At 71.6% G+C, this 55172-nt stretch carries 53 protein-coding genes (1 of these 53 cut by a window edge); 33 read left to right on the top strand and 20 right to left on the bottom strand.

Translation table 11 applies throughout. The features are described from left to right. Together parC and AC1MIR_RS04830 are read left to right on the top strand one after the other, a co-directional pair. On the top strand, positions 1–1674 hold the 3' portion of the coding sequence (parC, locus tag AC1MIR_RS04835) for a DNA topoisomerase IV subunit A (protein ID WP_480027031.1). 564 nt of this gene lie to the left of the window's left edge; 1674 of the gene's 2238 nt are visible here — the last part of the coding sequence; its start codon lies off the left edge, out of view; it ends in the stop codon at positions 1672–1674. Positions 1675–1881: 207 nt separating this feature from the next. After that, complete coding sequence (locus AC1MIR_RS04830; protein ID WP_480027030.1) at positions 1882–2139, top strand: hypothetical protein; 258 nt, start codon at positions 1882–1884, stop codon at positions 2137–2139. A 13-nt stretch (positions 2140–2152) separates the two neighbouring features. Here the strand turns inward: AC1MIR_RS04830 and AC1MIR_RS04825 are convergent, their stop codons facing one another. The 3 genes from AC1MIR_RS04825 to AC1MIR_RS04815 all read right to left on the bottom strand — a co-directional run bounded on the left by AC1MIR_RS04825 (position 2153) and on the right by AC1MIR_RS04815 (position 7031). Next, positions 2153–2938, bottom strand: a complete 786-nt coding sequence (locus tag AC1MIR_RS04825; RefSeq protein ID WP_480027029.1) for an arginyltransferase — start codon at positions 2936–2938, stop codon at positions 2153–2155. 60 nt (positions 2939–2998) lie between these two features. Next, positions 2999–5344 carry a penicillin acylase family protein gene (locus AC1MIR_RS04820; RefSeq protein WP_480027028.1) on the bottom strand — a complete coding sequence of 782 codons (2346 nt, stop codon included), beginning with the start codon at positions 5342–5344 and terminating at the stop codon, positions 2999–3001. Positions 5345–5519: 175 nt separating this feature from the next. Beyond that, complete coding sequence (locus AC1MIR_RS04815) at positions 5520–7031, bottom strand: aldehyde dehydrogenase family protein (RefSeq protein WP_480027027.1); 1512 nt, start codon at positions 7029–7031, stop codon at positions 5520–5522. Positions 7032–7139: 108 nt separating this feature from the next. On the opposite strand from AC1MIR_RS04815, the gene AC1MIR_RS04810 reads away from it, so the two are divergent. Together AC1MIR_RS04810 and AC1MIR_RS04805 are read left to right on the top strand one after the other, a co-directional pair. Continuing rightward, positions 7140–8348: a CaiB/BaiF CoA transferase family protein gene (locus AC1MIR_RS04810; protein ID WP_480027026.1), complete on the top strand. Its 1209-nt coding sequence runs from the start codon at positions 7140–7142 to the stop codon at positions 8346–8348. A 21-nt stretch (positions 8349–8369) separates the two neighbouring features. Continuing rightward, positions 8370–9215 carry an alpha/beta fold hydrolase gene (locus tag AC1MIR_RS04805; protein ID WP_480027025.1) on the top strand — a complete coding sequence of 282 codons (846 nt, stop codon included), beginning with the start codon at positions 8370–8372 and terminating at the stop codon, positions 9213–9215. 18 nt (positions 9216–9233) lie between these two features. On the opposite strand, the gene AC1MIR_RS04800 is transcribed toward AC1MIR_RS04805, so the two are convergent. The 3 genes from AC1MIR_RS04800 to AC1MIR_RS04790 are packed head-to-tail and all read right to left on the bottom strand — an operon-like array spanning position 9234 to position 11912. Then, positions 9234–9581 (bottom strand): hypothetical protein, encoded by a 348-nt coding sequence (locus tag AC1MIR_RS04800; RefSeq protein WP_480027024.1) that lies wholly within the window; start codon positions 9579–9581, stop codon positions 9234–9236. Further along, a complete protein-coding gene (hemB, locus tag AC1MIR_RS04795; protein ID WP_480027023.1) occupies positions 9574–10626 on the bottom strand; it encodes a porphobilinogen synthase in 1053 nt (350 codons plus the stop codon). The genes AC1MIR_RS04800 and hemB overlap by 8 nt, the downstream gene beginning before the upstream one ends. Beyond that, positions 10623–11912: an O-acetylhomoserine aminocarboxypropyltransferase/cysteine synthase family protein gene (locus AC1MIR_RS04790; RefSeq protein WP_480027022.1), complete on the bottom strand. Its 1290-nt coding sequence runs from the start codon at positions 11910–11912 to the stop codon at positions 10623–10625. The genes hemB and AC1MIR_RS04790 overlap by 4 nt, the downstream gene beginning before the upstream one ends. Positions 11913–12093: 181 nt before the next feature. Between AC1MIR_RS04790 and rpiB the strand changes: the two genes are divergently transcribed. From rpiB to nrdR, 3 genes are all read left to right on the top strand, one after another. Continuing rightward, complete coding sequence (gene rpiB / locus AC1MIR_RS04785) at positions 12094–12552, top strand: ribose 5-phosphate isomerase B (RefSeq protein WP_480027021.1); 459 nt, start codon at positions 12094–12096, stop codon at positions 12550–12552. After that, complete coding sequence (gene glyA / locus AC1MIR_RS04780; RefSeq protein ID WP_480027020.1) at positions 12549–13850, top strand: serine hydroxymethyltransferase; 1302 nt, start codon at positions 12549–12551, stop codon at positions 13848–13850. The genes rpiB and glyA overlap by 4 nt, the downstream gene beginning before the upstream one ends. 174 nt (positions 13851–14024) lie before the next feature. Continuing rightward, positions 14025–14477: a transcriptional regulator NrdR gene (nrdR, locus tag AC1MIR_RS04775; RefSeq protein ID WP_137177035.1), complete on the top strand. Its 453-nt coding sequence runs from the start codon at positions 14025–14027 to the stop codon at positions 14475–14477. Here the strand turns inward: nrdR and AC1MIR_RS04770 are convergent. The 4 genes from AC1MIR_RS04770 to tnpA form a co-directional block, all read right to left on the bottom strand. Beyond that, on the bottom strand, positions 14417–14866 hold the full coding sequence (locus AC1MIR_RS04770) for a hypothetical protein (protein ID WP_480027019.1): 450 nt from the start codon (positions 14864–14866) through the stop codon (positions 14417–14419). The genes nrdR and AC1MIR_RS04770 overlap by 61 nt on opposite strands. An 81-nt stretch (positions 14867–14947) precedes the next feature. Further along, positions 14948–16486 (bottom strand): IS66 family transposase, encoded by a 1539-nt coding sequence (gene tnpC, locus AC1MIR_RS04765; RefSeq protein WP_480027065.1) that lies wholly within the window; start codon positions 16484–16486, stop codon positions 14948–14950. A gap of 94 nt (positions 16487–16580) precedes the next feature. Beyond that, on the bottom strand, positions 16581–16910 hold the full coding sequence (tnpB, locus tag AC1MIR_RS04760) for an IS66 family insertion sequence element accessory protein TnpB (RefSeq protein WP_480027018.1): 330 nt from the start codon (positions 16908–16910) through the stop codon (positions 16581–16583). A 20-nt stretch (positions 16911–16930) separates the two neighbouring features. Continuing rightward, the gene (tnpA, locus tag AC1MIR_RS04755) at positions 16931–17350 is read right to left on the bottom strand and encodes an IS66-like element accessory protein TnpA (RefSeq protein WP_480027017.1); all 420 of its coding nucleotides are present in this window, start codon (positions 17348–17350) and stop codon (positions 16931–16933) included. Positions 17351–17970: 620 nt separating this feature from the next. Between tnpA and AC1MIR_RS04750 the strand changes: the two genes are divergently transcribed. From AC1MIR_RS04750 to AC1MIR_RS04720, 7 genes are read left to right on the top strand one after another with little or no spacing between them, the layout of a single operon-like run. Beyond that, positions 17971–18987 (top strand): branched-chain amino acid ABC transporter permease, encoded by a 1017-nt coding sequence (locus AC1MIR_RS04750; protein WP_480027016.1) that lies wholly within the window; start codon positions 17971–17973, stop codon positions 18985–18987. Beyond that, complete coding sequence (locus AC1MIR_RS04745) at positions 18987–19835, top strand: branched-chain amino acid ABC transporter permease (RefSeq protein WP_480027015.1); 849 nt, start codon at positions 18987–18989, stop codon at positions 19833–19835. Before AC1MIR_RS04750 ends, AC1MIR_RS04745 begins: the two co-directional genes overlap by 1 nt. Beyond that, positions 19825–20598 carry an ABC transporter ATP-binding protein gene (locus AC1MIR_RS04740; protein WP_480027014.1) on the top strand — a complete coding sequence of 258 codons (774 nt, stop codon included), beginning with the start codon at positions 19825–19827 and terminating at the stop codon, positions 20596–20598. The genes AC1MIR_RS04745 and AC1MIR_RS04740 overlap by 11 nt, the downstream gene beginning before the upstream one ends. Then, the gene (locus AC1MIR_RS04735; RefSeq protein WP_480027013.1) at positions 20588–21295 is read left to right on the top strand and encodes an ABC transporter ATP-binding protein; all 708 of its coding nucleotides are present in this window, start codon (positions 20588–20590) and stop codon (positions 21293–21295) included. Before AC1MIR_RS04740 ends, AC1MIR_RS04735 begins: the two co-directional genes overlap by 11 nt. A 24-nt stretch (positions 21296–21319) precedes the next feature. Beyond that, positions 21320–22504: an ABC transporter substrate-binding protein gene (locus tag AC1MIR_RS04730; RefSeq protein WP_480027012.1), complete on the top strand. Its 1185-nt coding sequence runs from the start codon at positions 21320–21322 to the stop codon at positions 22502–22504. Beyond that, a complete protein-coding gene (locus AC1MIR_RS04725) occupies positions 22501–23232 on the top strand; it encodes an SDR family NAD(P)-dependent oxidoreductase (RefSeq protein ID WP_480027011.1) in 732 nt (243 codons plus the stop codon). Before AC1MIR_RS04730 ends, AC1MIR_RS04725 begins: the two co-directional genes overlap by 4 nt. Continuing rightward, positions 23229–24089 (top strand): MBL fold metallo-hydrolase, encoded by an 861-nt coding sequence (locus AC1MIR_RS04720; protein ID WP_480027010.1) that lies wholly within the window; start codon positions 23229–23231, stop codon positions 24087–24089. The genes AC1MIR_RS04725 and AC1MIR_RS04720 overlap by 4 nt, the downstream gene beginning before the upstream one ends. A gap of 1 nt (position 24090) precedes the next feature. Here AC1MIR_RS04720 and AC1MIR_RS04715 read toward each other — a convergent pair whose 3' ends face one another. After that, positions 24091–24996 carry a polysaccharide deacetylase family protein gene (locus AC1MIR_RS04715; RefSeq protein WP_480027009.1) on the bottom strand — a complete coding sequence of 302 codons (906 nt, stop codon included), beginning with the start codon at positions 24994–24996 and terminating at the stop codon, positions 24091–24093. A 309-nt stretch (positions 24997–25305) separates the two neighbouring features. Between AC1MIR_RS04715 and pehA the strand changes: the two genes are divergently transcribed. The 10 genes from pehA (at position 25306) to AC1MIR_RS04665 (ending at position 38365) form a co-directional block, all read left to right on the top strand. Further along, positions 25306–26871 (top strand): phosphoric/sulfuric ester hydrolase PehA, encoded by a 1566-nt coding sequence (pehA, locus tag AC1MIR_RS04710; protein WP_480027008.1) that lies wholly within the window; start codon positions 25306–25308, stop codon positions 26869–26871. Between the two features lie 20 nt (positions 26872–26891). Beyond that, a complete protein-coding gene (locus tag AC1MIR_RS04705) occupies positions 26892–28520 on the top strand; it encodes an ABC transporter substrate-binding protein (RefSeq protein WP_480027007.1) in 1629 nt (542 codons plus the stop codon). 4 nt (positions 28521–28524) lie between these two features. After that, positions 28525–30141 (top strand): ABC transporter substrate-binding protein, encoded by a 1617-nt coding sequence (locus tag AC1MIR_RS04700; protein ID WP_480027006.1) that lies wholly within the window; start codon positions 28525–28527, stop codon positions 30139–30141. A gap of 3 nt (positions 30142–30144) precedes the next feature. Beyond that, complete coding sequence (locus AC1MIR_RS04695) at positions 30145–31758, top strand: ABC transporter substrate-binding protein (RefSeq protein ID WP_480027005.1); 1614 nt, start codon at positions 30145–30147, stop codon at positions 31756–31758. Between the two features lie 3 nt (positions 31759–31761). After that, positions 31762–32748 carry an ABC transporter ATP-binding protein gene (locus AC1MIR_RS04690; protein ID WP_480027004.1) on the top strand — a complete coding sequence of 329 codons (987 nt, stop codon included), beginning with the start codon at positions 31762–31764 and terminating at the stop codon, positions 32746–32748. Next, positions 32745–33752 (top strand): ABC transporter ATP-binding protein, encoded by a 1008-nt coding sequence (locus AC1MIR_RS04685; protein ID WP_480027003.1) that lies wholly within the window; start codon positions 32745–32747, stop codon positions 33750–33752. Before AC1MIR_RS04690 ends, AC1MIR_RS04685 begins: the two co-directional genes overlap by 4 nt. Position 33753: 1 nt before the next feature. Continuing rightward, positions 33754–34689, top strand: a complete 936-nt coding sequence (locus AC1MIR_RS04680; protein ID WP_480027002.1) for an ABC transporter permease — start codon at positions 33754–33756, stop codon at positions 34687–34689. A 1-nt stretch (position 34690) separates the two neighbouring features. Beyond that, the gene (locus tag AC1MIR_RS04675) at positions 34691–35563 is read left to right on the top strand and encodes an ABC transporter permease (RefSeq protein ID WP_480027001.1); all 873 of its coding nucleotides are present in this window, start codon (positions 34691–34693) and stop codon (positions 35561–35563) included. Between the two features lie 10 nt (positions 35564–35573). Next, the gene (locus AC1MIR_RS04670; protein ID WP_480027000.1) at positions 35574–36995 is read left to right on the top strand and encodes an alkaline phosphatase family protein; all 1422 of its coding nucleotides are present in this window, start codon (positions 35574–35576) and stop codon (positions 36993–36995) included. A gap of 98 nt (positions 36996–37093) precedes the next feature. After that, positions 37094–38365: an NAD(P)/FAD-dependent oxidoreductase gene (locus AC1MIR_RS04665; protein ID WP_480026999.1), complete on the top strand. Its 1272-nt coding sequence runs from the start codon at positions 37094–37096 to the stop codon at positions 38363–38365. Between the two features lie 45 nt (positions 38366–38410). Here AC1MIR_RS04665 and AC1MIR_RS04660 read toward each other — a convergent pair whose 3' ends face one another. From AC1MIR_RS04660 to AC1MIR_RS04640, 5 genes are all read right to left on the bottom strand, one after another. Continuing rightward, positions 38411–38692, bottom strand: a complete 282-nt coding sequence (locus AC1MIR_RS04660) for an acyl carrier protein (RefSeq protein WP_480026998.1) — start codon at positions 38690–38692, stop codon at positions 38411–38413. Between the two features lie 168 nt (positions 38693–38860). Beyond that, complete coding sequence (locus AC1MIR_RS04655) at positions 38861–39904, bottom strand: L-idonate 5-dehydrogenase (RefSeq protein WP_480026997.1); 1044 nt, start codon at positions 39902–39904, stop codon at positions 38861–38863. 42 nt (positions 39905–39946) lie between these two features. Beyond that, positions 39947–41182, bottom strand: coding sequence for an HlyD family secretion protein (locus AC1MIR_RS04650; RefSeq protein ID WP_480026996.1), 1236 nt, complete (start codon positions 41180–41182; stop codon positions 39947–39949). A 3-nt stretch (positions 41183–41185) separates the two neighbouring features. Beyond that, entirely contained in the window at positions 41186–41629 is a 444-nt protein-coding gene (locus AC1MIR_RS04645) for a hypothetical protein (protein WP_480026995.1), read from the bottom strand. Positions 41630–41643: 14 nt separating this feature from the next. Beyond that, positions 41644–42585, bottom strand: a complete 942-nt coding sequence (locus tag AC1MIR_RS04640) for a dihydrodipicolinate synthase family protein (protein ID WP_480026994.1) — start codon at positions 42583–42585, stop codon at positions 41644–41646. Positions 42586–42747: 162 nt separating this feature from the next. Here AC1MIR_RS04640 and AC1MIR_RS04635 point away from each other — a divergent pair, with 162 nt between their 5' ends. The 4 genes from AC1MIR_RS04635 to AC1MIR_RS04620 are packed head-to-tail and all read left to right on the top strand — an operon-like array spanning position 42748 to position 46647. Then, positions 42748–43632, top strand: coding sequence for an HTD2 family dehydratase (locus AC1MIR_RS04635; protein WP_480026993.1), 885 nt, complete (start codon positions 42748–42750; stop codon positions 43630–43632). Continuing rightward, entirely contained in the window at positions 43629–44822 is a 1194-nt protein-coding gene (locus tag AC1MIR_RS04630; protein WP_480026992.1) for a CaiB/BaiF CoA transferase family protein, read from the top strand. The genes AC1MIR_RS04635 and AC1MIR_RS04630 overlap by 4 nt, the downstream gene beginning before the upstream one ends. Further along, complete coding sequence (locus AC1MIR_RS04625; RefSeq protein ID WP_480026991.1) at positions 44819–45787, top strand: Bug family tripartite tricarboxylate transporter substrate binding protein; 969 nt, start codon at positions 44819–44821, stop codon at positions 45785–45787. Before AC1MIR_RS04630 ends, AC1MIR_RS04625 begins: the two co-directional genes overlap by 4 nt. A gap of 11 nt (positions 45788–45798) precedes the next feature. Then, positions 45799–46647: an HpcH/HpaI aldolase/citrate lyase family protein gene (locus tag AC1MIR_RS04620; protein WP_480026990.1), complete on the top strand. Its 849-nt coding sequence runs from the start codon at positions 45799–45801 to the stop codon at positions 46645–46647. A gap of 3 nt (positions 46648–46650) precedes the next feature. Here AC1MIR_RS04620 and AC1MIR_RS04615 read toward each other — a convergent pair whose 3' ends face one another. The 3 genes from AC1MIR_RS04615 to AC1MIR_RS04605 are packed head-to-tail and all read right to left on the bottom strand — an operon-like array spanning position 46651 to position 49600. After that, positions 46651–47526, bottom strand: coding sequence for an MBL fold metallo-hydrolase (locus tag AC1MIR_RS04615; RefSeq protein WP_480026989.1), 876 nt, complete (start codon positions 47524–47526; stop codon positions 46651–46653). Positions 47527–47528: 2 nt separating this feature from the next. Continuing rightward, positions 47529–48575 carry a dihydrodipicolinate synthase family protein gene (locus tag AC1MIR_RS04610; protein ID WP_480026988.1) on the bottom strand — a complete coding sequence of 349 codons (1047 nt, stop codon included), beginning with the start codon at positions 48573–48575 and terminating at the stop codon, positions 47529–47531. 2 nt (positions 48576–48577) lie between these two features. After that, positions 48578–49600, bottom strand: coding sequence for an NAD-dependent epimerase/dehydratase family protein (locus tag AC1MIR_RS04605; RefSeq protein ID WP_480026987.1), 1023 nt, complete (start codon positions 49598–49600; stop codon positions 48578–48580). Positions 49601–49766: 166 nt separating this feature from the next. Here AC1MIR_RS04605 and AC1MIR_RS04600 point away from each other — a divergent pair, with 166 nt between their 5' ends. Genes AC1MIR_RS04600 through AC1MIR_RS04585 form a run of 4 tightly spaced genes read left to right on the top strand, consistent with a single transcriptional unit; the run spans position 49767 to position 52762 of the window. After that, positions 49767–50264 carry a VOC family protein gene (locus AC1MIR_RS04600; RefSeq protein ID WP_480026986.1) on the top strand — a complete coding sequence of 166 codons (498 nt, stop codon included), beginning with the start codon at positions 49767–49769 and terminating at the stop codon, positions 50262–50264. Between the two features lie 10 nt (positions 50265–50274). Further along, positions 50275–51240, top strand: coding sequence for an ABC transporter substrate-binding protein (locus tag AC1MIR_RS04595; RefSeq protein ID WP_480026985.1), 966 nt, complete (start codon positions 50275–50277; stop codon positions 51238–51240). After that, the gene (locus AC1MIR_RS04590) at positions 51237–52016 is read left to right on the top strand and encodes an ABC transporter ATP-binding protein (RefSeq protein WP_480026984.1); all 780 of its coding nucleotides are present in this window, start codon (positions 51237–51239) and stop codon (positions 52014–52016) included. The genes AC1MIR_RS04595 and AC1MIR_RS04590 overlap by 4 nt, the downstream gene beginning before the upstream one ends. An 8-nt stretch (positions 52017–52024) precedes the next feature. After that, on the top strand, positions 52025–52762 hold the full coding sequence (locus AC1MIR_RS04585) for an ABC transporter permease (protein WP_480026983.1): 738 nt from the start codon (positions 52025–52027) through the stop codon (positions 52760–52762). Between the two features lie 4 nt (positions 52763–52766). Here the strand turns inward: AC1MIR_RS04585 and AC1MIR_RS04580 are convergent, their stop codons facing one another. Then, positions 52767–53918 (bottom strand): FAD-dependent oxidoreductase, encoded by a 1152-nt coding sequence (locus AC1MIR_RS04580; RefSeq protein ID WP_480026982.1) that lies wholly within the window; start codon positions 53916–53918, stop codon positions 52767–52769. A 21-nt stretch (positions 53919–53939) separates the two neighbouring features. On the opposite strand from AC1MIR_RS04580, the gene AC1MIR_RS04575 reads away from it, so the two are divergent. Then, entirely contained in the window at positions 53940–54977 is a 1038-nt protein-coding gene (locus tag AC1MIR_RS04575) for a ring-opening amidohydrolase (RefSeq protein ID WP_480026981.1), read from the top strand. Positions 54978–55172 lie beyond the last annotated feature (195 nt).

The following is a 55172-nucleotide window of genomic DNA, read 5'->3' as shown; positions in this document are numbered from 1 at the left end:
CCGCCGCACAATGCCGGCGAGCTTTGCGGCGCGGCGCTCGAACTGGTGCGCAACCCGGACGCGACGGTGGACGACCTGATGCGGCATGTCCCCGGCCCCGACTTCCCGACCGGCGGCATACTGGTGGAAGCGCCGGACGCGATCCGCGAGGCCTATGCCACAGGTCGCGGCGGCTTCCGCTTGCGCGCCCGCTGGGAGGTGGAGAAGCTCAAGGGCGGCACCTGGCAGGTCGTGGTCACGGAAATCCCGTACCAGGTCCAGAAGTCGCGACTGATCGAGCAGATCGCGCAGCTGATGGAGGAGAAGAAGCTGCCGCTGCTCGGCGATGTGCGCGACGAGAGCACCGATGTCGTGCGCATGGTGCTGGAGCCGAAGTCGCGCACCGTCGAACCCGCGGTGCTGATGGAGACGCTGTTCCGCGCGACCGCGCTGGAAAGCCGCTTCCCGCTCAACATGAACGTGCTGGACGCCGACCGCACGCCGCGCGTGATGGGGCTGAAGCAGGTGCTGCGCGCCTGGCTCGACCACCGCCACGTGGTGCTGGTGCGCCGGACGGAGCACCGCCTCGCCGCCATCGCGCGACGCCTGGAAATCCTCGACGGCTACCTCATCGTCTATCTCAACCTCGACGAGGTCATCCGCATCGTCCGCGAGGAGGACAAGCCGAAGGAGGCGCTGATGGCCGCCTTCTCGCTGACGGAGGTGCAGGCCAACGCCATCCTCGACATGCGCCTGCGGGCGCTCCGCAAGCTGGAAGAGCTGGAGATCCGCAAGGAGCACCGAAAGCTCAGCGCGGAGCAGAAGAAGCTGCAGGGCCTGATGAAGAGCGAGAAGGCGCGCTGGGAGGCGATCGGCGCCGAGCTTGAGGCAACGCGCGAAAAATTCGGCAGCGGCGCGCTCGGGACGCGGCGGACCACCTGCGGCGCCGCGCTGCCGGACGTCGCGGTGGACGAGGCAGCCTTCGTCGAGAAGGAGCCGATCACCGTCATCCTCTCGGAGAAGGGCTGGATCCGCGCGCAGAAGGGCCATGTGCCGGAGGACGCGGAGCTGCGCTTCAAGGAAGGCGATTCGCTGCACACCTGGGTGCATGCGCAGACCACCGACCGCATCGTGCTCTTCGCGACGAATGGCCGTGCCTTCACGCTGAAGGCCGATGCCATCCCGCGCGGCCGCGGCGACGGCCAGCCGCTGCGCCTGATGGTGGATCTGACGAACGAGGATGCGATCCTCGCCCTGTTCGTCCACCAGGAGGGCGGGAAATGGCTGCTCGCCGCCTCGGACGGCAAGGGCTTCGTGGTGAAGGGCGAGGAATTGCTGGCCGAGAAGCGCACCGGCAAGCAGGTGCTGCTGGTGGACCCGCCGAAGGAGGCCTGCGTCTGCGTCCCCGTTCCGGCGGAGGGCGACAGCGTCGCCGTCACCAGCGATGCGCGGCTGCTGGTCTTCCCGCTGGACCAGGTGCCGGAGATGGCGCGCGGCCGTGGCGTGCAGCTCATCGCCCTGAAGGATGGCGAGCTGAAGGACGCGCAGGTGTTCCGCGGCCGGGAAGGGCTCGCCTGGAAATACGGCAGCGGCGTGCGCCAGGAGACCGACCTGCGCACCTGGCGCGGCCAGCGCGCCGGCGCCGGCAAGGCGCCGCCGCAGGGCTTCCCGCGGAATCGCCGCTTCGGGGTCTGACACCGGGCGGCACGCGGCTGGCACGCGCCGGCCAACTCCCGCCCCGGGTCTCCGTTCTTTCACTTGTATGCAACGGCCGGGCATGCGCCAATGTCGTGCGAGCCCTGGGCCGGGGAGCCGGGGCAAGCCAATTCCTGGAAGGCTGCTGTCAGCCAGCCATGCCGCGCGAGCGGCGGGAAGGAGGCTTGCTTGGCGACCGGACCCCTGATGCGCGACCTGCTCGATTCGCTCGCCCGTGCCATGCCCCAAGGCGGCGCCGCACGGGATCGGACGCGCGACGACACCCTGAAGCTGCTGGTGGCGATCTTCGGCCCGCCCGAGGGCGCGCCCGACGCCGCGCTCCAGCACCGCATCAGCCTCGCGGCCGATGCGGTCCTGGCCGAGCGAAGCGCGAACGGGGCGGCAGGCCGGAGAGTGCGGCACAACGCTGCCCGGCGATCGGCGGATATCGCGGGCCCCGGCTGAGGAGCCCCCCGGCTCAGCCGCTCAGGCTGACCTTCGCGTGCCCTTCGGCCGGCTCCGGCGCCGGGGGCGGCTCGGCATGCTCGGCCAGCACCCGCCAGATGCCGCCCGCGAGCGCCTCGCTCGGCCGGAAGCGCGCCTTGTAGCTCATCTTCCGGCTCTCCGGGACCCAGTAGCCGAGATAGACATAGGGCAGGGAGGATGAGCGCGCCCGCGAGACCAGCCACAGGATCGCATGGGTGCCGAGGCTCCGGCGGGCCTCGGCCGGATCGAAGAAGGAATAGACCGCCGACAGCCCGTCCGAGAGCCAGTCGGTCAGACAGGCGCCGATCAGGCGCCCTGCCCGGTCGCGGAACTCCACCACGCCGCTGGTGATCGGCGTGTCCTCCACCATGGCGCGGTAGTCGTAGAAGCCCATCGCAGCCATGTCGCCGTCGCCATGCCGCGCCGCCTGGTAGCGCTGGAACAGGCCGAACTGCTCGGCCGAGGCGCGGGCCGGCATCTCGAACGCCGTCACGTCGGCATTCGCGCGCATCACCCGCCGCTGGGTCCGGTCCGGCTGGAACTGCCCGGCCACGATGCGGATCGGGATGCAGGCGCGGCAGCCGGGGCAGACCGGGCTGTAGGCGATGTTGTGACTGCGGCGGAAGCCGGCGCGGGACAGCCGGTCATGTGTCGCCTCGGCATCCGCGCCGGCAAGCTCCGTCACGATCTTCCGCTCCGTCCGGCCCGGCAGGTACGGGCAAGGAAGGGGCGCTGTCGTGTAGAAGAATTGCGGACGGCGGGCGGTGCGATGGAGCATCGGTCTCGGTGCAGTCTCGGCGGAGCGGGGCGGGGAATCAACACTCCCGCGGCATGTTCCTCATGGCGTCAGCGTGATGCGCCCCGCTTCGCGCTCCGGCGCGCGGCCGAGGCGCAGGATCTCGCCCGCGCTCCAGCGCTGCAGGAGGTCGCCCCAGTGGTCGGACAGCGGGTGGCCGGACTGGCCGGTGGCGATCATCACCAGCGCGCCGTCCGGGTCGGCGAGGTCGAACACGGCGCGCAGCCCGGCGCCATGGACATGCTGGAACGGGTTGTCGCCGGTGCCGCGGAAGCCGCCGCGCGACAGCGTCTCGCCGTCCCCGCCGGTCGCCGTCTCCAGCGAGACGGCCTCGCCGAGCAGCGGGACGAAGCGCAGCACGGGATGCTCGAAGCGCGCCACATGCACTTCCCCCCAGCGCCAGGCCGACGGATCGCTGCCGTGCCGCGCCTCCAGCGACTGCACCGCGTCGTCGAGCGAGCGCGTCAGCAGGGAGACGCAGGCGTCCGCCCCGCACCAGGCCCGGCCGCGGCCATCGGGCGCCAGCAGGAAGGCCAGGAATTCCGGCCCGGCGAGCCCGTCGGCGGAGGAGGCGCCGGCGCGCTCCAGCGCCAGCCGGCGCAGCGTGCGCAGCCAGGTGTGGAACAGCAGCGGCTGCGGCGCGTCGGGGGACATCGTGCCATCCCAGTCGCGCAGCAGCGCATGGGCGCGCGCGGAGGCCGCGTTGGGCCGGATGGCGAGCAGGGCGGGCAGCGCCTCCCGCGCGAACAGGGAGAGGGTGTCGTTCTGCATCGCGGCGAAGTCGGCCGCCGCGTGCTTCGGCCGGGCGGCGAGCAGCTCGCCGATGCGGCGCAGCCGCCAGTCGCCGAACCAGTGGGCGCCGAGGAAGACCGGATGGTCGGGCGGCGCCGGCCGGCTGTTCGCCGCGGCCAGCATGCCCGTCCCGGGATTCTCGAGATGCGGCATGTCGTCGAAGGGCACGAAGCCGATCCAGTCGCCTTCGCCGTCCCAGCCAGGCACCGGCACCGTCCCGTCGCCGCCGCGCCGGATCGGCGTCCGTCCGACAAGATACTGCGCGATGCCGCCCGAGGCCTCGGCGACCATGAGGTTCTGCGGCGGGCTGGTCAGCCGCGAGGCCGCGGCCCGCGCCTCTTCCAGCGTGGTGGCGCGGTTGAGCGCGAGCAGGCCATCGGCGCTGGTGTCGCCGGGCGCGAGATTCGCCATCGCCACCGACAGCACCAAGTCATGCGGCAGGCCCGATTGCGGCTCCACATCGCTGATCACCGGGCCGTTGCGCGTCTCGCGCACCACCAGCCGCTCCCGGTCGTGGCGGCCGCGGACCTCGATGAATTCCTCGCGCCGCACGAAGGGCCGCGGGCCCTCCGGCGTCTCGTAGCTGTCGTCGTCCACCAGGCGCTCGATGAAGACGTCCTGGGTGTCGGAATGGGTGGTGGTGAAGCCCCAGGCGAGGCGCTCGTTGCGGCCGATCACGATGGCCGGGACGCCCGGCGCGGGGGCGCCGGCGCGGAAGCGCCCGCCGGGCAGCTCGATGCGGGCGAGGTACCAGAGGATCGGCGCCTGGAAGCCGAGATGCGGATCGGAGGCCAGCAGCGGCGCGCCGGAGGCCGAGCGCGCCGCGCCCACCGCCCAGGCGTTGGAGGCGCTGTCGGGCAGCGGCGCGTCCTCGCCGAAGACCGGCACCCTGGCCAGCATGCGCCGCAACGCCTCCGGCGGCAGGTCGGCCGAGAGGTCGAGGCGGCCGCGGCTGCCGTCCTCGGGCCAGAGCAGCGGCAACTCGTCCTCGTCGATCATGCGCGCCACGCGCGCCCGCTCGATGTCGCGGCGCCACGCGCCGGAGAGCCACAGCCCCATCACCCGGCCCCAGAGCAGCGAATGCTCCGGCTTCCAGGGTTCCGGCTCCCCGAGAACCAGGAATTCCGGCGCGCTCATCATGCCGCGCGCGGCGATGCGCGCATTCACCCCGTCCGCATAGGCCTGCAGCAGGTCACGCGCTTCCGGCGAGAGGCTTTCCAGGTCGCCGCGCGCGCGTTCCGCCAGGCCGAGGGTGCGCGTGAAGCGGTCGAGCCTGAGCGCGCTGGCGCCGGCGATCTCGGCCAGCCGGCCTTCGCCGCCGCGCCGCATCGCATCCATCTGGAACATGCGGTCGCGGGCGTGCAGCCAGCCGAGCGCGATCGCCGCGTCGCGCTCGTTCTCCGCGGCGATCCGCGGGATGCCGTGGTCGTCGAGGGTGATGCGGACCGGCGCCGACAGGCCGGGGATGGCGGCTTCCTCGGACGCGTCGGGCAGGGAGAGATAGACCAGCGCCAGGGCCAGGAAGCCGCCCAGCATCGCCAGCACCGCGATGAAGGCGACCAGCCGGCCGCCGAAGCGCAGCACCGGGGCGAGCACGGAGGAGGGCTGCTTGCGCCGGTGGCGCCCGTTGTGCCGGGAATCGCCCGTCCACCTCCGCCGGCGCCGGCGACGGGGCTCGCCCGCGGCTGGCGCCTCCCCGGCCGGCTGGGCCGCGGACCCGCCCTCCGTCATGTCTGCCCCTGCCGTCGCATCCGCCCCGCGCCCCGGAGGCTCAGCCCATGTTCACCATGATTGTCTTCTTGTGGGTGAAGTGCTCGAGCATCGCCTCCAGGGAGGCTTCCTTGCCGAGGCCCGACTGCTTCACGCCGCCGTAGCTGAGATTGGCCTGCACAACGAGGTTCTGGTTGATCTGCACGAGCCCCGCTTCCAGCCGATGCGCCAGGTCGAGGCCGACCTTCAGGTTGTTGGTCCAGAGCGAGGCGGCGAGGCCGTAGTCGCTGTCATTCGCCTCGGCCAGCACCGCCTCCGGGTCGTCGAAGGGCTGGATCACCGTGACCGGGCCGAAGATCTCCTCGCGCACCAGCCGGCTCGTGCCGTCGAGCCCGGTGAAGATCACCGGCTGGATGAACAGCCCCTTCCTCAGCGCCGCGTCCTTCGGCATGGCGGAGCAGACATGGGCGGTGGCGCCCGGCGTCTTCGCGCCTTCCTCGATGTAGGACTTCACCTTCTCGAACTGGCCGGTCGAGATGATGGTGCCGATGTCGGTCTTCTCGTCCAGCGGATCGCCCATGACCATGTTGTCCACGGCGGTCTTCATCGCGGCGACGAAGCGGTCGAAGATCGGCCGCTCGACATAGATGCGGCTCGCCGCCGTGCAGGACTGGCCCTGGCGCGTGAAGCGCATGGAGGTGAGCGCGCCGGAGACGGTCTTGTCGAAGTCGCAATCGGCGAAGACGATCATCGGCGACTTGCCGCCGAGTTCCAGCGTCACCGGGATCAGCTTCTCGGCGGCCGCCTTGTAGACGATCTTCCCGGTCTCGACCGAGCCGGTGAAGGTCACCTTCTTCACCTTGGGGTGCGAGACCAGCGGCGCGCCGCATTCGGGGCCAAAGCCGCTCACCATGTTGAAGACCCCGGGCGGCAGCACGCGATTGAGAATCTCGCAGATGCGCAGCACGGCGAGGGGGGCTTCCTCGGCGGACTTCACCACCACCGTGTTGCCGGCGACGAGCGCGGGCGCGACCTTCAGCGCCATCAGCAGCATCGGCACGTTCCACGGGATGATCGCGCCGACCACGCCGAGCGGCTCGCGCACCGTCACGGAGAGCACGTTCGGCGCGAAGGGCACACTCTCGCCCTTCAGCTCGGAGCCGAGGCCGCCGAAGAACTCGAACACGTCGGCGACGACATTCGCCTCCACGCGCGATTCGGTCCGCAGCGCCTTGCCGGTCTCGAGCGCGATCAGCCGGCCGAGTTCCTCGACATGCGCCTTGAGCGCGGCCGAGCAGGCATGCACCATCGCGCCGCGCTTGCGGGCCGGCACCTTGGCCCAGTCCTTCTGCGCGGCGGCGGCGGCGGCAACCGCCGCGTCCACATCGGCCGCATCGCCTTCCGCGGCCCGGGCGATCTCCACCCCGGTGGCCGGATTCACCACGGCGAAGGTGCGGCCCGAGCGGGCCGGCACATAGCGGCCCGCGATGAAGTGATTCCCGGACAATGCCTTCGCGAGCGCAAAGCAGTCGTTCGTCGGGGCTTCGGGGGTCGGGTGGGGGCGGTCGAGCATGGGTTTCCTCCCGCTGGATCGGGACCTAATAGAGGCCGGCGACAATGCGACGCCAGACCCCCCTTCGGAAATGGTGGCTGGGCGCGACCGGAGAGGACCGAAACGCAGATGGAGAAGGCGCCGACCGGCCCGTTGAAGGGTCTCAGGGTCCTGGACCTCACCCGGGTGCTGGCGGGGCCCACCTGCACGCAGATGCTGGGCGACCTCGGCGCCGAGGTCATCAAGATCGAGCGGCCCGGCGCCGGCGACGACACCCGCGGCTTCGCCCCGCCGCTCTGGCCCAATACCAAGGAAAGTGCCTATTTCCTCGGGGTCAACCGGAACAAGAAGTCGCTCACCCTCGACATCGCCGCGCCGGAAGGCCAGGAGATCATCCAGAAGCTGCTCGAGACCTGCGACATCCTGGTCGAGAACTTCAAGGTCGGCGCGCTTGCCAAATACGGGCTGGGCTATGAGCAGCTGAAGGCCAAGCATCCCAGCCTGATCTACTGCTCGATCACCGGCTTCGGGCAGACCGGCCCCTATGCGCCGCGCCCGGGCTACGATTCGCTGATCCAGGGCATGGGCGGGGTGATGAGCCTGACCGGCGAGCCGGACGGGCTGCCGCAGAAGGTGGGCGTGCCGGTCGCCGACCTCTTCGCCGGTCTCTATGGCTGCATCGGCATCCTGGCCGCTCTGCGCCACCGGGAGAGGACGGGGCAGGGGCAGCAGATCGACATCGGCATGCTGGACACCTCGGTCGCCTGGCTCGCCAACCAGGGCATGAACTACCTGGCCACCGGGGAGAACCCGCCGCGGCTCGGCAACCAGCATCCGAACATCGTCCCCTACCAGGTCTTCCCGACCAAGGACGGGCACATCGTGCTCTCGGTCGGCAACGACCCGACCTTCGAACGGTTCTGCAAGGCCTTCGGGCAGGAGCAGCTGCTGGCCGATGCGCGCTTCGCGACCAACGCCGCCCGCGTCGCCAACCGCCAGCTCGTCACCGACACGCTGACGCCGCTGATGGCGACCAGGACCACCGCCGAGTGGGTGGACGCGCTGGAGGCGCTGAAGATCGGCTGCGGCCCGATCAACAAGCTCTCCGAGGTCTTCGCCGACCCGCATGTGCAGGCGCGCGGCTGCGTCGTGCCGCTGGCGCATGGCTCGGGCGAGACGGTGAAGGTGATCGCCAACCCGGTCCGCCTCTCCGCCACCCCGCCCGACTACCGCGTGCCGCCGCCGCAGATCGGCGAGCATTCCGAGGAAGTGCTGTCCGGCCTGCTCGGCATGGCGGCGGACGAGGTGCAGGCGCTGCGGGACAAGGGGATCGTCTGAGCCGCGGCCGAGGGCGCGCCCATGACCCCCCGCCAGCATCGCCTGCGCTACCTGCTCGCCGGCGCCTTCCAGCATCTCGCCTGGACGGAGTGGGGGCCGGCGGAGGGCGCGCCGGTGGTCTGCGTCCACGGCCTGACCCGCAACGGGCGCGACTTCGACACGCTGGCTGCGGCGCTGGCCGCGCAGGGGCGGCGGGTGCTGTGCCCGGACCTGCCGGGGCGCGGTGCCTCGGACTGGCTGGCCGACCCGAAGCTCTACACGCCGCCCTCCTACGTGGTCGCGCTGGCGCATCTGCTGGCCCGGCTCGACGGCCCGGTGGACTGGGTGGGCACCTCGCTCGGCGGCATCTGCGGGATGATGGTGGCGGCCGGGCGGAACACGCCGCTGCGGCGGCTGGTGCTGAACGACATCGGCAGCCGCGTGCCGGCGGCCGCGGCGGAGCGGATCGCCGCCTATGTCGGCCGCCGGCTGGTCTTTCCGGACATCGCCGCGCTGGAGGCGCATCTGCGCGAGGTGCATGCCCCCTTCGGCCCGCTGGCGGATGCCGAATGGCGGCACCTGGCCGAGCACAGCGCCCGGCCGCTGCCGGATGGCCGGATCGCCAAGCACTACGACCCGGACATCGCCGTGCCCTTCCGCGACGCCCCGACCGGCCCGGTGGACCTGGCCGCGATCTGGTCGCTGGTGCGGGTGCCGGTGCTGCTGATCCGCGGCGCCGAGAGCGACATCCTGGATGCGGAGACGGCGGCCGACATGGCGACGCGCGAAGGGGTGAGGCTCGTCACCCTGCCCGGCATCGGGCACGCGCCGGCGCTGATGGACCCGGCGCAGATCGAGACGGTGGCGGGTTTCCTGGCCGCGGACTGAGGACGCCGCGGGCGCTGGTCAGGCGCCGAGCTTGCGGGCGATGGCGCGGGGGGGCGACTCCTCTTCCGCGCGGAGCCGCCCGGTCCGCAGCTTCACGCCCTGCCACCAGGACAGCGCATGGACGGGTGGCGGCGGCAGCGGCGGCAGGCGGCTTCGCTCGGCCTCCGGCAGGACCGCGCGGCGCGCGCCGCGCAGCCGCTGCAGCCGCCACCAGGCGAGGTTCTCGTCCTCGCCCGGCTCGGCATGGCGAAACGCCAGCAGCGCATCCACCTCCGCCCGCTGCAGCCGCAGCGCGGCGACGGCGGGCTCCGCGTGCCTGTCGGAGGCGCCGTGCCAGGGCCGGCGCAGCGCCGCCCGGTCAGGCATGGCGAAGCAGGCGCGCCGCCTCCACCGCGAAATAGGTCAGCACGCCGTCGCAGCCGGCCCGCTTGAAGCCGAGCAGGCTTTCCAGCATCGCCTTCTCGTGGTTGAGCCAGCCATTCTGCACGGCGGCCATGATCATCGCGTATTCGCCGCTCACCTGATAGGCGAAGGTCGGCACACGAAAGGAATCCTTCACCCGGCGGCAGATGTCGAGATAGGGCATGCCGGGCTTCACCATCACCATGTCCGCGCCTTCGGCCAGGTCGAGCGCGACTTCGCGCAGCGCCTCGTCGGAATTGGCGGGGTCCATCTGGTAGGTCTTCTTGTCGCCCTTCAGCGCGCCGCCCGACCCCACCGCGTCGCGGAATGGACCGTAGAAGGCCGAGGCGTATTTCGCCGCATAGGACATGATCCGCGTATGGATCAGGCCGCGCGCATCGAGCGCGGCGCGGATCGCCGCGACACGGCCATCCATCATGTCCGACGGCGCGATCACGTCGATCCCGGCCTCCGCCTGGATCACCGACTGGATCGCCAGGATCTCCAGCGTCTCGTCATTGGCCACGTAGTGCCCGCCCGGACCATCCCGCAGCACGCCGTCATGCCCGTGGTCGGTGTAGGGATCGAGCGCCACGTCGCCGACCAGGCCGAGCTCGGGGAATTCCCGCTTGAGCAGCCGCGCCGCGCTGCACATCAGGTTCTCGGGGTTCTTCGCCTCCGTCCCTTCCGCGTCCTTCTTCCCGGCGGGCGTCGCGGGGAACAGCGCGAGCGCCGGGATGCCGAGCTTCGCCGCCGGCTCGACATGCGCCGCCAGCCGATCGAGCGTGACGCGCTTCACGCCGGGCATGGAGCCGACGGGCGTTTCCGTCGCCGTGCCCTCGATGACGAAGATCGGCCAGATCAGGTCGTCCACCGACAGGCGGTTCTCCGCCACCAGCCGCCGCGTGAAGGCGTCCACCCGGTTGCGCCGCATCCGCCCCGCCGGAAAGGCGCCCGGCTGGCGCGGCTGCTCCAGGCTCTGCGCGTGGCCCTTCTCGAAGGCGTTCACGACGCGGCCGCCAGCGCCTGGTCGAGGTCGGCGATGATGTCGTCGATATGCTCGATGCCGATGGACAGGCGCACATAGCCGGGCGTCACGCCCGTCGCGGCCTGCTCGTCCACGCTCAACTGGCTGTGCGTCGTGGTTGCCGGGTGGATCGCGAGGCTGCGGGCATCGCCGATATTGGCGACGTGATAGAACATCTTGAGCGCCTCGATGAACGTCCGGCCGGCCTCGGCGCCGCCCTTCAGCTCGAAGCCCATCAGCGACCCGTAGCCGCCCTTCAGCGCGGCGTCCGCGCGACGCTTCGCCTCGCCCTCCATCAGGCTGGGATGGATCACGCGCGTTACCGCGGGGTGCTTCGCCAGATGCGCCGCCACCTTCAGCGCATTCGCGCAGTGCCGCTCCATGCGCAGCGGCAGCGTCTCCAGCCCCTGCAGGAACAGGAAGGCGTTCATCGGCGCCATCGGCGCGCCGAGGTCGCGCAGCAGGCAGGTGCGCATGCGGATGATGTAGGCGATCGGCCCGAGCGGCTTCACCGCCTGCGTCCAGACCGCGCCGTGATAGCTCGGGTCGGGCGTGTTCAGCGTGGGGAAGCGCTCGGCATGCGCTTCCCAGTCGAAATTGCCGCCATCCACCACGATCCCGCCGATCGAGGTGCCGTGGCCGCCGATGAACTTCGTCGTCGAATGCATCACCACCGCGGCGCCGAGCGCCAGCGGCTTGCACAGAACCGGGGCGGCGGTGTTGTCCATGATCAGCGGCACGCCGAGCCTGCGCCCGATGGCCGCGACCTCGGCGATCGGGAAGACCTGCAGCTTCGGGTTCGGCAGCGTCTCGGCGTAGTAGCAACGGGTCTTCGCGTCGGTCGCGCGCGCGAAGCCCTCGGGGTCGGCCGGGTCCACGAAGCGGACCTCCACGCCGAACTGCTTCAGCGTGTTGGCGAAGAGGTTCCAGGTGCCGCCGTAGAGATCGGTGGAGGAGACGATGTTGTCGCCCGCCTGGCAGAGATTCATCACGCTGAAGGTCGTCGCCGCCTGGCCCGAGCCCAGCGCCAGCGCCGCCACGCCGCCTTCCAGCGCCGCGACGCGCTGTTCCAGCACGTCCACGGTCGGGTTCATGATCCGCGTGTAGATCATGCCGAGTTCCTGCAGCGCGAAGAGGCGCTGGGCGTGGCCGGTGTCCTGGAACTGGAAGGAGGTGGTCTGGTGGATCGGCACGGCGACCGAGCCCGTGGTCGGGTCCGCCCGCCAGCCCGCATGCAGGGCGATCGTTTCCGGGTTGGTGTAGGTCACGGGCTTCCTCCGATCCTCTTGCCTGGCACAGTCGTGGCACAGGCGCGGCCGGCTGTGGAAGGGCCGGAGAGGCTTTCTCCGTCGGCGCCGATCGGTGGCAAGACCCTCTCCGCGCCGGTCGGCGCGCAACAGCTTGTGGCGCCAGTTCCGGCCGCCCACCGGGCGTGGTAGTGCTGCGCCCATGATCCCCCAGGATGTCCCGGTCGCGCTGGGTTCCGACCATGCCGGCGTCGCGCTGAAGGCGACGCTGATCGAGGCGCTGCGGGCCGCCCGCCACCCGGTGCTCGACCTCGGCACCGACGGCCCCGAGAGCGTGGACTACCCGGATTTCGCCGATGCGGTGGCCGCCGCGGTGACGGCGGGGCGGGCGCGCTTCGGCGTGCTGGTCTGCGGCACCGGCATCGGCATCTCGATCGCCGCCAACCGCCACGCGGGAATCCGCTGCGCCCTGGCGCATGACGCGACCACCGCGCGCCTGTCGCGCGAGCACAACGACGCCAACATCCTGGCTCTCGGCGCCCGCGTCACAGGGCCCGAGGTGGCGCTCGACGCGCTGCGCGCCTTCCTCGCCACCCCCTTCGCCGGCGGCCGCCATGAGCGCCGCGTGCGCAAGCTCACGCCCGACTGGAGCCCGCGATGAACCAGCAGACCCCGCCGATGACGCCCGCGCGCTTCTTCTCCGCGGGCGTGGCCGAGAGCGATCCGGACCTGGCCCGGGCGCTGGAGCTGGAGCTCGGCCGCCAGCAGGACGGGATCGAGCTGATCGCGAGCGAAAACATCGTCTCCCGCGCCGTGCTGGAGGCGCAGGGCTCGGTCCTGACCAACAAATATGCCGAGGGCTATTCCGGCCGGCGCTACTATGGCGGCTGCGAATTCGTGGACATCGCGGAGGATCTCGCGATCCAGCGCGTCACGAAACTGTTCGGCTGCGGCTTCGCGAACGTCCAGCCCCATTCCGGCGCGCAGGCCAACCAGGCGGTGTTCCTGGCGCTGCTGCAGCCGGGTGATTCCTTCATGGGGCTGGATCTCGCCGCCGGCGGGCACCTGACGCATGGCTCGCCCGCCAACCTTTCCGGGAAGTGGTTCAAGCCCGTCCCCTACACGGTGCGGCGCGAGGACCAGTTGATCGACATGGCGGAGGTCCGGCGCATCGCGCTGGAAGCCAAGCCGAAGCTGATCATCGCCGGCGGCTCCGCCTATGCACGCACCTGGGATTTCGCCGCGTTCCGCGCCATCGCCGACGAGGTCGGCGCGTATTTCATGGTGGACATGGCGCATTTCGCGGGGCTGGTCGCCGGCGGTGCGCATCCTTCGCCCTTCCCGCATGCGCATGTGGTGACGACGACCACCCACAAGACCCTGCGCGGCCCCCGCGGCGGCCTGATCCTGACGAATGACGAGGCACTCGCGAAAAAATTCAACAGCGCGGTGTTCCCGGGCCTGCAGGGCGGCCCGCTGATGCATGTCATCGCCGCGAAGGCCGTCGCCTTCGGCGAGGCGTTGCGGCCCGAATTCCGCGCCTATGCGAAGCAGGTCGTCGCGAACGCCAAGGCGCTGGGCGAGGGGCTTCGCAGCCAGGGCCTCGACCTCGTCACCGGCGGCACCGACAACCACCTGGTGCTGGTGGACCTGCGGCCGAAGAAGCTCACCGGCAAGGTCGCCGAGGGTGGGCTGAACCGCGCGCATCTCACCTGCAACAAGAACGCCATCCCCTTCGACCCCGAGAAGCCGATGGTGACCAGCGGCATCCGGCTCGGCTCCCCTGCCGCCACCACCCGCGGCTTCGGCGAGGCCGAGTTCCGCGAGGTTGCTACCCTGATCGGCGAGGTCCTGGACGGCCTGGCCGGCGCCAACGCACCAGAAGCGAATGCGGCTGTCGAAGAGCGCGTGAAGGGTCGCGTGCTGGAGCTGTGCCGGAAGTTCCCGATCTATTCGTGACCAGCCCGGCCACACCGCCGATGGGACAAAGCTGGCAGGTCACGCGCCGCGCACCGAGTATCCGGCCGCACGGCGGCCGGCGCCGCCCGGGCGACCGTGCCGCCGGGCTTCACAGTGGCGCGGCGAAAGCCAAGGCCGCGGATGCGGCCGCCCGGCGCCTGAGGGCATAAGACAATGCGCTGTCCGTTCTGCGGGAATGACGACACGCAGGTGAAGGATTCGCGCCCCGCCGAGGACGGCGCCAGCATCCGCCGCCGCCGATCCTGCCCCGCCTGCGGCAACCGCTTCACCACCTTCGAGCGCGTGCAGCTGCGGGAGCTGGTGGTCATCAAGTCCGACGGCCGCCGCGTGCCCTTCGACCGCGACAAGCTCGCCCGCTCCGTCCGCATCGCGCTGCGGAAACGCCCCTTCGACGAGGAGCGCATCGAGCGCATCGTCAACGGCATCCAGCGCCGTCTGGAGGTCGAGGCGGATTCCGAGGTGACCAGCCGCCGCATCGGCGACGTGGTGCTGGACACGCTGCGCGACGTGGACCAGGTGGCCTTCGTGCGATTTGCCTCCGTGTATCAGAATTTCCGGGAGGCGAAGGATTTCCGGGCGCTGCTGGGGAAGCTGGACGAGGGGTGAGGGGCGCGCGCGTTCCGTCTTTCGGTTCGCGCCGACAGCCCGCCCTCGCGGTTGTAGAGATAGGTGAAGGCCAGCGACGCGCCGCCCGAGAAGCCGTGCGTCAGGGCCTGCACCAGCCCGTCCGGCCGCCAGCCCCAGTTCGTCCGCGTCCCGTTGCCGCGGTCGAGCGCGAGCCGGCGGGAGGCGGTGTCGTAGGCATAGCCGCCAAGCCGCAGCCCGGCGGTGCCGGCGCCCTCGTGGATCGCCGTCACGCGGCCGAGCGCGTCATGCACATAGGTCGCCTGGTAGGTGTTGCTGCCCGCGGCCGGCCAGGTGAGCCGCGTCACGTTGCCGTCGGCATCCCGGACGTAGCCGATCTGCCGCCCATCGGGCCGCGTCTCGCCGATCATCCGTCCCGCGGTGTCGTAGGCGTAGCTTACGAAGTTCGTAAGCGTGCACTGACGACTGCGGTGTCGGTGGCTTGACGGCGCTCAGGCTGTGTCGGGCCGCATGTTCCATGGCGCGAGATCGCCGATGCGGTTGATGGGGTGGTCGGCGATGCGGTCGAGCAGCAGACGGAGATACGCCTGCGGATCCCAGCCGTTGAGCTCCGCCGTGCCGACGAGGGTGTAGATGATCGCGGCGCGCCTGCCGCCCTCGAGTGAACCGGCGAACAGGTAGTTCTTCCGCCCCAGCGCGACCGGGCGCATGCGCCGCTCGGCGGCGTTGTTGTGCAGGCAGGCGCGGCCGTCGCGGAGCACCGTCGTCAGCGCACCCCACTGCGCCAGCGCATAGCGGATGGCCTTGGCCAGGTCCGACTTGCCGGAGACCCGCCGTAGCGTTGCGTCCAGCCAGGCGTGCAGGTCGGCCATTACCGGCGCCGAGCGGGCCTGGCGGACGGCGAGGCGCGCTTCCGGTGGCTGGCCGTGGATCTCCGCCTCGATGGCGAACAGCGGCTGCATGCGCTCGATCGCCTCGCGCGCCAGCGGGCTGCCATTGGCCAGCAACTCGTCGTGGAAGTAGCGCCGCGCATGCGTCCAGCACGCCGCCTCGACCACGCGGCCGCCCTCGTAGAGGGCGTTGAACCCCGAGTAGGCGTCGGCCTGCAGGATGCCCTGGAAGTCGCGCAGGCGCCGCTGCGGGTGCTCGCCCTTCCGGTCCGGCGTGAACTCGTAGAGCACCGCGGGCGGATCGGTCCCGCCGAATGGTCGGTCGTCGCGCAGATAGGCCCAGAACCGCGCCGCCTGCGTCCTGCCGCGGCCGGGCGAGAGCATAGGCATGGGCGTGTCGTCTGCATGCACCCGCGGCCCTGCCAGGGCGTGGCGGCCGATGTAGGCGGCCATCGGCTCGGTCAGCGCAGCCGACCTGCCGACCCAACCCGCGAGCAGCCCGCGCGGCAGGTCCAGCCCATCGCGGGCGTAGATCTCCGACTGGCGATAGAGCGGGATGTGGTCGCAGTACTTCGAGACCAGCACATGGGCCAGCAGCCCCGGACCCGGCCTGCCGCGCTCGATCGGCAGCGAGGGCATCGGCGTCTGCGTCATCGCCTCGCAACTCCGGCAGGAGAATGCGGGCCGGACGTGACGCACCACCTCGAACCGCCCGGGGCGGTACTCCAGGATCTCGGTGATGTCCTCGCCCACCTTGCGCAGCGCGCCGCCGCAGGCGCGGCAGGCGCAGCCCTCGGCAGGCAGGTGCTCGACATCCCGCCGCGGCAGGCTGTCCGGCAGCGGCTTGCGGCCACGGCGCCGCGCCTTCTCCTCCGGCGCCTTGGCGCTGGCGGTCTCGTCCTCCGTGTCGTCGGCACCGCCCGCAGCAGCGATGTCGGCCAGCACCTCGTCGAGCCGCAGTTCCAGCTGCTCGACCTCGCCCGCCAGGCGCTCCGACGATCGCCCGAACCGCTCGTGCCGTAGCCGCGCGATCTGCACACGCAGTCGCTCCGCCTCCAGCGTTTTGGCCTGCAGGCCGAGTTCCGCGATGCGGCGGGCCGTGCGCTCCTCGGCCAGCTCCCCGCGCAGCGCGGCGATCATCGCCGCCAGGGCGGCGGGATCGTCGGGCAGTGCGCTGTCGGCGTGCGGCGTCACGCCGAAATCGTCCCAGACGCCGCCGCGTCGGCGCAAGGGCCTACACCGCGATCTCGGGCTTCCAGCTTGGCGTTGGCGTGCGCCAGTCCAGGCCTTCCAGCAGCATCGCCAGTTGCGCCGTCGTCAGCGTCACCACGCCCTCGCGCGCGATCGTCGGCCAAATAAAGCGGCCCTTCTCGAGGCGCTTGGCCAGCAGCACCAGGCCTTGGCCGTCCCACCACAACGCCTTCAGCAGGTCGCCGCGCTTGCCGCGGAACAGAAACAGGTGGCCGGAGAACGGATCGGCCTTCAGCGCCGTCTGCACCTGCGCCGCCAGCCCGTCGAAACCCTTGCGCATGTCCGTCGCGCCCAGCGCGAGGTGCACGCGCATCCCGGCATGCAGCGCCGGCATCAGCCGTCGAGCGCCGCCGCGAGCCGACCCAGCACCTCCGGCGCGATCACCTCGGAGACACGCAGCACACGGCCGTTCCGCAGTACCAGTTCGATCGTCGCGCCGGGCCGCGCAGGCCGTTCAGCGCGTGGCGATGCGGGAGCCTGCGGCCGCGGCGGTGGATCCTCGACGACGCGAACCGGCACCAGAGTGGGCGGGACCTCCGGCTCCATCCGCACGAGGCCCGGCATCGTCCCCTCGCGAGCCTGCCGCCGCCACTCGAACAGCAGGCTCCGGCTCATGCCATGGCGGTCGGCGACGCCCGCCACTGACGAGCCCGGGCCCATCGCCTCCTCGACCAGTGCAAGCTTCTGCTCCGTCGTCCAGCGGCGCCGCCGCTGCACCACGCTGATCACCTCGCCCCGCTGACCGTCCGGCAACGCCCATACCCCTACGCGTAAGGGCGACAACGGACTTCCGCTCCGCCCAGCAGCCGCGCAGGTCAGCCGATCAGCGCAGCCCGCCGCAAGGCAGTCGAGGGAAGACGCTTACCCTTGCGGGGCGTTACCGTCGGTAGCTTGGCAACGCGCCGGGTGGCATGGCCACCCAAACGGCGTCGTGCGCCACGCGCTCCGCTCCGGCCACTGGCCTCTTGAGGCGAGATGCCGCAATCGCCACCGTGGCAAACTGCCGGCGGCCAATGCGCGACAACCATATGCCAACGAACTTACCTCTTGTTCCGGACCCCAAGCACTGTTCGGCATAAGCTGATGCGGCTCCGCCGTGCTGCCGATCCTGACCGCGATCGGCCCGACCGCCCGCGCCGGAACTTCCCGCAAGCGTCTTACCGCCGTCGTCTTCGCCGCCATCGCTTCATCGTCCGAGCGCCTGGAGGCTCCGGCAAACCCAGCCCCCCTCCTGTGGAGCGCCTCATCATGCGCACGCTCGGTTGTGATTCCGTGCTGGCCTGTTAAGTTTCAGGCGCTTCTGGGCTGCGGGAGAAGCTGGTGCCGCGTGTTTCCCATCCGTTGCGCAGGCACCTGCCGCGCAAAGGCCGCCGATGACCTCGGCGGTGACATGGCGCCATCCGGTGCTGGTCGGACTCGCGGCCGCGCTCGCCGGCATCGCGGCGATTACGCTGCTGGCGGTGCTGCCCGGCGGCAGCACCCTGGCGCAGCAGGTGGTGTCCGGGCTGATGCTCGGGGGCATCTACGTGGCGGTTGCCGTGGCCTTCACGCTGACCATCGGCGTGCTGAACTTCCTCAACTTCACCATCCCGACCCTGTTCATGCTGACGGGCATGGTGGCCTGGGGGCTTTCGCGCTGGGGCCTGCCCTTCGGCCTGTCGGGCGGGCTGCACTGGGCGCCGGCGCTGCTCGGCGGGGTGGCGGTGGCCATCATCGCCTCGCTGATCGTCGAGCGCTTCACCTTCCGCTACCTGAAGACCCGGCACGGCGATGCGACGGAACACGCGATCCCGCTGGTCTCCTCCCTCGGCTTCCTGCTGATCTTCGAGCACCTGGTGCTGATCTTCCTCGGCTCGGAATCCCAGAGCTTCCCGGTGCGCTTCCGTCTCGACCTGCATCTCGGGCCGCTGGTGATCGGGCTGCCGCAGATCGCCTCCCTTCTGCTGTCGCTCGGCGTCGTCTTCTGGCTGTCCTGGCTGCTGCAATCCACGCGGACCGGCCGCGCGCTGCGCTCCATCGCGGAAAGCCCGGACACCGCGACGCTGCTGGGCGTGGAGGTGGCGCGGATCGTGCCGATCGTGTTCCTGCTGAGCGGGCTGCTCTGCGGCGTGGCGGGCGCGCTGTTCGTGGTGAACTACAGCGACGTCTCGCCCTTCATGGGCGAGCATGTCGGCACGAAGGCGATCGCCGGGATGGTGCTGGGCGGGCTCGGCTCGATCTGGGGCGCCATCGCCGGCGGGCTGCTGGTGGGCCTGCTGGAGACGCTCGGCATCCACTTCTTTGGTGGCGATGCGGCGCAGGTGGCGGTCTGGGGCGTGCTGCTGGCGGTGCTGATCCTGCGGCCGCAAGGGCTGTTCGGCGCCTCGCGCATCGGCAAGGGGAAGCTGTGATGTCGGGGTACTGGGCCGGCATCCTCGCGATCCTCGCGATCAACATCATCTTCGCCTATGGCATCTTCATCACCGCCGCGGCCGGCCAGCTGAACCTGGGCGGCGCTGGCTTCATGGCGATCGGCGCGCATGCGGCGGCCGTGCTCGGCGAGCAGCTGGGCTGGACGCCGGCGCAGACCGTGCCGGCCGCGGTCGCGATCACCGCCTGCGTCGGCATCGCCATCGCCTTCCCGGTGCTGCGCACGCGCGGCGTGTACATGGTGCTGGCGACCTTCGCCTTCGCCCAGGTCGTCACCGGGATCATCCTGACACAGCCCGCGCTCGGCGGTGCGATGGGACTGGTGGTGACCGAGTATGTGGACCTTTCGGTGCTGCTGCTGGGCGCGGCCGGCGCGACGCTGCTGGTGTTCTGGCTGATGGCGACGCGATTCGGCCTGGCGCTGCGGGCGCTGCACGACGACGAGCTGGTCTCGACCCTGATGGGCGTGCCGGCGCGCGCGATGCAGGTGGGCGCCTTCGCCATCGGCGCGGGGCTGATGGGCCTCGCCGGCGGGCTCTACGCGCACCATTTCTCCTTCGTGGAAGCGCAGTATTTCAACCCGCTGCTGTCCATCTACGTGCTGCTCTTCGTGCTGATCGGCGGCACGCAGACCGCGTGGGGTCCGCTGGTGGGTGCGACCTTCTTCACCCTGGTGCCCGAGTTGCTGCGCGTCGGCGGCTCCTGGCGCTACGTGGTGTTCGGCGCGATCATCGTGGCGATGATGATGTTCCGCCCCGAAGGCATCGTGACGCGCAGCCTGGTTGACCGCCTGTTCTCCCGGCGGAGGCCGGCGCCCGATGCCGGCTGAGCCGCTGCTCGCCCTGTCGGGTGTCACCAAGGCCTTCGGCGGGCTGACGGTGGTGCAGGATGTGGGCTTCGATCTGCCGCGCGGCGGACGGCTCGGCCTGATCGGGCCGAACGGCGCGGGCAAGACGACGGTCTTCAACCTGATCTCCGGCGTCTATCCGATCGACGCTGGCGAGATCCGGCTGGATGGCCGCCCGGTCTCGCAGCTTTCGCCGCGGGCGCGGGTGCGCGCCGGCATCGCGCGGTCCTTCCAGAACATCCGCCTGATGCCGCATCTTTCCGCGGTCGAGAATGTGATGCTCGGCCAGCATGCGCGCGCCGCCGGGCTCGGCGCGTTGCTGACGCCGATCGCCTGGATGCCGCGCGGCCGCTGGCGGCGCGAGGCGGAGGACTTGCTGGCCGCGGCAGGGCTCGACATCGATCCCGGCGAGGTCGTGGCGAACCTGCCCTATGGCATCCGCAAGAAGATCGAAGTCGTGCGCGCGCTCGCCGCGCGGCCGAAGCTGCTGATGCTGGACGAGCCCGCGGCGGGGCTGAACCCGGCCGAGACCGCCGAGCTCGCCCGCTTCCTGCGCGAGATCGCCGCTGCCGGCACCACGCTGCTGGTGGTCGAGCACGACATGGGCTTCGTCAACGAGGTCTGCGACCGCGTCGTGGTGCTGAACTTCGGCCGGAAGATCTTCGAGGGCAGCATGGCCGGCGCGCGCGCCGACACCACGGTGCGCGAGGCCTATCTGGGCGCGGAGGCGGCGGATGCTGCTTGACGTCGCCGATCTCGAGGTCCGCTACGGCCGCACCCATGCCGTGCGCGGGGTCGCGCTCTCCGTCGCGCAAGGAGAGGTCGTGACCGTGCTCGGCGCCAATGGTGCGGGCAAGTCCTCGCTGCTGAAGGCGCTGGCGGGCGCGGTGCGGCCGGCGGCGGGTTGCATCTGGCTCGCCGGGCAGGACATCACGGCGCTCGCCGCGCCGGATCGCGTGCGGCAGGGCCTGGTGCTGGTGCCGGAAGGGCGGCAGATCCTGGTGAGCCTCAGCGTGCGCGAGAACCTGCTGATGGGGGCCTATTGCCGGCGCGACGCCGATGTGGCGCGCGATATCGACGCCATCTACGACCGCTTCCCGAACCTCGCCGCGCGGCGCGACATGCCGGCCAGCGTGCTCTCGGGCGGAGAGCAGCAGATGCTCGCGATCTCCCGCGCGCTGCTCGCCAGGCCGAAGCTGATGATGCTGGACGAGCCCTCGCTCGGCCTGTCGCCGCTGCTGGTCTCGCGCCTGTTCGGGCTGATCGGGGAATTGAACCGCGAAGGCCTCTCGATCCTGCTGGTCGAGCAGAACACGCGGATGGCATTGCGCGCCGCCTCGCGCGGCTATGTGATGGAGCTGGGCCGGGTCGTGCTGGACGGTCCGGCGGAGAGCCTGGCGAACAACGACGCGCTGGCCGCGGCCTATCTCGGCGGCCACTGAGCAGGGAACGAGGGAGAGACGAGGATGAAGCGCAGGACCCTTCTTGCCGCCGCGGCCGGCATCGTCGCCGCACCCGCGCTGCATGCGCAGGCGCGGGACTTCGTGCTCGGGCTGAGCATGGTGAAGTCCGGCCCGCTGAAGTCGCCGGGCGAGGCGACGGAGACCGCGGTGGACATCGCGGTGGCGGAGATCAACGGGGCTGGCGGCATCGGCGGCCGGCCGATCCGGCTGGTGAAGTTCGACACCGGCTCCGACCCGCGCCAGGCGGCGACGGCGGTGCAGAAATTCGCCCGCGACGACAACGCGCTCGCGGTGATCGGGCCTTTCTCCTCGGGCGAGGCAGCGGTCGCCTTCCCGGTGGGCGAGCGCCTCGGAATCGTGCAGGTCTCGACCTCCTCCTCCGCGCCCGGGCTGACCGGCAACAACACCTATGCCTGGCGCATGACCGAGGATGAGGGCAAGCAGTTCGGCCGCCTGCTCACCTCGCTGCAGCGCAAGAACATCCCGGCCAGCAAGGCCGAAATCATCTACATCTCGGACGAGCGCGTCTCGGCCATCACCGCGACGCAGTTCTACCCGGCACTCCTGCGCGCGCGGAACATCGCCTTCGGCGAGCCCGTCTCCTTCCAGTACCGCACCTTCGACGTGGCGCCGCAGGTGACGCAGGTGCTGCAGCGCGGGCCGGAGGTGGTGGCGCTGGCCGCCACGCCGGATGGCGCCGGCAAGGTGCTGCGCGAGCTGCGCCGTCAGGGTTTTCGGGGGCGCGTGATCGGCAGCCAGATCTTCGCCGATCCGAACTCGGTCGAGCTGTTCGGGCCGGAAGGCGAGGGGATGCTGATCGTCGCCGGCTTCTGGTGGGACCGCAACGACGCCACCCGCGCCTTCACCACCAAGTACCGCGAGGAGAATGCGCGCCGCGGCCTCGCGCAGAAGAAGATCCCGCACCATAGCGACGCGCAGGCCTATGACGCGACCTATCTGCTCAAGCAGGCGATCGAGCGCGCGCAGGTCAGCGGCGACCCGTCGAAGCTCGCCGCCGAGCGCACCGCCATCCGCGATGCGCTGCAGGGCATCCGCTTCACCGGCGTGACGGGCGAGGGCACCTGCTTCGACGCCGCGCGCGACGCGGAGCTGCCGGGCTTCATCATCGAGATCAGGAACCAGGCCTGGTCCCTGTTCGACCAGTTCCCGGCCGACACCTGCTCGTGAGGCGCCTCGCGGTCCTCGGCGGCGCCGGCGGCATCGGGCGCGCGCTCGTCGCCCGCGCGGCGCAGGAGGGCTGGCAGGTGAGCGTGCTCGACCTGCCCGCGTCCCTCGCGCGCCATCCGGTGCCGGCGGGCGTGCGCGCGATACAAGTCGAGGGCAGCGACGAGCGCTCGGTCGCCGCGGCCTTCGCGCAACTGGGCGAGGCACTGGACGGCTTCGTGAACCTCGCCGGCTTCGCCTCGCCCATGCAGCGGCTGGACGCGGTGGAGCCGGCGGTGTGGGACGAGGTGATCACCGGCAACCTCCGCACCGCCTTCCTCTCCGCCCGGGCGGCGCTGCCGCTGCTGGCGAAGGGCGAGGCGTCGGCGATGGTGCTGATGGTCTCGGGCCTCGCCGCCTTCACCAGGCCGGGCTACGGGCCCTATGCCGCGTGCAAGGCGGCGATGGTCTCCATGACGAAGACGCTGGCGCTGGAGGCCGCGCCCGCCATCCGCGTGAACGCCGTCGGCCCCGGCGCCGTGGACACCGCCTTCCTGCGCGGCGGCACCGGCCGCTCTGAGGAGGACCAGCCGCTGCGCCTCGATGTCGGTGCCTATGCCGCGATGATTCCGCTGAAGCGCATCGCCGTGGCGGAGGACGTGGCGGGTCCGACCCTGTTCCTGCTCGGCCCCGACAGCGCCTACATGACGGGCCAGGTGCTCTGGGTGAATGGCGGGGCCTACATGCCGTGAGCGACTGGGCGCTCGACCTCGGGGGCATGACGCTGCGCGGCGTGGCGGATGAGGACCCCTTCGAACTGCCGCGTGACCTGCTGTTCCCGGGCGCCGATCCCGCGCTGCTGGAACGGGCCGCGGCGCTGGATCCGCTCGGCGTGGATCCGGCGCGCGACAGCATCCTGCTGCGCGTGCAGGTCTTCGTGATCGAGCACGGCGGCCGCGTGATCCTGGTGGATGGCGGCATCGGCGACGGGAAGGAGCGGCCGGCCCGCGCCTCCTGGCATCGCAGAAGCACCGATTTCCTGCAGCGCCTCGGCATCGCGCCCGACAGGGTGGACATGCTGCTGTTCACGCATCTGCATGCGGACCATGTCGGCTGGGCGACACGCAAGGTGGACGCGCGCTGGGTGCCGACGTTTCCGAAGGCGCGGCATGTCGTTGCCGAGCTCGAATACGCCCATTGGGAGGCGCGCAACGCGGCCGCGCCGGTGAACCACGGCAGCTTCGAGGACAGCGTGCTGCCGCTGGCCGAGGCCGGGCTGCTCGATCGCGTGCCGCTCGATCATGTGCCTGTTCCGGGCCTGCGCTTCCGCCACCTGCCGGGCCACACGCCGGGGCAGGTCGGGATCCTGCTGGAGGGCGCGCAACGCCCCGCGCTGATCGCCGCCGACGCCGTGCATCACCCGATGCAATTGCTGGCGCCGCGGCTGGTTTCGCGCTTCTGCTCCGATCCGGCGGACGCGGTCGCGACTCGCCTGGCGCTGCTGGGCGAGGCCGCTGCCGACGGCCTCGCGCTGGTGCCGCATCACGCGCGCGGCCGCCGCCTGTGGCAGGTGGCGCGCGACGGGGACGCCTACACGGTGAAGGCGTAGGTCAGCCGATGTGCTCGGCGTGGTGCTCCAGGTACCACGCCGCGATCTCCTCCCGCGTCGTCCACCACACGTCATGAAACGTCTTGGCGTAGTCCACGAAGTCGCGCAGCGCGCGGATGCGGAAGGGCTGGCCGATCACATGCGGGTGCAGGCCGATGTTCATCAGACGCCCGCTCTCGGCGCCTTCGCGATACAGCTCGTCGAACTGCTCCTTGAACACCGCAAAGGCGCCGTTCACGTCCTTGCCCTGGCGCAGGAACACCGTGAAGTCGTTGACTTCCGACGTGTAGGGGATGGAGACCATCTTCCGCCCGCCCTCGCAATGCATCAGGTAGGGCTGGTCGTCGTTCAGCAGGTCGGTGAAGAAGATCAGGCCTTCCTCGGCCAGGATGTCCGGCGTGTTCGGCGTGGAGCGCAGCGAGCAGGAGAGCCAGCCCTTCGCCGGCCGGCCGACGACCTCCCGATAGACCTTCAGCGTCTCCCGGATGACCTGGCGCTCGCCTTCGATGTCGAACTGGTAGTTGCTGAGCAGGTCTGTCTGCACATAGTTGTGCGCCACGATCTCCCAGCCGCGATCCACCGCGTGCTGCACGACGGCGCGGCGTTCCAGGCCCATCTTGGCGTTGATCGTGCAGCTGGTCGGCACGCCCGCGCGCTCGAAGGTCTCGAACATCCGCCAGACGCCGACGCGGTGGCCGTATTCGCGCCAGGTCCAGTTCGGATTGTCATAGACGTTGCCGGGCAGCATGTCCGTGATGATGGAGGGACCACCCGGATAGAAGGGCTTGTCGGTGTCCTTCACCGTGTCCCAGTACTCCAGGTTGGTGGTGATCAGCATCGCGATGCGTGCGCCGTTCGGCCAGCGCAGGGGCTTGCGGTGGGGCATCGGGACGAAATCGTAGCGCATCGGAGTGCCTCTCTGGCCGCCGGGGAGATGTTCGCGCGGTGAAGCGGCTCGCGACGGCGCGCGATTCCGCCCCCATCCGGATGGGACGATGCCCGCCCCGAATCGCCTTCGCAAGGCGCGGCGGGCGGGCTGCGCGATGGGCCGCCTGCCGCTCGCAGCCCTGACCGGCACAGCGGCGATCCGGACAAGACGGGCAGTCATCCATCCGCTGCTGGCACGCCGCGCCGCTTGTCATCGAAGCGCGTCGCCACCGTCACGTGACTGTCGCCGTCCGGGGCTAAGCCGGTTCCAGCTGTCGAGGAGCGTGGCATGCCGCAGCGCCGCAACGTGTTGCTCATCGTGGTGGACCAGTGGCGCGCGGATTTCGTTCCGCATCTCGGCGCGGGGTTCCTGCGCACGCCGAACCTCGACCGCCTCTGCCGCGAGGGCGTGACCTTCCGCAACCACGTGACGACGGCCGTTCCCTGCGGGCCGGCCCGCGCAAGCCTGCTGACCGGCCTCTATCTGATGAACCACCGCGCGGTGCAGAACACCGTGCCGCTCGATGCGCGACACACCAATCTCGGCAAGCAGCTGCGGCTGATCGGGTATGACCCGGCGCTGATCGGCTACACCACCACCACGCCCGATCCGCGCACCAGCGGCCCGCGCGATCCGCGCTTCACCACGCTCGGCGACCTGATGGACGGGTTCCGCAGCGTCGGCGCCTTCGAGCCGCAGATGGACGGCTATTTCGGCTGGCTCGCGCATCAGGGCTACACGCTGCCGCCGCGCCGCGAGGACATCTGGCTGCCGGAGGGCGAGGATGCGGTGCCCGGCGTGACCGACCGCCCCTGCCGCATCCCTGCCGAACTCAGTGACAGCACCTTCTTCACCGAGCGCGCGCTGACCTATCTGAAGGGCCGCAACGGCAAGCCCTGGTTCCTGCATCTCGGCTACTACCGCCCGCACCCGCCCTTCATCGCGCCCGCGCCCTATCACGCGATGTATTCCCCGGCCGAGATGCCCGCCCCGATCCGCCGTGCCCGGTGGGAGGAGGAGGCGGCGCAGCATCCGCTGCTGCGCTTCTACCTGCGCGGGATCAGCCAGGGCAGCTTCTTCCACGGTGCGGGCGGCGCCGCGACGGCGCTGCAGGAAGACGCGATCCGCCAGATGCGCGCGACCTATGCCGGGCTGATCACCGAGATCGACGACTGCCTCGGCCGCGTCTTCGCCTGGCTCGACGAGAATGGCCAGTGGGACGACACGATGATCGTCTTCACCTCGGACCATGGCGAGCAGCTCGGCGACCACTGGCTGCTCGGCAAGGTCGGCTATCACGACGAGAGTTTCCGGATCCCGCTGGTGGTGAAGGATGCCGGCCGCAACGACCGGGCCGGCGCGGTCGAAAGCGCCTTCACCGAGAGCGTGGACGTGATGCCCACCATCCTGGAGGCGCTGGGCGGCAGCATCCAGCGCGCCTGCGACGGCCGATCCATCCTGCCTTTGCTGGACGGGCCCGCGCCGCAGGATTGGCGCGGCCACCTGTTCTACGAATACGACTTCCGCGACGTCCATTATTCCCGGCCGGAAGGCGAGCTCGGCCTCGGCATGGACGACAGCGCGCTCTGCGTGGTGCAGGACGCGCGCTACAAATACGTGCATTTCGCCGCGCTGCCGCCGCTGTTCTTCGACCTCCAGCGCGATCCGCACGGCTTCGAGAACATGGCCGAGGATCCGGCCCATGCCGGGCTCGTCAGGGACTACGCGCAAAAGGCGCTGTCGCACCGCATGCGGCACGCCGAGCGCACGCTGACGCATTTCCGCGCGACGCCGCAGGGGCTTGAGGAACGCGGCGTTGCCGCGCCGCCCGCGATACCGCGCGCCGCCGAATGATCTCTCCCCCCAGCACGAGGATGTCGCCGATGATCCGTCGCCGCCTGCTGCTCGCCACGCCCGCCATCGCAGCGCTGCCGCGCTTCGCGATCGCGCAGGCGGACCAGCGCCCCGCCATCACCGTCGCCGTGCAGAAGGTGGTGAACTCCAACACGCTCGAGGTGCTGCGGGAGCAGTCCAATGTCGGGGAGCGCGTCTTCTACACCGCCATCTGGGAAGGGCTCATCGGCCGCAACTGGCTCGGCAAGCTGGAAAGCGTGCCGGGCCTCGCCACGGAATGGCGTCGCCTGGACGACCGCACCGTCGAGCTCACGCTCCGCCAGGGCGTGCGCTTCCACAATGGCGACGAGATGACGGCCGAGGACGTCGTGTTCTCCTTCGGGCGCGAGCGCATGTTCGGCACCGGCGAGGGCGCGCCGGCCTCCGGCACGCTCTTCGCGCGCATCCCCGGCCAGGGCATGCAGGGCAAGGAGTTGCCGCCCGAGGTCATCGCCGTCGCCCGCCGCAACTGGCCGGCGCTGGAGCGCGTGGTGGCGGTGGACAAGTACACCGTCCGCTTCGTCAACCGCACGCCCGACGTCACGATGGAAGGGCGCCTTGCCCGCTACGGCAGCGACATCCATTCGCGCCGCGGCTTCGAGGAGGCGGCGACCTGGCTCGACTGGGCGCGCAAGCCGATCACCACCGGCCCGTACATGGTCGCGGAGTTCCGCCCCGATGTCTCGCTGACGCTTGTGGCGCATGACCAGTATTGGGGCGGCCGCCCGCCGCTGCGCCAGATCCGCTTCGTGGAGGTGCCGGAAGTCGCCTCCCGCATCAATGGCCTGCTCTCCGGCGAATACACCTTCGCCTGCGACATCCCGCCCGACCAGATCACCGGAATCGAGCGCAACCGCGCCTTCGAAGTGCAGGGCGGCACCATCCTGAACCACCGCCTGTCCGTCTTCGACAAGAACCACCCGACGCTGCGCGACGCGCGGGTCCGCCGTGCGCTGACGCATGCGATCGACCGCCAGGCGATCGTGGACAGCCTCTGGGCCGGGCGCACCGTGGTGCCGAAGGGGCTGCAGTGGGACTACTACGGAGAGATGTTCATCACCGACTGGTCGGTGCCGCGCTACGACGTGGCGGAGGCCCGGCGGCTGCTGCGGGAGGCCGGCTATCGCGGCGACCCGATCCCCTATCGCCTGCTCAACAACTACTACACGAACCAGGTCGCCACCGCGCAGATCCTGGTCGAGATGTGGCGCGCCGCGGGTCTGAACGTGCAGATCGAGATGCGGGAGAACTGGGCGCAGATCTTCGACCGTTCCACCCCGCGCGCGATCCGCGACTGGTCGAACAGCGCGCCCTTCAACGACCCGGTCTCCTCCATCGTCAACCAGCACGGCCCGAACGGCCAGCAGCAGCAGGTCGGCGAATGGACCAATGAGGAGATGAACCGCCTCTCGGTCGAGCTCGAGACGAGCACGGACCGCGCCCGTCGCCGTGCGGTGTTCCGGCGCATGCTGGAGATCGCCGAGCGCGAGGACCCAGCCTTCACCGTGCTGCACCAGAACGCGACCTTCACCGCGAAGCGGCGCGACACGCCGTGGAAGGCCAGCCCCGCCTTCGCGATGGATTTCCGCGCCGGCAACTGGGGGGCCTGACGCGATGGTCTCCTTCTCTCGCCGCGCCGCCTTCGGCACCGCGGCCGCGCTCGTTCTGCCGCGCGTCGCGATCGCCCAGGCGGACCAGCGCCCGACGATCACCATCGCGGTGCAGAAGCTGGCCAACACCAACACGCTGGAGACTCTGCGCGAGCAGTCCAATGTCGGCAGCCGCACCTGGAACAGCTATGGCGAGACGCTGATCGAGCAGAGCTGGTCCGGTGATCTCGGCCTCAAGCCCGCGCTCGCCGAGAGCTGGCGTCGCATCGACGACCGGACGGTGGAGCTGACGCTGCGCGACGGCGTGCGCTTCCATGACGGGCGGATGATGACCGCCGAGGACGTTGCCTTCTCCTTCGGCGCGGAGCGGATGGGCTGGAACCTGACGGTCGAGCAGGCGCGCAACCTGTTCGGCACGGTGCCGGGCCGCACCCAGGGCCGCACGCCGCCGCCGGAGGTGCTCGCCGTGGCGCGCCGTACCTTCCCGGCCTTCGAGACGATCCAGATCGTGGATGCGCGCACGGTCCGCTTCGTCAACCGCGTGCCCGACGTGACGCTGGAAGGCCGGATCAGCCGCAACGTCGGCATGATCGTCAGCCGCGCCGCCTTCGAGGCGGCGCCGACCTGGCTCGACTGGGCGCGCCGGCCGGTCGGCACCGGTCCCTATCGCGTCGCGGAGTTCCGGCCCGACCAGCTGCTTCTGCTCGAAGCCTTCGACGACTACTGGGGCGGGCGTCCGCCGGTGGCGCGGCTGCGCTTCGTGGAGGTGCCGGAAGTCGCCTCCCGCATCAACATGCTGCTGACCGGCGAGGCGGATTTCGCCTGCGACATGCCGCCGGACCAGATCGGCACGGTGGAGCGCAACCCGCGCCACCAGGTGGTCGGCGGCACGATCATGAACCACCGCCTGACGGTGTTCGACAAGAACCATCCGCAGCTCGCCAACCCGCTGGTGCGCCGCGCCTTCACCCATGCGATCGACCGCCAGGCGATCGTGGAGGCGCTGTGGGGCGGCCGCACGGTCGTGCCGCGGGGTTTGCAATTCGAGTTCTACGGCGCGATGTACCAGCGCGACTGGGCGCCGCCGCGCCATGATCCGGCGGAGGCGCGGCGCCTGCTGCGCGAGGCCGGCTATCGCGGCGATCCGATCCCCTATCGCCTGCTCAACAACTACTACACGAACCAGGTCGCCACCGCGCAGATCCTGGTGGAGGGCTGGCGCCAGGCGGGCCTCAACGTGCAGATCGAGATGCGCGAGAACTTCCCGCAGGTCCTCTCGCGCGAAGGGCAGCGCGGCGTGCGCGACTGGTCGAACAGCGCGAGCTTCAACGACCCATCCGCCTCCATCACCAGCCAGCACGGGCCGCAGGGCCAGCAATGGCAGATCGGGGAGTGGCGCAACGAGGAATTCGGGCGCCTCTCGGAAGAGCTCGACACCTCGACCGACCGGGCGCGGCGGGCCGTGGTGTTCCGGCGCCTGCTGGAGATCGCGGAGCGCGAGGACCCTGCCTACACCGTGCTGCACCAGTCGGTGAACCTCACCGCGAAGCGTCGCGACCTGGGCTGGCAGCCGGTTCAGTCCTTCGTGATGGATTTCCGCAGCCGCAACTGGGGGGCCTGAGGCATGGCCGCGATCACCCGCCGCGGCGCGCTGCTCGCCGCGGCCGCCGCAACGCTCGCCCGGCCCGCGGCCGCGCAATCCGACGACCGGCCGACGCTGACCATAGCGGTGCAGCGCCTGTCCAACTCCAACACGCTGGAGCCGCCGCGGGAGCAGTCCAATGTCGGCTTCCGGCTGCACCACATCTACGCCGAGCCGCTGATCGAGACCGATTGGCTGGGCGATCTCTCGCTGCGTCCGGGCCTTGCGACCGGCTGGCGGCGGATCGACGCGCGCACGGTGGAGTTCACGCTGCGCGCGGGCGTGCGCTTCCATGACGGGCGGGAGATGACGGCGGAGGATGTCGCCTTCTCCTTCGGCCCACGCCTGTTCGGCACGCAGGGCGCGACCGGCGCGGGGCAGAGCACGGTGCTCGCCGGCACCACGGGCAAGGAGCCGCCGGCCGAGGTCATCGCCGTCGCCCGCCGCACCTATCCCGGGCTGGAGCGAATCGATGTGGTGGACCGCCATACCGTCCGCTTCGTCAACCGCACGCCCGACATCACGCTGGAAGGCCGCGTCGCGCAGAGCGTCGGCGCCGTCTTCTCCCGCGCCGCCTTCGACGCGGCGGAGAACTGGCTCGCCTGGGGCCGCGCGCCGGTCGGCACGGGCCCTTACCGCATCGCCGAGTATCGCCCCGACCGGATGCTGGTCTTCGAAGCGCATGACGCCTATTGGGGCGGCCGCCCGCCGGCGCGGCGCCTGCGCTTCGTGGAGGTCCCCGAGGTGTCGGGGCGGATGAACGGCCTGTTCTCGGGCGAATACGACTTCGCCTGCGACATCCCGCCCGACCAGGTCACGGTGGTCGAGCGCAATGCGCGCTTCGAGGTGCTGGGCAGCCCGATCAACAACATCCGCAAGCTCGCCTTCGACAAGTCGAACCCGGTGCTGGCCGATGCGCGCATCCGCCGCGCCATGACGCATCTGGTGGATCGCAAGACGATCGTGGATGCGCTCTGGGCCGGCCGCACCGAGATTCCGCGCGGCATGCAGCTCGAATCCTATGGTGCCATGTATCTGCGCGACTGGGAGAACCCGCGCTACGATCCGGCGGAGGCGCGCCGCCTGCTGCGGGAAGCGAACTACCGCGGCGAGCCGATCACCTACCGGCTGCTGAACAACTACTACACCAACCAGGTGAACAACGCGCAGATCGTGGTGGAATCCTTCCGCGCGGCCGGGCTCAACGTGCAGATCGAGATGAAGGAGAATTTCAGCCAGGTGACGGAGCGCTCGCCGGGACGCGGCCTGCGCGACTGGTCGAACACCTCGCTGTTCGGCGACCCGGTCGCCGGCATCCTCCGCGCCTTCGGCCCGCGCACCGAGGCGACGCGCACCGGGGAATGGATCAGCCCGGAGTTCGACCGCGTCAGCACCGCGCTCGAGACCGAAACCGACCTCGAGCGGCGCCGCGCGCATTTCCGCCGCGTGCTGGAACTGCTGGAGCGCGAGGACCCCGCCTACATCGTGCTGCACCAGGCCGCCGCCTTCACGGCCAAGCGACGCGACATCGCCTGGCGCGCCTCGAAGGGCTGGGCGATGGAGTTCCGCACCGGCAATCTCCGCGTGGGCGCCTGAGGCATGGCGGAGGCGCCGCTCGTCGCCCTGGAAGGGCTGACCGTCGCCTTCGACGGCCAGGCCGCGCTGCGCGGCATCGATCTCGCGATCGCGCCGGGCGAGGCGGTCGGCATGGTCGGCGAGTCCGGCTGCGGCAAGTCCGTGACCTGGCTCGCCGCGCTCGGCCTGCTGCCGTCGCGCGCGCGGATCGGCGGGCGGGCGCGGATCGGCGGGCAGGACCTGCTCGGCGCGCCGCCGGCGGTGCTCGACAGGGTGCGCGGCGGCAGGATCGCGATGATCTTCCAGGACCCCGCCAGCAGCCTCAATCCGGTCCACCGCATCGGGCGCCAGGTGACCGAGGCGCTGGCGCTGCATCGCGGCATCAGGGGCGCCGCCGCCCGGGAAGAGGCCAGGCGCCTGCTCGACCAGGTGGGCATCCCCGATGCCGCGCGCCGGCTCGATGCCTATCCGCATGAGCTGTCGGGCGGGCAGAACCAGCGCGTGATGATCGCTATCGCGCTGGCCGGCCGGCCCGAGCTGCTGGTGGCGGACGAGCCGACCACGGCGCTCGATGTCACGATCCAGGCGCAGATCCTCGACCTGCTCTCCGCGTTGCGGCGGGAGACGGGCATGGCGCTCGTGCTGATCAGCCACGACCTCGGCGTGGTGGCCGAGACCTGCGAGCGGGTGGCCGTGATGTATGCCGGCCGCATCGTGGAGGAGGCGCCGACGGCGCGGCTCTTCGCCGCCCCGGCGCATCCCTATACGCGCGGGCTGATCGGCGCGCTGCCGCCGATCGAGGGGCCGCGCCGGCCGCTCGCCGCAATACCGGGCGGCGTGCCGGAGCCCTGGGCCATGCCCCCCGGCTGCGCCTTCGCCCCGCGCTGCCCGCATCGCGTCGGCCCCTGCGATGCCGGCCTGCCGCCCGCCTCCTGGGTGGCGGAAGGCCATCGCGCCGCCTGCCTCCGCGCCACCGTCGCGCCGCTGCTGGCCGAGCGGGCCGTGGCATGACCGGGGGCGCGCCGCTGCTGCAGGCGGAAGGCCTGGTGCGGCGCTACGCGATGCGCCGCGGCGCCTTCGGGCGCAGCGTCGAGCTGCGGGCGGTCGCCGGCGTCTCGCTGACGATCGAGCGCGGGCGGACGCTGGGTCTCGTGGGCGAGTCGGGCTGCGGCAAGTCCACCACCGGGCGGCTCGTGCTCGGCATGGAGGCGCCGGATGCCGGCAGCGTCGCCTTCGAAGGCAAGCCGCTGCCGCCGCCGGGCAGCGCGGCCTGGCGGGCGCTGCGCGCGCGGATGCAGATGGTGTTCCAGGATCCGCTGGGCGCGCTGGATCGCCGCCTGCCGATCGGCGTGCAGGTGGCCGAGCCGCTCGAGATCCACGGCATCGGCGACAGGGCGGCGCGCGCCGCGCGTGTCGAGGCGCTGATGCAGGCGGTCGGCCTGCGGGCCGACCAGGCCGCGCGCTACCCGCATGAGCTCTCGGGCGGGCAGCGCCAGCGCGCCGTGCTGGCCCGCGCACTGGCGACCGAGCCGGCGCTGCTGGTTTGCGACGAGCCGATCAGCGCGCTCGATGTCTCGATCCAGGCGCAGGTGATGAACCTGCTCGTCGAGCTGCAGGCGCGCTTCGGCATGGGCATGCTCTTTGTCAGCCACGACCTGCGCGCGGTGCGCCAGGTGAGCCACCGCGTGGCGGTGATGTATCTCGGCCAGGTCGTGGAGGAGGGCGAGCCGGATGCGGTGCTGCACGACCCCGCGCATCCCTATTCCCGGGCGCTGGTCTCGGCGATCCCGCATCCCGGCAGGGGCGGGCGGCGGATGGTGCTGCAGGGCGACCCGCCGAACCCCGCCGACCGTCCCTCCGGCTGCGCCTTCCATCCGCGCTGCCCGGTGGCGGGCGCGCTCTGCGCGCGGGAGGCGCCGGCGCTGAAGCCGCGGGCGGATGGGCGCCTCGTCGCGTGCCACGTCGCGCAGGGCGACGTCGCCGCGGGACACGGCCTGGCCTTGGAGACCGCCTGAGATGCTCCGCTTCCTCGCCGGACGGCTCGGCCGCGCCGCGCTGACCATCGCGATGGTCGTCACCTTCGCCTTCGTGGTGCTGCGGCTGTCCGGCGATCCGGCGCAGATCATCATGGGCGCCGACGCGCCGCCCGAGGCGGTGGATGCGTTCCGCGCGGCCTGGGGCCTCGACCGGCCGGTCTGGCAGCAATACTTCCACTATTTCGGCGCCATCCTCTCGGGCGATCTCGGGCGGTCCATGCGCGACGGGCGGGACGCCATCGTCCTGGTGGCGGAGCGCATCCCGGCGACGCTGGCGCTGACGCTGCCGGCGCTGGCGATCAAGATCGGCCTCGGCATCCCGGCCGGCATCTACGCCGCGCTGCACCGCAACTCGCTGGCGGACCGCATGGTGATGGTGGTGGCGGTGGCGGGCTTCACCGTGCCCTCCTTCGTGCTCGGGCTGCTGCTGGTGCTGGTCTTCGCCGTGCAGCTCGGCTGGCTGCCCTCCGGCGGGCAGGAAAGCTGGCGGCATGCGATCCTGCCGGTGATCACCCTCGGCCTCGGCGGCGCGGCGGTGCTGGCGCGCTTCACGCGCAGCGCCATGCTGGAGGTGCTGGGCCAGCCCTATATCCGCACCGCAAGCGCCAAGGGCGTGCCCTGGCGCGCGGTGGTGACGCGCCATGCCCTGCCCAACGCCGCGATCCCCACGGTGACGATCATCGGCTTCATGGTGGGCTCCTTGATCGCCGGCGCGGTGGTGGTGGAGAGCGTCTTCTCCTGGCCGGGCGTCGGGCGGCTGCTGGTGGTGGCGGTGTCGAACCGCGACCTGGCGGTGGTGCAGTGCATCCTGTTGCTGGTGGCGACGACGATGGTTTGCGCGAACCTCGTCGTGGACCTGCTCTACGGCCTGCTCGATCCGCGGCTGCGCAGCGCGCCGCGCAGGGCAGGGGCCTGAGATGCCGGAAGCGCCGCTCCCCCTCGCCGAGGCTCCCGCGCGCACCCGGCGCCCCGGCCCGCCGCCGCTGGTGGTCTTCGGCCTGTGCTGGCTTGGGCTGATGCTCGCCGTCGCGCTGCTGGCGGACCTGATCAGCCCCTATGCCTACACCGCGCTCGATCTGCGCAACCGGCTCTCGCCGCCGGTCGGCCTCGGCGGCACCTGGCTGCATCCGCTCGGCACCGACGAGCTCGGCCGCGACGTGCTGGCGCGGCTGATCTATTCGATCCGCACCAGCCTGCTGATCGCCTTCGGCGCCACGATCATCGGGGCGGTGATCGGCACCAGCCTCGGCTTCCTCGCCGCGCATTTCCGTGGGCTGGTGGAGCAGGCGGTGCTGGTGCTGGTGGATTTCTCCGCTTCGCTGCCCTTCCTGATCCTGGCGCTGGCGGTACTGGCCTTCTTCGGCAATTCGATGGTGCTGCTGGTCTGCCTGCTCGGCCTGCATGCCTGGGAACGCTACGCCCGCATCGCGCGCGGCCTGGCGCTGAGCGCCGGCGCGCAGGGCTACGCGGCGGCGGTGCGCCAGCTCGGCGCATCGCCCTGGCGGCTCTACGGGCGGCATGTGCTGCCGAACATCGCCTCGACCCTGATCGTCTCCATGACGCTCGCCTTCCCGGAGGTGATCCTGCTGGAAAGCGGGCTCTCCTTCCTCGGGCTCGGCGTGCAGCCGCCGGCGACCTCGCTCGGCTCGATGGTCGGCTATGGGCGGGAGTATCTCACGCGGGCGCCCTGGATCCTGCTCGCGCCCGCGGCCACCATCGTCCTGACCACGCTCTCCGTGTCGCTGATCGGCGACTGGCTGCGCGACCGGCTGGATCCCACCCTGCGCTGAGGGACGCCTGATGGCACGCATCGTGATGCTCGCGCTGGACGGGCTGCGGCCCGACATGGTCTCGCCGGACGCGACGCCGCACCTGCACGCGCTGGCGGCCGGGGGCGTGCGCTTCGTCCATGCGCGCAGCGTCTTCCCCTCGGAGACGCGGGTCGCCACGCCCTCGCTGATCACCGGCTGCCGGCCGGGCGGGCACGGCATGGTGGCGAACACGCTCTACGACGCCGCCGCGGCGCCGGAGCGGCTGCTGCGCACCAAGCTGGTGGCGGACCTGATGGCGATGGCAGGCGGGCGGGAATCGCCGCTGCTGCGGCCGAGCCTGGCGGAGCGCCTGGCCGCGGCCGGCCGCAGCTTCGCGCTGGTCAGCGCCGGCACGGCGGGCGCCGCGCGGCTGCTGCACCCGGCCGCCGAGCGGCTCGGGATGTTCCGCTGGAATGTCGAGGAGGAGGCGGGCGCGGCCGCTGCCGCCATGCGCGACCGCTTCGGCCCGACGCCTGTCCATGCCGTGCCGAACATCCCGCGCCTGCGCCACGCCGCGCGCGTGCTGATCGAGCATGTGCTGACCGAGTTGCGGCCGGATGTGGCGTTGGCCTGGCTGTCGGAACCCGATGTCTCCTTCCACTGGGGCGGCCTCGGCTGCGCCCATGCGCAGGAGGCGCTGCGCGAGGCCGACCGGATCGTCGGACAGGTGGTGGCCTGGCGCGACGCCCAGCCCGATGGGGCGGAGATCGCGATCGTCGTGCTCTCCGACCACGGCCATGTCACGGGCCGCGGCAAGCTCTCGCTGCGGGCCGAGCTGAACCGCGCCGGCTTCCGCGCCGGGACGGGCATGGGGGAGGCCACCGACATCGTCGTGGCGCCGGCCGCCGCGCCGGGCCTCTGGCTGCGCGACCCCGCGCTCGCGCCGCAGCTTGCCGAATGGCTCGCCGCGCAGCCCTGGTGCGGGCCGCTGCTCGCGCGCGATCCCGCGATCCTGCCGGAGGGCGCGGCGCTGCCGCTCGACCTGCTCGGCAGCGGGCATGCCCGCAGCGCCGACCTGGTGGTGACCTTCGCGGGCTCGCAGGAGGCCGACGAATGGGGCCTGCCCGGCCATGCGCCCTTCGACGCGCCGGACGTGCCGGAAGGCGGCGGGATGCATGGCGGGCTGCACCGGGCGGAGCTCGCCACGGTGCTGGTGATGCAGGGCGGACCGCTGCGGCGCGAGGCGGTGGTGCAGGCGCCCTGCGACCTCACCGACATCGCGCCGACCGTGCTGCACCTGCTGGGCCTGCCCGCCGAGGGGATGGAGGGTCGCGCGCTGCGCGAGGCGTGGGACGCGGCGGCCGATGCGCCGCCCGTCGCCGAGGCCATCGCCCTGCCGCGCGGCTTCGTGCTGGACGCGATGCGCAGCGCCGGCGGCAGGCTCTACCCGGGCGGCCTGCGGCGCGGCTGAGCGGCGCCCGCCGCGCCTTGCGGCGTTGACGGATCGCCTTCGCCCGCGGCGATACTCCCCGGCGGAGACGCCGCGGCGGAGGACGGGATGTCGGCAGGATGACGGAACGGGACCCGGCTGCCGGGGCGCGCAGCGTCCTCGTCATCGGCGCGGGCATCGTCGGCCTGGCGCTGGCCTTCCGGCTGCAGCGCGAAGGCGCGCAGGTGGCGGTGGTGGACCCCGAGCCGCCCGGCGAGGGCGGCGCAAGCTTCGGCAATGCGGGCGCGATCAGCGCGAGCTCGGTCGCGCCGCTCGCCATGCCGGGTCTTCTGAAGCAGGTGCCGCGCATGCTGCTCGATCCGGCGGCGCCGCTGCATGTGCCGGCCAGCTATTGGCTGCGCGCCGCGCCCTGGCTGCTGCGCTTCGTCGCCGCGGCGCGGCCGGCGTCGGTCGCGCGGGCCGCGGCGGCGCTCGATTCCCTGCTGCGCCTCGCGACCGAGCAGCATCTGGCCCTCGCGGCCGAGATCGGCGTGCCGGAGCTGATCCGCCCGACCGGCAATCTCCATCTCTATCGCAGCGCGGAGCAGCTTCGGAAGGACACCGCCGCCTGGGACCTGCGGCGGGCGCATGGCGCACGGGTGGAGGTGCTGGACCGCGCGGGCATCCTGGCGCTGGAGCCGGAGGTCGCCCCGGCCTACCAGGTCGGGGTCTTCCTGCCGGACCATGCCTGGTGCGCCGGGCCGCATCGCTATGCGCAGGCCGTCGCGGCGGCCTTCCTGCAGGCGGGCGGCGAGATCCGCCGCGACCGCGTCCGCGCGCTGACCACCGCCGGGGGGCGCGTGACCGGCGCGGAGGGGGAGGGTCAGCGGCATACGGCGGAGGCGGTCGTGGTCGCGGCGGGCGCCTGGTCGGCCCGGCTGCTCGCGCCGCTCGGCTACCGCATCCCGCTGGAAAGCCAGCGCGGCTACCATGTGAACCTTCCGGATGCCGGGATCGCGATCGGGCGGCCGGTGGTGCCCGCCGACCGCAAGGTGTTCATCACCCCGATGGAAGGCGCGCTGCGCGTGGCCGGCACCGTGGAGTTCGGCGGCCTCGACGCCGCGCCCAACGAGGCGCGTGCGAAGCTGCTCTACGATGACCTCGCCGCGGTCTTCCCGAAGGCGCGGCGCGACGGCGCGGCGGGGTTCTGGATGGGCCACCGGCCCTGCCTGCCGGATTCCGTGCCGGTCATCGGGCCGGCCCGGCGCATCGCGGGGCTGTGGCTGGCCTTCGGGCACGGGCATCTCGGCCTGACCGGGGCGGCGCCGACGGCCCTGGCCCTGGCACCGGCCATCCTCGGGCGCCAGGGCAACCTGGACTTCGCCCCCTTCGCGGCCGAGCGCTTCGCCTGATCCCGGCACAGGGCGCCGGCAGCCCCTGCCGGCCGCCGCGCCCGATCAGTTGTAGACGCGGCGTTCCAGCGCGTGCTTGGCGGCGACCAGGCGCAGCAGGTCCGCCACCGTCTCGCAGGCTTCGGCCTCGTCCTCGCGGATCGCGATGCCGTAGCGGACATCCAGCGTGACGACGACCTCGTTCCGGTCGTGCTCGTCGCAGGCCAGCGCCTCGGCCAGGTCGAGATCCAGCGAAGCCCGCTCATGCGACACGCCCAGCACCTCGGCCAGCACCGTGCGGAGACGGGGCAGGTGCGGGATGCTCGGAATGGCGGCGAGTTGCAGCATGACCCTTCGGGACTGTCACCAACGCATTGCCGTAGCAGATACCCGCGCAGTTTTTCCAGCCCGGAATCGCGGCGCGGCCCATCGCGGGAACGAATGTTCCCATCCGTCGCCGCCGTGCCGCATGCCGGCTGTGGAGCAGGCGGGCCGGACCGCCCCGGGAGCCGGGCCTCAGCCGAAGCTGAGCTGCACCTTCATCGCGGCGCGGCGGTCGGCGGCCAGGGCGAAGGCGGCCTCGGCCTCCGCCAGGGGGCGTGTGGCGGTGATGAGCGGCCGGACGTCGATCTCGCGCCGCGCGATCAGGCCGGCCGCGACCTCGAATTCCGGATGGAAGCGGAAGCTGCCGGCGAGCCGCAGTTCCTTCGCCACCACCGTGTTCATCGGCACGTCGAAGGCGCCGCCGATGCCCACCTGCACGATCGTGCCGCGCGGGCGCACGCAGGCGATCGCCTGGGCCAGGGCGCGCGGGTTGCCGCTGCATTCGAAGGCGATGTCGAAACGGCCCTTGTCCGCCTCCTCCGCCGCCAGCGCGGCGCGGTCCGCCGCGACATTCACCGCCGCATCGGCGCCGAGCCGCCGGGCGAAGGCCAGCGGTTCCTCCACCACCTCGGTTGCCGTCAGCCAGGCCGCGCCGGCATGCCGGGCGGCCAGCAGGACGACGGCGCCGATCGGGCCGAAGCCGGTGATCAGCACGCGCTTGCCGCGGATGTCGCCGGCCTGGGCCACGGCATGCAGCGCGACGGCGAGTGGCTCGCTCATCGCCGCCTCGCCGATCGAGACGGCATCGCCCACCTTCACGCATTGCCGCGCCGCGCAGACCAGGTGCCGCCGGAACCCGCCCTGGATGTGCGGCAAGCGCATCGCGCTGCCGTAGAAGCGCATGTCGAGGCAGTGCTGCGGCTCGCCCCGCGCGCAGTATTCGCAGGCGCCGCAGGGGCTGGAGGGGTTCACCGCGACCCGTTCGCCCGCCGCCAGCCCCTGCACGCCGGCGCCGAGCGCGGCGACGGTGCCGGCGATCTCGTGGCCGAGGATCATCGGCTGGCGCAGGCGCACCGTGCCGAAGCCGCCATCGAGCCAGTAATGCAGGTCGGAGCCGCAGATGCCGCCGGCACCGACCTCCACCACCACATCGCCCGGCCCGGGGGCGGGGAGGTCCACGGCCTCCACGCGCAGGTCGCGCGCGGCGTGCAGGACGGCGGCTTCGGTGGTGGCCATGGCGTTTCCTCCTCGCATCGGTCGAGCCGGGCGGCAGCGGGCTCAATGCCCGCCGAATACCAGGGTCTTGAAGGGCATGAGCACCGTCTGGATGCGCAGCAGCAGGGCATGGACGACGCCCACCGCGTCCACCGCATGCAGCGCGAGGCGCCGCCACGCCGGCAGCGCCGGGTCCTGCAGCGCCTCGTGGTTCGAGGTGTAGGCGTTGGCGATGCAGCTGCTGCCCGGCACCACGCCGTCGAGCCCGCCTTCATGGAGCGGCTCGAGCAGGACGAGCACGGTGCCGGGCTGGCGGACGAATTGCTGCAGGTCCAGCAGCTGGTCGGTGCTGCGCAACTGGCCCGCGGCGATGAAGCCCTGCTCATGCGTGACCACCATCGGGATCACCACCCAGGGCCGGGAGGCGCAGGTGGCCTCGGCCAGCATCCCTGGGCGCACCACCTGCGCCTCGATCTGCCCGAAGCCCGCGGCCAGCACCGGGCGCAGCACGCCGCGCGTCTCCGGCACCAGCACGCCGGCCGGGCGCAGCATCGGGTTCACCAGATCGCCTTCCTGCAGGATGAACTGCTCGACGCGGCCGTCGATGCCGGCGCGCACCACGGTCTTGTCGAGCTCGGCCTGCGCCTGGGCGAGTGCCGCCTGCGCGCTGGCGCGCTGTGCCGGCAGCTGCTCCGCGATGCGTGCCTCCACGGCCTGCTTCGAGGCCTCCGCCGCGGCGACGCCGGCCTGGCGCATGCGCACCAGCACCTCCAGCCGCTCCGCCTCGCGCCGCGACACCACGTCGCGCTGGGCGAGCTGCGACTTGGTCTCGAACTCGTCGAGCGCCTGCTGCAGGTTCCACTGCGCTTCCAGCATGCGCGCCTCGGCCTGGGCGAGATCGGCGCGTGCCAGGGCGAAGCCGGCATCCACCTCGGCGATCTCGCGCTGCGCGCGCTCCAACGCCGTGCGCTGCGAGCGGTCATCCAGCCGGAACAGCGGCTGTCCGGCCGTGACGCGCTCGCTGCCGCGCACATGCACCTCGGCGACGCGCCCCACCGTCTCGGGCAGGATCGGCACGCTGCGATACACGGCGCTGACATAGGCGGTCGAGGGATGGAAGTAGAAGACCGCGGTGATCAGGCCGATGGTCAGCAGCAGGCATGTCACGATGCCCCAGCGCAGCTCGAACCACACCGAGAACAGCGTGATGTCCCGCCCCAGCCGCTTGCCTTGCACGTAGCGGCGGAACAGGTAGTCCGGCACCAGGGTGAACAGCGCGCAGATCAGCAGCTCCAGCATCGCTCAGGCGTCCAGCCGGCGGGTGGCGTGCTGCGCTCGCGCCGTGTCGTCGTCGGCCGGGCCGGCATGGGCGGGCCGTGCCACCGGCCCTTCGGTCGTGTCGCCCGCGCCGGGCGGGAAGCCGGCGATCTTCTCCGTCGATCCGGCGATGCGCCGCATCGGCCCGGTGAGGTCGGGGATGTCGATCAGCGCCAGCAGCAGCCCGGCCACCCAGAAGGCGTGGACATGGGTGAACAGCGCGAGCAGGCCGAGCACGGCGACCAGTTCGAACTGCAGCTTCTGCCCGCGATGCGCCAGCCGCTCCGGCAGGGTGTGCAGGCGCAGGAACAGCAGCCCGAAGGCCACCAGGGCGACGAGCAGCGTCGCCGCGGCCACCACCATCAGCGGATCGGAGCCATCCGGCCCGGGCAGGAAGAAGGGCAGGTGGTGCGGCGCTGCGGGATGCATGGCGGCGCCAGGCACTATGCCGCCGGCGCGAGGCGCGCCCGCGGATCGTGCCGCCCGACGCGGGCGAGCAGGTATTCCACCTCCTGCCGCGCCTTGGCCGACATCGCGGCACCCGGGCGGCGCTGCGCGTCGGAGGCCAGGATGCCGCGGCGCATCAGCACGTATTTCCGCACGGCGAGCCCGACGCCCGGCTGCAATTCGTAGCGGATCAGCGGCAGATGCGCGTCGAAGAGGTCATGCGCGCGGTCGCGCTCCCCGGCCTGCGCCAGCCGCACGAGCTCCACCAGCATGTCCGGGAAGGCGTAGCCGGTCATGGCGCCGTCGGCGCCGCGCTCCATCTCGAAATCGAGGAAGATGCCGCCATTGCCGCACAGGATGCTGATCGCGCGCATCGAGCCCTCGGCCTGGAACTTCCGCAGCGCGCTGATCTTCTCGAGCCCCGGCCAGTCCTCATGCTTCAGCATGACGCAGGAGGGGAGCTCGGTGACGATGCGGCGGATGATGCCGGGCGTCATCTGCACCTGGAAGAGCTGCGGATAGTCCTGCAGCACCCAGGGGATGTCGCTGCCGATCGCCTCCACCGCCTGGTGGAAATAGCCGACGATCGCCTCGTCGTGGCGCAGATGGCTCGGCGGCGCGATCATCACGCCCGCCGCACCCGCCTCCATCACGCCATGGGCCAGCGCGCGCATCGCGGCGAAGCCTGGCGCAGTGACGCCGACGATGATGCCCGCCTTGCCCGCGCGGCGGATGATGCGCCGGCTGATCTCCAGCGATTCCGCGCCGTCCAGCTTCGGCGCCTCCCCCATCACGCCGAGGATGGTCATGCCGTCGCAGCCCGACTGCAGGAAGAAGTCCGTCATGCGGTCGGTGCTGGCCTCGTCCACGCGGCCATCCGGGTGGAAGGGCGTGGGCGCGATGACGTAGACGCCCTTGGCGGTGTGATCGAGGGGCATGGAGACGGAATTCCTGCGCTGGCGGAGCCGCGATCATCATGGCCGCGGGCCACCTCGTAAAGCCCGCCCGGGTTCCCCCGCTTCGCGCGCCGGCCGGCGTTCCCGGGGGGTTTGACGCCCTTGCGGCGGCGGGACGACAGTGCCGGCCCAGGAGGAAGCGCGATGCCCGATACGACGCTCGACACGAGCGCCCTGGCCGGCTGGATCGGCCGCCAGGAGGTGCTGGAGGACGAGGTGGCGCTGCCGATCGTCCGCCGCCTGGCCGCGTTGCTCGACCTCGACCCGATGGGCTACCGCCGCGGCGACGCGCTGCCGGAAGGCTGGCATGCGGTGTTCTTCGCCCCGATCGCGCGGCAGTCGCAGCTCGGGCCCGACGGGCATCCGCGCAAGGGCGACTTCCTGCCGCCGGTGCCGCTGCCGCGGCGCATGTTCGCCGGGCGGCGCATGCGCTACCTGGCGCCGATCCGCATCGGCGCGGAGATCCGCCGCATCTCCACCATCGCCGCGATCACGCCGAAGGTCGGACGCACGGGACAGATGGTCTTCGTGCGCGTGGACCATGTGGTGGAGATGGATGGCCAGCCCGTGCTGACCGAGCTGCACGACATCGTCTATCGCGAGGAAGCCAGGCCCGGCGCCGGCGCGCCGCCCAAGGCCGAGGCGCCGCCCGAGCTGCCGGAGCCGCATGAGCGGCAGCCCTATGCGCCGCTGACCACAACGCTCTTTCGCTATTCCGCGCTGACCTACAACGCGCACCGCATCCATTACGACGCGCCCTACACCAAGGGCGAGGAAGGCTATCCCGACCTCGTGGTGAATGGCGGGCTGCACGCGCTGTTCCTGCACGAGATGGCGCGGCGCAACCTGCCGGGCGGGCGCATCGGCCGCTTCTCCGTCCGCAACGTGAACCCCTTCTTCGTCAACCGCCAGGGCGAGCTGCGCTGCCGGAAGGAGGCGGAGGGCCGCCTCTCCCTCTGGGCGATGAACGAGACCGGCCGCGTGACGGCGCAGGCCGAGGCGGCGAGCGAGCCCGGAGAGCTCGCATGAGCGGCAAGGGTCCGCTCGCCGGCATCCGCGTGCTGGACGCCACCGGCGTCATCGTCGGACCGACCTCCACCCTGCTGCTGGCCGAGCAGGGCGCCGACGTGATCAAGGTGGAGCCGCCGGAAGGCGACCTGATGCGCAAGCTCGGCGGCAGGGCGCCAGCGGACAAGCCGGGCATGTCGCCGAAGTTCACGCATTTCAACCGCAACAAGCGCTCCATCGTGCTGGATTTGAAATCGCCGCAGGGGCGGGAGGCGATGTTGCGGCTCGCCGCGTCCAGCGATGTCTTCGTCAGCAACATGCGACCACGCGCGCTGAAGTCGCTCGGCCTGACGTGGGAGGCGCTGTCGGCGATCAATCCGAAGCTCGTCCACTGCACCATCGCGGGCTTCGCAACCGGCGGCCCGTATGATGGGGCGCCGGCCTACGACACGATCATCCAGGGGCTCTCGGGCGTCGCCGCCTGCAACGAGGCGATGCTCGGCGAGCCGCGCTTCGCGCCCTTCGTACTCACCGACCACATCGTCGGCATCATCGCGGCCCAGGCGATCTGCGCCGCGCTGGTGGCGCGCGAGCGCAGCGGGGAGGGCCAGGCGATCGAGGTGCCGATGTTCGAGAACGCGGCCGCCTTCGTCCTCTCGGAACACCTCGGCCAGCGCACCTTCGACCCGGATGGCACGATGGGCGATCCGCGGATCATGACGCCCGATGCGCGCCCGATGAAGACGAAGGACGGCTACATCTGCGTCTCCGCCAACACCGATGCGCAGGCGCGCGGCTTCTTCGAGGCGATCGGGCGGCCGGAGCTGAAGGACGATCCGCGCTTCAAGGACGTTCCGGCACGGCTTGCGCATGTGAAGGACTACTTCGGCCTGCGCGCGCAGGCGCTGCGGGAACGCACCACCGCCGAATGGGTGGAGCTGCTGCGCCGCCACGACGTGCCGGCGATGCCGTATCACACACTCTCCAGCCTGCTGGACGATCCGCAGTTGCGCGGATCGGGCACGCTGACCAAGGAAGAGGGGGAGGATTGGATGCTCGGTCTGCGTCACGCCAATCGCTATTCGGGCTCCGGCCTGCCGCCATCGCGCCTGGCGCCGCGCCAGGGCGAGCATGGCGAGGAGATCCTGGCCGAGCTCGGCTACGATGCCGCGGACCGCGCGCGCATCCTGGGGAAGGCGGGCGCGGCATGAACCGGCGCAGGCTTCTCGCCGCCGCGGCGGCGACGCTCACCCCCTTCGCGCTGCATGCGCAGGACGCCTGGCCGAGCCGGCCGATCCGCCTGATCGTGCCTTTCCCGCCGGGTGCCGCGAATGACACGCTCGGCCGCGCCATGGCCGACCAGCTTGCGCCGAAGCTCGGCCAGCCGGTCGTGGTGGAGAACCGCGCGGGCGCGGGCGGCGCCATCGGGTCGGAGCAGGTCGCACGCGCCCCGGCCGATGGCTATACGCTGCTGCTCGGCCATATCGGCACGCTGGCGGTGAACGTCGCGATGTACCCGCGGCTGCCATACAACCCGGTGCGCGATTTCGCGCCGGTCGCGATGATCGCCACCACGCCCAATGTGCTGGTGGTGAATCCGAGCCTGCCCTTCACCGACATGCAAGGCTTCGTCGCCTATGCGAAGGCGAACCCGGGCAAGCTGCGCTACGGCACGGCGGGCAACGGCAGCGCCGGCCACACCGTGATGCTCGCCTTCCTGCACGCCACCGGGCTCAACCTGGAGCATGTGCCCTATCGCGGGCTGGCGCCGGCGCTGAACGACCTGGTGGCGGGGCATGTGGACGTGACCTGGGGCGGCGCGCCCACGGTGATGCCGCTGGTGCGCGACAACCGTCTGCGCGCGCTCGGCCTCTCCAGCCCGCAGCGCGTGGCGAGCCTGCCGGGCATTCCGACCGCGGCGGAGACCGTCGCGCCCGGCTTCGACGCCGTGCCCTGGTACGGCATCGCCGCACCGGTCGGCACGCCGGCCCCGATCGTCGCGAGGCTCAATGCGGAGATCAACGCCAGCCTGAACTCGCCGGCCGTGGCGGAGCGGCTGCGCCAGGATGGCGCCGAGCCCGCGCCGACCACGCCCGAGGCCTTCGGACGCCTGATCCAGTCCGAGGTCACGCGCTGGGGCGAGCTGATCCGCGCCGCCGGCGTGACGGCGAACTGAGGATGACGGCGATGCGCGCCGCCACATGGCGGTCCCTGCTCTACGTGCCCGCGAACGTGCCGCGCTTCGTCGCCAAGGCGCCGGGGGCGGGGGCGGATGCGATCATCCTCGACCTCGAGGACAGCGTGCCGATCGCGCAGAAGGACGCGGCGCGCGAGGGCCTCGCCGAGGCCGTGCGCATCTGCCGGGAAGGCCCCGCCGCGGTGCTGGTGCGCATCAACCGCCCGCTCAGGCTCGCCGTGCGCGACGTGGAGGCCGCCGTGGCCTGCGGCGCCGACGGGATCCTGGTGACCAAGGCGATGGATGCCGGCCATGTCCGGCTGGTCGCGGAACTGCTGGACGAGCTGGAAGGCGGCGCAGCGCGCGCCGTCATCCTGCCGCTGATCGAGACGGCGGCGGCCGTCGCGCGGATGGAGGAGATCGCGGCCGCCTCGTCCCGCGTCGCCGCGCTGCTCTGCGGCGCGGAGGATCTGGCAGCGGAGATGGGCTGCACCGCCGATGACGAGGTGATCGCGCTGATCAAGCGGCGCATGGTCATCGCCGCCGCTGCGGCGGGCGTCACGCCGCTGGGCACGCTCGGCTCGATCGCGGATTTCCGCGACCACGAGAAGCTGCGCGACGTGATCGCGCGCTCCCGCCGCGCCGGCTTCGGCGGCGCCACCTGCATCCATCCGGGCGTCGTGCCGCTGCTGAACGAAGGCTTCGCGCCGACCGAGAAGGAGCTCGACCTCGCGCGCCGCCAGATCGCGGCGGCCGAGGAGGCCGAGCGCGAAGGCCGCGGCAGCTTCGAGGTGGATGGCCGCATGGTGGACGAGCCGATCCTGCGCCGCGCCCGGCGCATCCTGGCCGCGGCGCGATAGACCCTAAGCGGTGGGCTCGCACCGAAAGCCCTCGCCCCAGCGGCGCACGAAGCCGGTGGATGGCGAGGGGAAGTGAACGAAGCAGCAGAGCGTGTCGGTGTCGCAGACACGCTCCAGGAAGTTCCGGCGCGTGGTCACGGCCTGCTCCGGATCGTGGTCCAGCATCATGCGGAGATGCGGGTAGCGCGCCTGTAGCGGCGAATGGATCAGGTCGCCGGTGATCACTCCCGCGGCGCGCCCGCGGCCGAGCTCGACGGCGAAGTGATCGATGGTGTGCCCCGGCGTCGGCAGCAGGCGGAGATGGTCGTCCAGCGCGTGGTCGCTGGTGACGGGCTGCGCGCGGCCTGCGGCGACGATGGGCAGAACGCTGTCCACGATCCAGGGGATTTCCGCCTGCGCGTTGCGCTCGGTCCAGAAGGCGAGCTCCTTCTCGGAGAACAGGTAGCGCGCATTCGGGAAGGTCGGCACCCAGCGCCCATCCTCCAGCCGCGTATTCCAGCCGACATGGTCGATGTGCAGATGCGTGCACATCACCACGTCGATATCCTCCACGCCGAGCCCGGCCGCCGCCAGCGCATCCATGAAGGCGGTATCGCGCTTGCGGTGCCATTGCGGATGCAGCGGCCGCTCCTTGTCGTTGCCGAGGCAGCTGTCCACCAGCACGGTGTGATGCGGCGTGCGCACCACATGGGACTGCATGCAGAGCTTGATGCGGTCCTTCTCGTCCAGCGCATCCGGCCGCAGCCAGGCCCGGTTCTCCGCCAGCAGCTCCGGCGTCAGGTTCGGGAAGAAGGCCAGGATGTCGCGCAGGCCGGCGGCGGGCTCGGATTCGACCAGGCGATGGATGGTGACGTCGCCGAGGCGGAAGGTTGTGCGCATTTTTACGCCAGCCAGCGCGAGAGGTTGTCGCGCACGAAGGCGTCGTCGGTCAGATGCGGGTAGCGCGCGGCGACCGCGGTCAGCAGCTCCGCCTGCCCGGGCGAGAGGCTTTCGTGCGGATCGAGGCACCAGATGCCTTCCAGCAGGCCCTGGCGGCGCAGGATCTCGTGGCAGCCGGCGATGACGCCGTGGAAGGCATGCGCCACGTCGAAGACCGCGGCATTCATCTCGGTGACCTGCCCATCCAGCGCGAGCAGGTCGGCCGGGATCGGTCCCGCGCCGACCGCCTGGCAACGCCGGTGCAGCTCCACCGCCGCACGCGTCCAGACCGACCAGTGCCCGAGCAGCCCGCCGACGATGCGCAGCGGCTTTTGGCCGCCGAGATCGAAGGGCGTCAGCAGGTCGGCGACGATGTGGTCGTCATTGCCGGTGTAGAGCGCAATGCGCTCCGCCGCGCCCGCTTCCTGCACGCCGCGCAGCACGTCGAGCGTGGCGTAGCGGTTGAAGGGCGCGATCTTGATGGCGACGGCGTTCGGGATGTCGGCGAAGCGCCGCCAGAAGCTGGCGGGCAGCGGCAGCCCTCCGACCGCGGGCTGCAGGTAGAAGCCGAAGAGCGGCATCTCCGCCGCAACCGCCGCGCAATGCGCGACCAGCTCGTCCTCCGACGCGCCCTTCCAGGCGGCGAGCGAGAGCAGCACGGCGTGGTAGCCGAGGCCGCGCGCGATCCGTGCCTCCCGCACCGCCTGCTCCGTGCGGCCAACCACGCCGGCGACGAGGATGGGCGCCGCCGGCTGCTCGGACGCGGCTTCGGCGGCGATGCGCAGGACGGGTTCGTAGAGGCCGACATCGCGGATGGCGAATTGCGTCGTGTGCACGCCCACCGCGAGCCCGCCGCTGCCCGCATCCAGGTAGTAGCGCGACAGCGCCTTCTGGCGCCGCGCATCCAGCTTTCGCTCCGCGGTCAGCGCCAGCGGATGCGCCGGGATCACGCAGCCTGCGCGCAGGCGCTCGACCAGGCCCGCGGGCCAATCCTGCCAGCGAAGCGTCACGATCAGAACCTCCCGTCGCGGACTTCGAACTTGGTCGGCTTGCCGAGCGCCCGCCCGCCGCGCGAGACCCAGTCGGCCACCCATTGCACCAGGCGGTCGAGCGGCACGCGCGGATAGCCGAACAGGCCGAAGGCCCAGGCGGCGTTCGAAAGCAGCGCCTCCGGCGCCTCGGTGCCGGCGAAGGCGGGCTCGCGCCCCATCAGCGCGCCGAAGCGCGTGGCGAGCCATCGGATGGAGACGGTCTCCGGCCCCGTCACGTTCATGATCGGGCAGGCGGCATCGGCATGGCGCAGCGCGCGCAGCGTCCAGGCATTGGCGTCGCCCTGCCAGATCACGTTGGCGTGGCCCATGGCCAGCGGCACCGGCGTGCCGTTCCACACCTTGGTCGCCACGTCGTGCAGCACGCCGTAGCGCAGGTCGATCGCGTAGTTCAGGCGGATACCGAAGCAGCGCGTGCCGCGCGCGGCGCCGGCATGCTGGAACACCCGCTCCCGCCCCAGGCAGCTTGCGGCGTATTCGCCGACCGGCGCCGGCGTCGTGCCCTCATCCGGCATCGGGCCGTTCACCGGCACCAGCGGCAGCACGTTGCCGGTGGAGAAGAAGACGATGCGCGACGCCGCGTATCGTTCCGCCACCATGCCAGGCAGCAGCACGTTCATCGCCCAGGTCAGCGCCTCGTTGCCGGTCGAGCCGAACTTGCGCGCGGCCATGAAGATCACGTTCGGCGCATCGGGCAGCGCCGCCAGCGCCACGCGATCGGTCAGGTCGGCGCTGAGGCACTCGATGCCCCAGGATTCCATCCGCTCCCGCAGGCCGGGCTCGGACCAGCGCGCCACGGCGATCACGCGCCGCGACCGGTCGGCGCGCTTCGCCAGGCGGCAGAGCGTCGGCCCCATCTTGCCGGCCGCGCCCAGCACCAGCAGGTCGCCCGGCACGGCCGCGAGGTCTTCCTGCAGCGCCGCATCCGGGCGCGTCATGACATCCTCGAGTTCCGCCTCGTCGGCGATGCGGGCTGGCCAGTCCATGCGCATTCCTCCGCATTTTGGGCGCAGCATGCCGCCGCGCGCCGATTGCCGCCAGCCCATGCATTCCGCCGGCCCGCTGCGCGCTGCGCAGGCAGCGACCGCGTCATGCGCGCGGCTCCGGGCTGGCATGGCCGTTGCTTGCCCCTTTCAGCGAGGAGGAGCCTGGATGACCGCCGCGATCACCGCCGGACTGTTCCATGTCGCGGTGAAAACCAGCGATCTCGCCGCCAGCCTCGCCTTCTACACCCGGATCCTGGGCCTGGTGCCGGCGGCGCGGCCCGATTTCGGCTACCCGGGTGCCTGGCTCGCAGTGCCGCTGCCGGGCGGTCCTGCGATCCTGCATCTCTATGCGGGCGGGCCCGCATTGGGGCCGCAGGGGCGCGCGCCGAGCGGCAGCGCTGCGATCGACCATGTCTCGCTCGCCTGCTCCGGATATCACGCCTTCGTTGCGCGCTTTCGCGCCGCCGGGCTCGACTGGCGCGAGTTCCTGGTGCCCGGAACGTCGCTCTGGCAGCTCTTCGTGCACGATCCTTCCGGCGTGCAGTTCGAGCTCACTTTCGAGGGGAAGGCGGAGGAGGGGCCGCCCCCCGACATGTCCGCGGCGCGCCGCTACGTCGCCGGCGCAACCTTCTTCGACCCCGCCACCTATCCCAAGCTTGCCTGAGGAGATCCCGATGCCGTCGCGCCGCCTGCTGCTCGCCGCCGCCCTGGCGACGCCCGCCCTTGCCCGCGCCCAGGCAGCGGAGCGGGTGCGCGTCGCCGTCTTCAACGTCTCCTCCGCGCTGCCCTACTACGTCGCGGCCGAGCGCGGCTTCTTTGCCGCGGAAGGCATCGAGGCGAGCGCGGTGCCGTTGCAGGCCGCGCCGCTGATCGTGCAGGCGATGATCGCCGGCGATGTGGAAGCGGCTGCGAACCTGGTCACGCTGGAAGGTGCGAACATCAATGCGCGCCGCGCCAACACCGCGCTCTACATCGCGCTGAACGGACAGAACGCGCAGTACCGGATGGAGCAGTTCGTGGTGCGCGCGGGCCATCCGGCGCAGGCCATCCGCGACCTGCGCGGCGCGCGCATCCTCTCGGCACCCGGGCCGGCCAATCTCAGCGCGGCGCGCGCGGTGCTGGCCGCGAACGGCCTGCAGGAAGGGCGCGACTACACCATCCAGGAACAGCAGATGGGCGTGCATGTCGGCGCGCTGCAGGCCGGCACCTTCGATGCGGCCTACACGCTGGAGCCCGTCGCGACCATCGCCGAGCGGGCCGGCGCCGCGCGTCGGCTCGAAGCGGGCGTGATCGCCACGCATCTGCTCGGCCGGACGGATGCGCAGGCCTGGGCGGCGGGCTGCGCGCTGACCGGGAAGTTCCTGGCCGACAAGCCGGCCGTGGCGCAGCGCTTCGCCAATGCGTGGTCGCGCGCCTGCGCGCTGATCCGCAGCGACGCCGCCGCGGTGCGCCCGCTTCTGGTGCAATACATGCAGACCTCGGCCGAGCTCGCCCCCACCATTCCGCTGGTGAATTTCACCATGGTGAAGGACATGACCGCGCCCGACATCGCCGACTTCCAGCGCTTCGTGGATCTGGCCGTGCAGCAGGGCGTGGTGCGGGACCGCATCGACGTGAACAGCTTCCTGCGCCGGCTTTGAGCAGCTCGCCCATCGCACCGCGCGAGGCCGCGATCTCGATCCGCGGCCTCGCCAAGGCCTTCGGCGGGCAGCCGGTCTATGACGGCTTCGACCTCGACGTGCGGCGCGGCGACATCCTCTCGGTCTTCGGGCCGAATGGCTGCGGCAAGTCCACGCTGATCAACATGGCCGCGGGCCTGCTGGCGAAGGATGCCGGGGAGATCCTGTACGACGGCCGGGAAGTCGAGGAGGTCCGGGTCGGCTACGTCTTCCAGAACTACCGGGAGGCGCTGTTCCCCTGGCGCCGCGCCGCCGACAACATCCGCTATCCGCTCCGGCTGATGGGCCTCGGCCGCGCCGCGATCGAGCAGCGGCTGGAACGGCTGGCGGCGAAGTTCCGCGTGCGCTTCGACCTGGCGCGCTACCCCTATGAGCTGTCGGGCGGCCAGCAGCAGCTCGTCTCCATCATGCGCGCCCTGGCCGTGGAGCCGGAGGTGCTGTTCCTCGACGAGCCGTTCTCCGCCCTCGACTACGAGACGACGCTCGCGCTGCGCGGCCTGCTGCAGGCGGTGCTGAAGGAGACGCGGGTGACGACGCTGCTGGTCAGCCACGACCTCGAGGAATCCATCGTACTGGCGGACCGGCTGCTGATGCTGCGCCGCCGGCCGACCTCGGTCGCCGACGACATCCCCGTCGAACTGTCCTGGCCGCGGGATGCCGCGACGCTCTCCGATCCGGCCTTCGTCGCCATCAAGGCGCGCTGCCTCGACGTGTTCCAGCGGGCCGTCGCGGCATGAGGGCGGCGGTGGCGCCGCTCGCCGGCGCGCTCGGCTTCGTCCTGCTGTGGCAGGTGGCCGCCTGGCTGCGCCTGGCCGACCCGATCCTGCTGCCGCCGCCGGCCGAGACCTTCCGGGACACCTGGCGAGGTTTCGCGCAGGGCACGCTCGCCTTCGACACCTGGCGGACGGTGGAGCGCACGGCGCTCGCCTTCCTCATCGCCAGCGCCGTCGGCGTCCCCCTCGGCGTGGCGCTCGGGGCGCGGGAGAGGCTCTATCGCGACGTGGAGTTCGTGGTGGACTTCTTCCGCTCCACCCCGGCCTCGGCGCTGTTCCCCCTGTTCCTGATCCTGTTCGGCCCGGGGGAGGGCACGAAGGTTGCGGTCGCCGCCTTCGGCGCGGCGCTGGTGATCCTGTTCAACGCCGCCTATGGCGTGATGAACGCACGCCGCACGCGCGTGCTGGCGGCACGCGTGATGGGAGCAAGCGAGGCGCGGATCCTGCGCGACGTGCTGGTGTTCGAGGCCTTGCCGCAGATCCTGGTCGGCATGCGCGCCGGCGTCTCGCTGGCGCTGGTCATCGTGGTGGTGGCGGAGATGTTCATCGGCTCCACCGACGGGCTCGGCCATCGGGTGATTAATGCCCAGATGCTGTTCGAGTCGCCGTTGATGTATGGCGTGATCTTCGTCGCCGGCGCGCTCGGCTACGCGCTGAACCTGCTCTTCCTTCTGGTCGAGAAGCGTTTCGTCCACTGGGCCGGGCGCTGACGGGTCACGCGACCTCCCTATAGGTCCGCCGCAGCTTCGCGAGGAAGTCCGGCGCACCCTTGGCACGCGTGCCGGCGACCACATCCGTGCCCGGCACCAGCGTGTCGGAGGCTTCCAGCGAGAAGTCGCGCACGAAGGCGACGCGCGGATCGCGGATCGCCGCGATCTCCTGCACGCTGCCGCCGCGCCGCAGCACCGTGCCCGCGACCACGCCGCATTCCACCGCCTGGGTGGCGCCCTGGCCGAGGGTCGGCACCATCGCCTGTGCCGCATCGCCCAGGAACAGCGCGCGGCCGGACGGATCGTGGCGCAGCAGCGGCGCGGTGGCCGAGCGCGCCCAGTGGATGTCCGCCAAGTGGCGGCCGATCCTGTCCAGCATCCAGGCGACGGCGGGGCAGGGCGGCGCGCCCTCCGGCGTGAAGAGCGCCCGCTGCGCGGCCTCCGTCTTCATCGCCTCGCTGATCTGTGCATCGGCGCCGAGCGGGAAGGTGCCGGCGATGTAGACCGCGCCGCCCGGCACGCGGAAGGACAGCAGCCGGGCATTGCCGCGGAACCACTGGCCGTAGTCGTCATAGGGGCAGTCATGCGCGTCGGTGACCAGCAGCCGCCAGATGCAGACGCCGAGCAGCGTCCCCTCCGGCTCGCCGCAGGTCATCGCCCGGAGCCGGCTGTAGCGCCCATCGGCGCCGACCAGCAGGTCGAAGGCGCCGTCCCGGACCAGGCCGCCGGCAGTGCGGAACACCGGGACGAGGCGACCGGCCGCATCCTCTTCCAGCGCCTCCAGCACATGCTCATTGCGCGTGCAGCCTGCCGCCGGCTCGCGCAGCAGGCGGTAGAGTTCCGACCAGCGGATGCGCACGCCCGGCTCCTCCGCCACATCGAGCAGGTCGAGGTCGAGCAGGCGCGTCCCGTCCGTCAGGTCCACGAACCAGCGGTGCCAGGGGAGCGATGCGGCCCGCAGCGCGGCGTGGCGCGCGGGCATGTGCAGGCGCAGCGCCTTCAGCGCATTCGGCCCGATATTGAGGCCGGTGCCGGCCTCGGCATGATCGCCGGCGGCGACACGCTCATAGGCCGTGACGGAGATGCCGGGGGCGTCGCGCAGCGCCTCCGCGAGCAGGCTGCCGGCGACGCCGGTGCCGATGATGCCGATCCTCATGCGACGCAGTATGCTAGCGCCATGCCGCACCTCGCCATCCACCGTCTCTCCATGGCCCATCCGGGCGATCTTTCGGCGCTGGAGGCGCTGATCGCGCGCGGCGAGGTCCGCGCGGGCGAGATCCGCGCGGTGATCGGCAAGACCGAGGGCAATGGCGGGCTCAACGACTTCACCCGCGGCTTCTTCACCCAGACGCTGATGCTGCTGCTGGCGTCGCAGACCGGGGAGGCGCCGGCGGCGCTGGCCGCCCGCATCCCTTGCGTGCTGTCCGGCGGGACGGAGGGTGCGCTCAGCCCCCACTACCTGGTCTTCTCGGTCAGCGAAGCCGTGGCGGCGGGAAGCCACGGCCTCGCCTTGGGCACCGCCTTCTCGCCGCCGACGCCCGCGCGCGAGATCGGACGCGCCGCACAGATCGGGGCGGTGGTCGCCGCCGTGCGGGCCGCGATGGCCGATGCCGGGATCGCGCGCGCCGAGGACGTGGCGCTGGTGCAGGTGAAGGCGCCGGCGCCGCAAGCGCCCGATCCCGCCGCGCGCAGCACGGACGCGAAGGTCCTGATGGCGCTGTCGCGCGCCGCGGCGGCGGTCGGCGCCGGCGTTGCGCTCGGCGACATCCCGGCGGATCGCGCGACGGAAGCCGCGCTGCTGACGGACCTCTCGCTCTACTCCAACCGCGTCTCGATCTCCTCCGGCGTCGAGGTCACCTGCAACGAGGTGGTGGTCTTCGGCCAGGCGGATGGCTGGACGGCGGGCATCGTCGCCGGTGTTGGGCCGATGGCGGACCTGCTGGACCTCGCCGGCGTGCAGGCCGCCTTCGCCGCCGCGCCGGGCGAGGTGCTGGGCGTGATCGCGAAGGGCGAGCCCGCCCGGGCGGGCGCGATCCGCGGCCATCGCCACACCATGCTGGGCGACACCGACATCGACGCGCAGCGCCATCTGCGCGGCGCGCTCGGGGCGATCGTCGCCGCCGTCGCGGGCGACGGCCGCGTCTTCGTCAGCGGCGGGGCGGAACACCAGGGCCCGCCGGGCGGCGGGCTGGTCTGCGTGTTCGCCCGGCGCTGATTCTCAGCGGATCGCGTCCATCACCGCATGGGTCCAGGCGCCGGTCGGCGCGCGGGTGATCACCGGGCTCTCGCCGCCGGAGGACAGCAGCGTCTGCACCGTCCGCTCGTAGTCGGCCCGCCCCCCCCCGCCCCCCCCCCCCCCCGCCCCCCCCGGCGCCCGCGCGCCCCACCAGCGGCGCGGGGGGGCCGGGGG

Source organism: Falsiroseomonas sp. RANM36, from assembly GCF_056682175.1.
Note: the sequence above shows the minus strand (reverse complement) of the source record. Positions and strands in the feature narration are given on the sequence as shown.

Coding starts and splice junctions, on each gene's coding strand:
- AC1MIR_RS04830 (WP_480027030.1), top strand. CDS start 1,882: ATGCGCGACCTGCTCGATTCGCTCGCCCGTGCCATGCCCCAAGGCGGC.
- AC1MIR_RS04825 (WP_480027029.1), bottom strand. CDS start 2,938: ATGCTCCATCGCACCGCCCGCCGTCCGCAATTCTTCTACACGACAGCG.
- AC1MIR_RS04815 (WP_480027027.1), bottom strand. CDS start 7,031: ATGCTCGACCGCCCCCACCCGACCCCCGAAGCCCCGACGAACGACTGC.
- AC1MIR_RS04810 (WP_480027026.1), top strand. CDS start 7,140: ATGGAGAAGGCGCCGACCGGCCCGTTGAAGGGTCTCAGGGTCCTGGAC.
- AC1MIR_RS04805 (WP_480027025.1), top strand. CDS start 8,370: ATGACCCCCCGCCAGCATCGCCTGCGCTACCTGCTCGCCGGCGCCTTC.
- AC1MIR_RS04800 (WP_480027024.1), bottom strand. CDS start 9,581: ATGCCTGACCGGGCGGCGCTGCGCCGGCCCTGGCACGGCGCCTCCGAC.
- rpiB (WP_480027021.1), top strand. CDS start 12,094: ATGATCCCCCAGGATGTCCCGGTCGCGCTGGGTTCCGACCATGCCGGC.
- glyA (WP_480027020.1), top strand. CDS start 12,549: ATGAACCAGCAGACCCCGCCGATGACGCCCGCGCGCTTCTTCTCCGCG.
- nrdR (WP_137177035.1), top strand. CDS start 14,025: ATGCGCTGTCCGTTCTGCGGGAATGACGACACGCAGGTGAAGGATTCG.
- AC1MIR_RS04770 (WP_480027019.1), bottom strand. CDS start 14,866: ATGATCGGCGAGACGCGGCCCGATGGGCGGCAGATCGGCTACGTCCGG.
- tnpC (WP_480027065.1), bottom strand. CDS start 16,486: ATGATCGCCGCGCTGCGCGGGGAGCTGGCCGAGGAGCGCACGGCCCGC.
- tnpB (WP_480027018.1), bottom strand. CDS start 16,910: ATGCGCGTGCACCTCGCGCTGGGCGCGACGGACATGCGCAAGGGTTTC.
- AC1MIR_RS04750 (WP_480027016.1), top strand. CDS start 17,971: ATGACCTCGGCGGTGACATGGCGCCATCCGGTGCTGGTCGGACTCGCG.
- AC1MIR_RS04745 (WP_480027015.1), top strand. CDS start 18,987: ATGTCGGGGTACTGGGCCGGCATCCTCGCGATCCTCGCGATCAACATC.
- AC1MIR_RS04740 (WP_480027014.1), top strand. CDS start 19,825: ATGCCGGCTGAGCCGCTGCTCGCCCTGTCGGGTGTCACCAAGGCCTTC.
- AC1MIR_RS04735 (WP_480027013.1), top strand. CDS start 20,588: ATGCTGCTTGACGTCGCCGATCTCGAGGTCCGCTACGGCCGCACCCAT.
- AC1MIR_RS04730 (WP_480027012.1), top strand. CDS start 21,320: ATGAAGCGCAGGACCCTTCTTGCCGCCGCGGCCGGCATCGTCGCCGCA.
- AC1MIR_RS04715 (WP_480027009.1), bottom strand. CDS start 24,996: ATGCGCTACGATTTCGTCCCGATGCCCCACCGCAAGCCCCTGCGCTGG.
- pehA (WP_480027008.1), top strand. CDS start 25,306: ATGCCGCAGCGCCGCAACGTGTTGCTCATCGTGGTGGACCAGTGGCGC.
- AC1MIR_RS04705 (WP_480027007.1), top strand. CDS start 26,892: ATGTCGCCGATGATCCGTCGCCGCCTGCTGCTCGCCACGCCCGCCATC.
- AC1MIR_RS04700 (WP_480027006.1), top strand. CDS start 28,525: ATGGTCTCCTTCTCTCGCCGCGCCGCCTTCGGCACCGCGGCCGCGCTC.
- AC1MIR_RS04695 (WP_480027005.1), top strand. CDS start 30,145: ATGGCCGCGATCACCCGCCGCGGCGCGCTGCTCGCCGCGGCCGCCGCA.
- AC1MIR_RS04690 (WP_480027004.1), top strand. CDS start 31,762: ATGGCGGAGGCGCCGCTCGTCGCCCTGGAAGGGCTGACCGTCGCCTTC.
- AC1MIR_RS04685 (WP_480027003.1), top strand. CDS start 32,745: ATGACCGGGGGCGCGCCGCTGCTGCAGGCGGAAGGCCTGGTGCGGCGC.
- AC1MIR_RS04680 (WP_480027002.1), top strand. CDS start 33,754: ATGCTCCGCTTCCTCGCCGGACGGCTCGGCCGCGCCGCGCTGACCATC.
- AC1MIR_RS04675 (WP_480027001.1), top strand. CDS start 34,691: ATGCCGGAAGCGCCGCTCCCCCTCGCCGAGGCTCCCGCGCGCACCCGG.
- AC1MIR_RS04670 (WP_480027000.1), top strand. CDS start 35,574: ATGGCACGCATCGTGATGCTCGCGCTGGACGGGCTGCGGCCCGACATG.
- AC1MIR_RS04665 (WP_480026999.1), top strand. CDS start 37,094: ATGACGGAACGGGACCCGGCTGCCGGGGCGCGCAGCGTCCTCGTCATC.
- AC1MIR_RS04660 (WP_480026998.1), bottom strand. CDS start 38,692: ATGCTGCAACTCGCCGCCATTCCGAGCATCCCGCACCTGCCCCGTCTC.
- AC1MIR_RS04655 (WP_480026997.1), bottom strand. CDS start 39,904: ATGGCCACCACCGAAGCCGCCGTCCTGCACGCCGCGCGCGACCTGCGC.
- AC1MIR_RS04650 (WP_480026996.1), bottom strand. CDS start 41,182: ATGCTGGAGCTGCTGATCTGCGCGCTGTTCACCCTGGTGCCGGACTAC.
- AC1MIR_RS04645 (WP_480026995.1), bottom strand. CDS start 41,629: ATGCATCCCGCAGCGCCGCACCACCTGCCCTTCTTCCTGCCCGGGCCG.
- AC1MIR_RS04640 (WP_480026994.1), bottom strand. CDS start 42,585: ATGCCCCTCGATCACACCGCCAAGGGCGTCTACGTCATCGCGCCCACG.
- AC1MIR_RS04635 (WP_480026993.1), top strand. CDS start 42,748: ATGCCCGATACGACGCTCGACACGAGCGCCCTGGCCGGCTGGATCGGC.
- AC1MIR_RS04630 (WP_480026992.1), top strand. CDS start 43,629: ATGAGCGGCAAGGGTCCGCTCGCCGGCATCCGCGTGCTGGACGCCACC.
- AC1MIR_RS04625 (WP_480026991.1), top strand. CDS start 44,819: ATGAACCGGCGCAGGCTTCTCGCCGCCGCGGCGGCGACGCTCACCCCC.
- AC1MIR_RS04620 (WP_480026990.1), top strand. CDS start 45,799: ATGCGCGCCGCCACATGGCGGTCCCTGCTCTACGTGCCCGCGAACGTG.
- AC1MIR_RS04615 (WP_480026989.1), bottom strand. CDS start 47,526: ATGCGCACAACCTTCCGCCTCGGCGACGTCACCATCCATCGCCTGGTC.
- AC1MIR_RS04605 (WP_480026987.1), bottom strand. CDS start 49,600: ATGGACTGGCCAGCCCGCATCGCCGACGAGGCGGAACTCGAGGATGTC.
- AC1MIR_RS04600 (WP_480026986.1), top strand. CDS start 49,767: ATGACCGCCGCGATCACCGCCGGACTGTTCCATGTCGCGGTGAAAACC.
- AC1MIR_RS04595 (WP_480026985.1), top strand. CDS start 50,275: ATGCCGTCGCGCCGCCTGCTGCTCGCCGCCGCCCTGGCGACGCCCGCC.
- AC1MIR_RS04580 (WP_480026982.1), bottom strand. CDS start 53,918: ATGAGGATCGGCATCATCGGCACCGGCGTCGCCGGCAGCCTGCTCGCG.
- AC1MIR_RS04575 (WP_480026981.1), top strand. CDS start 53,940: ATGCCGCACCTCGCCATCCACCGTCTCTCCATGGCCCATCCGGGCGAT.